Raw genomic sequence first — 57,671 nt, forward strand, 5'->3', positions numbered from 1 at the left:
TGCGGGTGCATCTCGGGGCGACGGGCGAGCTCGGCGACGGCGTCGAGCATCGCGGCGTGCTGGTGGGCCTCCATCCGGGCCCGCGCCGCCACGACCTCGACCAGGATGGCCGGGGCCAGCACGGTCAGGTCCAGGCCCCGCAACCACGCGTCGAGCACGGGTCCGGGCGGGCAGGCGGCGATGGCCTCGATCTGCCGCTGCTCACCGGTCCGGGGTGCCCCGCCGAACGCCACCACGGGGTCGGGGCCGTAGTCGGTCAGGCAGGTCCCGTCGGCGGCGTAGACCGGCAGCACCGGGTCGGCGACCACGTCGCCTCTGGGGTGTTCCTGCAGGTCAGCCATGCAAGAACGCTACCGGCGACCACCGACACCACCCCCGGATCGCACACCCGACCTGGGGACCACGCACGCCCCGCGCCCTGTGGAGGACTCGGTGGCCGCTCACCGCGCGGGAACCGCCGGCGCGATCCGCCAACCTCGGAGCCCGCCGACCCCGGAAGCAGCGGCTCCCCGACCCGACTCCGCCGGCGCACCCCCGTCCGGTCAGTCCTGGACCAGCACCGTCCAGAGCCGGGCGATGCGCTCCTCGCGGATCTCGGCGACGTCGATGCCCCGGACCACCGGGTCCTGCCCCGGCGGGCCGAACTGCCAGGCGAGCAGCGCGAGGTCCTGCGCCCTGCGGACGGGGCCGTCGGCCGAGAACGCGAACCCCGGCGCGCCGTCGAGCAGCCCCTGGGCCTTGCGGTGCACCGCGTCCCAGCCCTGCACGGTCTCCTCGGGGTCGGAGAACACGACGTCCCGGGTGTAGGTGTCCTCGATCGCCACCCGCCGGCGTTCGGGGTCGCGCTCCCCGAAGACCCGCCGCAGGTTGGCGTCCATCAGCTCCTCGATGCGGTCGGCCACGCGCCGTCCCCTCTCGTCGTGCCCGGTCCGGACACGGCGCACGCTACTCGCGGCCGGTGAGGGAGCGGGAGGTGCCGGTGGGCGCGGCGTCGGCCGGAGCGGCGAGGACGCGGTCGACGAAGCCCGCCCTGCCCAGCCGGGCGAGCGCGGCCAGGCCGGCGAGACCGCCGGCGCGCTCGGCGTCGGCGAACGCCAGCACCCCGGCGACGCACCCGAACTTGTCCCAGAAGTCGTCCGCCGCCGCGGCCCGGTGCAGGGCGGCGCGCTGCGCGTCCGGGTCGGTCAGGTCCCGCGCGGCCCGGAGGGCGTCGTGGGCGGCCCGCCGCCGGCCGGCGAGCGCCGCCGACGACGGGGCGAGCGCAGGGTGGCCGCGCATGCCGAGGTGGTGGGCGAGCCCCTCGTCGAAGACCAGGCGGTCGAGCCGGCTGCGGTGGCCGGCGGCGGCGTCGGCGGGCCAGCGTGACGCGAAGAGGAGGTGCGCCACCTCGTGGTCGAGCACCGCCCGGGCCGTCGCCAGCCCCGCGCCGTGTCCGTATCCGGCGAGGCGCGCCACGTCGAGCACGACGACGTCGCGGCCGTCCGGGTCCGTGCGGAGCCCGGCGTCGTACGGTTCCGGCCATCCGACGACCAGGGCGACGCGCGCGTCCTCGACGCGCGCCGGCCAGTCCGGCGCGACCGCCGCCCAGGCGTCCGGGTGCGCCGGGGCGAACGGGTCGAGCAGCCGGACGAGGTCGTCGCGCAGCCGTCGCACGACGGCGCGGTCGTCGGCGTGCGGCAGCACCGGGTGCGCCGGCCCGGCGTCGTCGCCCGCGGCCGCGCGGACCACCCACGAGGTCGCGAGGTCGCCGTGGGCGAGGTAGCGGTCCACGGCGTGGGTGTCGAGGTGCACGGCGGTCCTCCCGGAGCGGCGGCTGGCCGGCGACATCGTCGCGTGCGGGGTGCCGGCCGGTGCGGGACCTCCGGCCCGCCGGACGCGCCGGCACCTCGAGGTGCCGCGCGCCCGCCCGGGCACGGTCGACGGGTGCGGGCACCCGCGCGGTGCCACGATGGCGCGCATGGACGAGGAGGAGCGCGCCCGGGTCGCGCGGGAGTTCGCGGACGCCGTCACGATGACGCCGGCGGAGCTCGAGCGCTGGCTCGGGACCGAGGAGTCCCGAGCCGTGGGGGAGAAGGACGGCGACGGTGAGTCGGTCGGGCACCGGTCGGGACGGCGGATCGTCGAGATCGCCCGCACGCGCACGGCGGACCTGACGGACGACGACTACGCGCACATGCGGACGGTGGTCGGCTACGTGCACCGGCACCTCGCCCAGAGGCCTTCGGGCGACGTGGCGGACTCGGCGTGGCGGCACTCGCTCATGAACTGGGGGCACGACCCGCTGGACCGGGGCTGACGGGCAGGGGAGCCGGGCGTCGCGCGGGGCCCGGCGGACGAGGAGGAGCCACGTGCTGGTCCAGGTCTGCGGTCTGCCCGGCTCGGGCAAGACCACGCTCGCGGCCGCGGTGGCGGACGCCGTGCCGGTGGTGGCGCTCCGGGTGGACGCGATCGACGCGGCGATGCGCCGCTACGGCGTCGCGCCGGAGCAGTCCGGCATCGCCGCGTACGCGGTGATGCACGCGCTCGCCGGCCCGCACCTCCGCCGCGGCCAGGTGGTCGTCGCCGACGCGGTGAGCCCCTCGGGCGCGGCGCGCGACGGCTGGGCCGGGACCGCAGCGGCGCACGGGGCGACGCTGCGGGTGGTCGAGGTCGTGTGCCCGGACCGCGCGGAGCACCGGCGCAGGGTCGAGACGCGCCCGGCCGACCTGCCCGGGTTCCCGCTGCCGACGTGGGACGACGTCCGGCGCGCGGCGCGGGAGTACGAGCCGCGGCACGACGAGCGCCTGGTGGTGGACAGCACGCGACCCGTCGCCGAGGTGCTGCCGGAGGTGCTGGCGTACCTGGGACTGGTGCGGTGACCGGGCGACCGGCCGGGGCGCCGCGGAAATCCGTCGCGCCGGCCCCACCGGAGGACTAGCGTCCCCGGATCGTGACGACACCTGCTCCCGCCACCGGCTCCGGCGAGCGCGCCCTCGTCCTGGGCGGCGGCGGCTCGAGCGGCAACGCCTGGCTGCTCGGCGTCGCGGCCGGGCTGCTCGACGGCGGGGTCGACGTGACCGCCGCCGACCTCGTGGTCGGGACGTCCGCGGGGGCGACCGCCGCGGCTCAGCTCGGCGGGGCGGCCGCCGCGGAGCTGTACGCGGCCACCCTGGTGCCGCCGGTGCCGCCGGCGCCGCGGGCGGACGGGGCGGCACCGGGCCGGGGAGCGGGCGGGCCCGGGGGCTCCGCGGCGAGCCGGGGTGGAGCGGGCGGGCACGGCGCCGGCGGCGTCGCGCAGCACCTGGCGCGCCGCCGCGCCCTGGTCGCCGCCGCGGCGGACCCCGCCGACCTGCGGCGCCGGACGGGCGCGGACGCGCTGGAGCGGGCGGCGGCGGCCGGCCCGGACGCGCCGGGGCGGTGGCGGGCCACCGTCGCGGCGCGGCTGCCGCGGGCGGCGTGGCCGGAGCGGCGGACGCTCCTCACCGCGGTCGACGCGCACACCGGTGAGCCGGTCGTCCTCGACAGGTCGAGCGGGGTCGAGCTCGTGGACGCCGTGGCCGCGAGCTGTGCCGGCGGGCCGGCGTACCCCATCGGTGACCGGTGGTACGTCGACGGCGCGCACCGGCGCGGGGAGAACGCCGACCTGGCCGCGGGGTACGGGCGGGTGCTCGTGCTGGCGCCGCTCGGCGGGGCGTCGCTGACCCCGGCGGCGTGGCGGCTCGACCTCGCGGCGCAGGTCGAGGACCTGCGGGCCGCCGGCAGCCGGGTCGAGGTGGTCGTCCCGGACGACCCGGGCCTGTTCGGCGAGCGGGCGATGGACCCCGCCCTGCGGCCGGTGGCGGCGCGGGCCGGGCACGACCAGGGCCGGGCGCTGGCGGGGCGGCTCGCGGACTTCTGGGGCTGAGCCGAGGACCCGCGCTCACACCCGCGCGCTCACACCCCCGCGTGCAGCTCGTCGAGCACGTGCCGGGCCAGCCGACGCTGCTCCGGGGGCTCGTTCGTGACGAGGATCAGCGCCTTCCACACGGCCCAGCCCCGCCCGCGGGCCCAGGTCGCGTCGTCCACGCCGAGCTCGGCGCGGAACACCTCGCGCGCCGCGCCGGAGAGCCAGGTCCACACGGGCGTGGTGTCGCACGCGGTGTCGCCGACCGCGGAGCAGCCGAAGTCGAGCACGGCCGCGAGCACCCCGTCGCGCACGAGCAGGTTGTTGACCGCCACGTCGCCGTGCAGCCAGGTCGGTGCGCCGGTCGGCGGTGCGTCCAGGGCGTCGCGCCACAGGCCCGCCGCCAGGTCCCGGTCGCGGCCGTGCACCCGGTGCAGGATGTCGCCGACCTCGTCGTCCCAGTGCTCCAGCGGGCCGCCGCGGAACGCGCTGTGCAGGCCGGGACCGGGCGCGCCCGTCGTGTCGCAGCCGCGCAGCGCGACGAGGAACTGCGCGAGGTCGCCGGCGAGCCGGACCGGGTCGTCGACCGGGGTGCGCGCCAGCGGGGTGCCGGGCCGCCAGCCGTAGACGGACCACGGCGCGGGGAACCGCTCGGAGGGCTCGCCGACGGCGCGCACCTCCGGGACCGGCAGCGGCAGGTGCGGGGCGAGCCGGGGGAGCCAGGTCTGCTCCTTGGCGACCTGCGGCACGTAGCCGGGCGCGCTGGGCAGCCGCACGGCCAGGTCCTGGCCGAGCCGGAACATCCGGTGGTCGTTGCCGCCGTCCGCCACCGGCCGCACCGGCAGGTCCGCCCACCTCGGGTGCTGCTCGGCGACCAGCGCGCGGACCAGGTCGGCGTCGATGGCGTCGGCGTGGATCGGGAGGCCGGTGGTCACCGCTCGACGCTACCCCGCGCGCCGGGCCACCTCCGCGCGCCCCGCGCGCACCGAGGGGGTACCCGACACGTCGAGAGTGCATCCGCCGGATGCACTCTCGACGTGTCGGTTGCTCACTCGGCGGTCGGACGCGGGCGCGGGACCCGCGGGCGCGGGACCCGCGGGCTCGGCACGCGGGGGCGCAGGACGACGCCGGGGCCGGCGCCGTCCTGCCAGCGGCGGCGCAGCCGCGCGGCGGGCCGCTCGACCAGCCACCAGCTCGCCGTCGCCGCCGCCAGCGTCAGCGCGATCCCGAGCGCCCCGCCCGCCAGGTCCCGCGGGTCGCCGAGCCACTGGGTGATCGGCAGGTTCCACAGGTACGCCGCGTACGAGACGGTGCCGAGCGCGACGACGGCCCGCACCGGCCCGTGCGCCCGCCACCGCGACTCCGCGGCCAGCAGCACGAGCACCGCCGAGGCCACCGCGACCGCCGGGATGACGGCGAGGTACATCCACGGCGACGCGTCCAGCCCCGGCACCACGGCGAGGGCCGCGAACGCCGCCAGCAGCGCCCCGGCCAGCAGGCGCCGCGCCGTGGTCCCGGCCGGCAGCGCCCGCGACGCCCGGTCGCGGCCGAGCCGGAGCGCGCAGCCGGTGAACAACGCCACGGACCACGAGGTCGGCAGGGCGTAGACGCGGGCGACGTCCGGCGCCTGGTACGCGATGGTCGCGGCGCACAGCAGCAGCGAGCCGGCGATGCCGAGGGCGGCCACGCGGCCGACCCACCGCCGGCGCCACGCGAGCGCGAGGACGAGCGGCCAGAGCAGGTAGAACTGCTCCTCGGTCGCCAGGGTCCACAGGTGGAAGAACGCGCCGCTGCCGTGGGGGAGGTAGGGCAGGTTGGACGTGTAGGTGAGTGCGGGCCGGCGTCGTCGGCCGGGGTCGCCGGGCGCAGACCCGCGTCGGTCTCGACGTAGGCGTCGCCGGTCGCCGGGCAGCGCCACCGGCCGCGACCGTCGGCCACGAGCTGCTCCCCGCTGCGGCCGACCCAGCCGATGCGGCGTGCCGGGACGCCCGCGACGAGCGCGTGGTCCGGCACGTCCCGCGTGACGACCGCGCCCGCCGCGACCAGGGCCCACCGGCCGACGACGACCGGCGCCACGCACACCGCCCGCGCGCCGACGGACGCGCCGGCGCGCACGGTGACGCCGACCGCGTGCCAGTCGTCGGCGGACTTCAGGGTGCCGTCCGGGTTGACGGCACGGGGGTGCAGGTCGTTGGTGAGCACGGCGGCGGGGCCGACGAACGCGCCCTCCTCCAGCACGGCCGGCTCGTAGACCAGGGCGTGGTTCTGGATCTTGCACCGGTCACCGACCCGCACGCCGGGGCCGAGGTAGGCGCCGCGCCCGACGACGCAGTCCGCGCCCACGACCGCGCCCTCGCGGACCTGCGCGAGGTGCCAGACGCGCGTGCCCGCCCCGAGGGTCGCGCGCGGGTCGACGTCGGCGCCGGGGGCGGTGGTCGGGCCGCCGTCCGCCCGGCCGCCGGGAGTCGCGCGGGAGCGCGCGACCCCCGCGGCGGGGTGCTGGCTGGCGTCCACGCGGCCTCCCGTGCCGCCCGCCCTCGGCCGGGCGCGGCGACCCTCCGGACGATACGGCGCCGCCCGGCAGGCGCGGCACCGGCGGAGCGGGTGAGAAATGTCCGTTATGCGTGACATGTCCGAATTGGGCCGGACACACTACGGCTACGTCACGAGGAGGCGAGCCGCATGGCAGATCCCCTACGGATCGCGGTGGTCGGCGCGGGGTACTGGGGCCCCCACCTGGCCCGGAACTTCCGCGCGTCGGCCGACTGGGACCTGGTCGCCGTGTGCGACCGGGACCCCGAGCGGGCCCGCCGGGTGGTCGGCGGCCGCAGCACCGTCGAGGTGCTCACGGACCCGGCCGAGCTGCTGGCGCGGGACGACGTCGACGCGGTGGCGGTCGCGACGCCCGCGGCGACGCACGCCGGGATCGTGCTGGCCGCGCTGGACGCCGGGAAGCACGTGCTCGTGGAGAAGCCCGTCGCGGCCAACGGCGCGGACGCCCGGCGCATGGTCGCCCGCGCCGCCGAGCGGGGCCGGGTGCTCATGGTCGACCACACGTTCTGCTACACGGCGGCGGTGCGGGCGATCCGGGACCTCGTCGCCGACGGCTCGCTGGGTGACCTGCACTTCGTCGACTCGGTGCGGATCAACCTGGGCCTGGTGCAGCCGGACGTCGACGTGTTCTGGGACCTGGCGCCGCACGACCTGTCGATCCTCGACTTCATCGTCCCCGGCGGGCTGGTGCCGACCGGCGTAGCGGCGCAGGGCGGCGACCCGCTCGGCGTCGGGCGGTCGTGCGTCGGCTACCTCACGCTGCCGCTGGCCGGCGGGGCGCTGGCGCACCTGCACGTCAACTGGCTCAGCCCCACGAAGATCCGGCAGATGGTGGTCGGCGGGAGCCGGCGCACGCTGGTCTGGGACGACCTCGCCCCGCAGCAGCGGCTCACGGTCTACGACCGCGGCGTCGACCCGGGGGAGAGCCTGCCGGACCGCACGAGCGCGCGGGTGTCCTACCGGCTCGGCGACGCCTGGTCGCCGGCGCTGCCCGAGCGCGAGGCGCTGTCCGCGGTGGTCGAGGAGTTCGCCGCCGCGGTGCGGGCGGGCCGGGCGCCGCTGACCGACGGGCACGCGGGACTGCGGGTGCTCGACGTGCTGGAGTCCGCGTCCCTGAGCCTGTCCGACGGCGGCCGGCTGGTGCCGGTGGCCCGCGGCGACCTGGTGGACGCCGGCGTGAAGGGCCGCCGGCGGTGACCGCGCTGGCGGGCGCCCGGGTCGTGGTGACGGGCGGTGCCGGCACGGTCGGCTCGACCCTGGTGGACCGGCTGCTGGCGGCGGAAGCGGGTCGCGTCGTGGTGCTCGACGACCTGTCCCGCGGCCGCCGGGACAACCTCGCGGCCGCACTGGCCTCCGGACGCGTCGACCTGGTGGTCGGCGACCTGCGGGACCGGGACGCCGTGCACGACGTCGTGCGGGGCGCGGACGTCGTGTTCCACCAGGCGGCGATCCGGATCACGCAGTGCGCCGACGAGCCGCGGCTCGCCCTCGAGGTGCTGGTCGACGGCACGTTCACGGTGCTGGAGGCCGCGGCCGAGCACGGGGTGGCCCGGGTGGTGGCGGCGTCGAGCGCGTCCGTCTACGGGGCGGCGGAGGAGTTCCCGACCGGGGAGCGGCACCACCACCACAACAACGACACGTTCTACGGCGCGGCCAAGTCGTTCGCCGAGGGCATGGCGCGGGCGTTCCGGGCGACCCACGGGCTGGACACCGTGATGCTGCGGTACTTCAACGTGTACGGGCCGCGGATGGACGTGCACGGCCGGTACACCGAGGTGCTCGTGCGCTGGATGGAGCGCATCGCCGACGGGCTGCCGCCGCTGGTGTTCGGCGACGGGCGGCAGACCATGGACTTCGTGCACGTGCGCGACGTCGCGCGGGCCAACGTGCTCGCGGCGACGTCCGCGGCGGCCCGGGGCCCGTACAACGTCGCGAGCGGCACCGAGACGTCGCTGCTGCAGCTCGCCGAGGCGCTGCTGCGGGTCATGGGCAGCGACCTCGCGGTCGAGCACGGCCCGGAGCGGGTGGTGAACGGGGTGCCCCGGCGGCTCGCCGACACCACGGCCGCGCGGCGGGACCTCGGGTTCGTCGCGGAGGTGGGGCTGGACGAGGGGCTGCGCGAGCTCGTCGACTGGTGGCGGCCGCGGCGGGCGGCCGTCGCGGCCGGGCGGTCCGCGGGCGCGGCGGTGGCGCCGTGACCACGCTGCACGTCATGCGCCCCTGGCTCGGCGCCGAGGAGGTCGCCGCGGTCACCGAGGTGCTCGCGTCCGGCTGGGTCGCGCAGGGCCCGCGCGTCGCGGCGTTCGAGGCGGCGTTCGCCGCGGCGCAGCGGGCGGACGGGGCGGTGGCGCTGTCGTCCTGCACCGCGGCCCTGCACCTGGCGCTGGTCGTCGCGGGCGTGCGGCCCGGCGACGACGTGGTGGTCCCCTCGCTGTCGTTCGTGGCGACGGCGAACGCGGTGGTGCACGCGGGCGGGCGCCCGGTGTTCGCCGACGTCGACCTCCGGACGGGGAACGTCACGGCGGCGACGGTGGCCGAGGCCCTGACCCCGCGGACGACGGCCGTGATCGCGGTCGACCAGGGCGGGGTGCCGGTCGACCTGGACGCCGTCCGCGCCGTCACCGACCCGCTCGGCGTCGTCGTGGTCGAGGACGCGGCGTGCGCGGCGGGCTCGACGTACCGCGGCGCGCCCGTGGGTGCGCGGGCCGAGATCGCGGCGTGGTCGTTCCACCCCCGGAAGATCCTCACGACCGGCGAGGGCGGGATGCTCACCACCGGCCGCTCGGACTGGGCGGCACGGGCGCGCCGGCTGCGGGAGCACGCGATGAGCGTGTCGGCCGCCGAGCGGCACGGCGCCGTGCTGGCCCCGCCCGAGGAGTACCTGGAGGTCGGGTTCAACTACCGGATGACCGACCTGCAGGCCGCGGTCGGGCTGGTGCAGCTCGGCAGGCTCCCGGAGGCCGTCGCCCGCCGTCGTGCGCTCGCCGCGGCCTACGCCGAGCAGCTCGCGGACCTGCCCGTCCTGCGCCCGGTGGCGGACCCGCCGTGGGGCGCCGGCAACTTCCAGTCCTACTGGGTCGAGGTGCTCCCGGGGTCGCCCGTCGACCGGGACGGCCTGCTGGCCCGGCTGGCCGTGGCGGACGTGTCGGCACGGCGCGGGATCATGGCCGCGCACCGGCAGCCCGCCTACGCCGGCGGGGACCACGGTGCGGTCCCGCTCGTGGTGACCGAGCGGCTGACCGACCGGACGCTGATCCTGCCGCTGTTCCACGAGATGACCGGCGCCGAGCAGGACCGCGTGGTGGACGTGCTGCGCGCGGCCGTCGGCGGGGCGGTCCCGTGACCGCGGGCGGCCGGCCGCTGGTGCTGGTCGGGGCCGGCGGCCTGGCCCGCGAGGTGCTGGCGGTGGTCCGGCGGCACGGGCCGTACGCGCCGGTCGGGGTGCTCGACGACGACCCGGCGACGCACGGCCGCGAGCTCGGCGGGGTGCCGGTGCTCGGCGGCCTGCGCGCGCTGGCGGGGCTGCCGGAGGCGGCGGTGCTCGTGTGCGTCGGCCACGGGCGGGCGCGCGGCGGGCTGGTCACCCGGCTCGCGGCGGCCGGCGTCGGCCCGGACCGGTGGGCGACCGTCGTGCACCCCTCCGTCGAGGTGCCGGACGGCTGCACCGTGGGTGCCGGGTCGGTGCTGCTCGCCGGCGTGGTGCTCACCGCGGACGTCCGGGTCGGTCGGCACGTGGTGCTGATGCCGCACGTCACCCTGACCCACGACGACGACGTGCGGGACGCCGCGACCCTCGCCGCGGGGGCGACCCTCGGCGGCGGGGTGCGCGTCGGGCCGCGCGCCTACCTCGGGATGCGGTCGGCCGTGCGCGAGCGGGTCCGGGTCGGGGCGGGCAGCACGCTGGGCATGGGTGCGGTGCTGCTGACGGACCTGCCGGACGACGAGACCTGGGCGGGCGTCCCGGCGCGGCCGCTGCACCGGGCGGCCGACGGCCACCGGCCCGGCGAGCGGCGGGCCCGGGACGGCGGGACGGCGGTGCGCGCATGAGGATCCCCCTGGTCGACCTCGGGGCGCAGCAGGCGGAGGTGCACGCGGAGGTGCTCGCCGGGCTGGACGAGGTGTTCGCGACCACCGCGTTCGTCGGAGGGCCGGCGGTCGGCCGGTTCGAGGCGGCCTACGCCGCGGCTGTCGGCGCGCGGCACTGCGTCGGCGTGGCCAACGGCACGGACGCCCTCGAGCTCGCCCTGCGCGCGGTCGGCGTCGGACCGGGCGAGGAGGTGGTGCTGCCGGTCAACACGTTCGTCGCGACCGCCGAGGCGGTGTCCCGGATCGGCGCGGTCCCGGTGCCGGTCGACGTCGACCCCGTGCACCTCCTGGTCGACCCGGCCGCGGTGCGCGCGGCCGTGGGGCCCCGGACGGCGGCGCTGGTGCCGGTACACCTGTTCGGCCAGGTGGCGCCGGTCGAGGAGCTGCTGACGACCGCGGCCGACGCGGGGGTCCCGCTCGTCGAGGACGCCGCGCAGGCCCAGGGCGCGCGCCGCCACGGCCGGTCGGCCGGGACGCTCGGGCTCGCGGCGGCCACCAGCTTCTACCCGGGCAAGAACCTCGGCGCGGCCGGGGACGCCGGCGCGGTGACGACGGACGACGCCGCCGTGGCGCAGCGGGTGCGCGCCCTCGCCGCGCACGGCAGCACCCGGAAGTACCGGCACGACGTCGTCGGGATGAACTCCCGCCTCGACACCGTCCAGGCCGTGGTGCTGGAGGCCAAGCTGCGGCGGCTCGCCGGGTGGAACGCGCGGCGCCGGGAGGCAGCGGCGCGGTACGCGGCCCTGCTCCGGGACGTGCCCGGGGTCCGGCCCCCCGTGCCCGACCCGGCCAACGAGGACGCCTGGCACCTGTACGTCGTCCAGGTGCCCGACCGTGACCGGGCGCTCGCCGCCCTGCACGACGCGGGCATCGGGGCCGGGGTGCACTACCCGGTGCCGCTGCACCTCACCGGCGCCTACCGGCACCTCGGGCTCGGGCCCGGGGCGTTCCCCGTCGCCGAGGCCGCGGCGGGCCGCATCCTGTCGCTCCCGATGCACCCCCACCTGACGGCGGCGCAGCAGGAGCAGGTCGTCGACGTGCTGCGGAGGGCGGTCGCGTGAGGATCCTCGTCTACCCCGGCGTGATGGAGGTCGGGGGCAGCCAGCTCAACGCCGTGCAGCTCGCGCACGAGGCGGCGCGCGCGGGCCACGACGTGCTGATGTTCGGTCCGGAGGGCGACCTCGTGCCCCTGGCCGGCGCGCTCGGGCTGGAGTACGTCCGGGCGCCGCAGGAGGGGCGGTGGCCCTCGCCCCGGAATATGGCCGCGCTGCGCCGGCTCGTCGTGGACCGCGGCGTGGACGTCGTGCACGGGTACGAGTGGGGACCGTCGGTCGACCTGGCGTTCGGCCCGCACCGCCGGCTCGGCACGCCCCTGGTCACCACCGTGCTGTCGATGGACGTGCCCGAGCACGTGCCGCGCCACGAACCGCTCGTGGTCGGGACCCGGCGGCTGCAGCAGCAGCAGCGGGCGCTCCGCGACAGGGTGCACCTGGTCGAGCCGCCCGTCGACACCGTGCGGGACGCCCCCGGCACGGCCGGGCCCGACGCGCGGGCGGTGCTGGGCCTGGGCCCCGACGACCTCGTGCTGACCGTCGTCGGCCGGCTGTCGACGGACCTGGGCAAGGCGGACGGCGTGGTGGCGGCGATCGAGGTGGTCGGCCGGCTGGCGGCGGGACGGCCCGCCGGGACGTGGCCCGGCCCCCTCCGCCTGGTGGTGGCCGGGACGGGGCCCGAGCAGGCGCGGGTGGCCGCCCGGGCCGACGCGGTCAACGCCGCGGTCGGCGAGCAGGTCGTCGTGGTCACCGGGCAGCTGCTCGACCCGCGCCCGGCGTACGACGCGGCCGACGTGGTGCTCGGCATGGGCTCGTCGGTCCTGCGCGGCATGGCGTTCGGCAAGCCGGTGGTCGTGCAGGGCGACCGCGGCGCCTGGCGGGCGCTGACCCGGGACACGCTGCCCGGGTTCCTGCACGACGGGTGGCTGTGCGAGGGGCCCGGGGACGGCGCCGACCTGGAGCGCGAGCTCGCGCCGCTGCTCGCCGACCCGGGCCTGCGGGCGCAGCGCGGGGCGCTGGGGCGGGGCGTCGTGCTCGACGCGTACAGCCTCGCAGCGGCCGGCCGGCGGCTGGAGGAGGTGTACGCCGACGCGGTCGCCACCCGCCCGAGCGAGGCCGTGCGCCGGGAGGCGCTGCTGCGGTGCGCGGTGGACCTGGCGAAGTTCCGCGCGTCGCTGGCCCGGCAGCGTGCCGCCGCGGCGGTGCGGGCGCGCGCCGGTGGGCGGTGGGCCGCGGCCGGCGGTGCCGCGTCGGCGGGCGGGCGCGGCGGGGACGTGGGCGCGCGGGGCGGGACCGTGGGCGCCGGGCAGCGTGCCGCGGGGGCCGGGCCGCGTGGGGCGGGTGCCGGGGCGCGCGGGGCGGGCACGGCGCCTCGGGACGGCGCCGGGCAGCGCGAGGGGGCGTGGTGACCGCGCCGGCCGGGCTCGGCAGGCTGGTCGGCCGCGGGCTCGCCTGGGGTGGTGCGGGCAGCATCGTGCTGCGGTTCGGCAACGTGCTGGTCGGCATCGTGCTGGCGCGGCTGCTCGTGCCGGAGGACTTCGGCGTGTTCGCGATCGCGCTGGCGGTCCAGGGCGTCCTGGTGACCGTCGTCGACCTGGGGCTGAGCGCCGACCTCGTGCGGTCCGACGACCCCCGACGCCTGGAGCCGACCGTCGCGACGATCAGCCTGGTCCTCGGCGCGCTGCTGGCCGGGGCCATGGCCGCGACCGCGGAGCCGGTGGCCCGCGCGCTGGGCAGCGAGCGCGCCGCCCCGGTGATCGCCGTGCTCGCCGCCACCCTGGTCGTGTCGGCCGCGGGCGTCGTCCCGTACGCGCGCCTGCAGCGCGGGTTCCACCAGCGCGAGCTGCTCGCGACCGGCCTCGTCGACCTCGTGGTGGGCACCGTGGTCACCGTCCTGCTGGTGCGGGCCGGGTGGGGTCCGATGGCGCTGGCCGTCTCGCGGCTCGTCGCCCAGCCGGCCGCCACCGGGACCCAGTTCCTGCTCAGCCGCACGGTCCCGCGGTTCGGCTACGACCGGGAGCTGGCCCGCGGGGCGGTCGCGTACGGCGCGCCGCTCGCCGGCGCGAACCTGCTGTCGATCGCGCTGCTCGCCGTCGACAAGGTGGTCCTGGCGCGCGGAGCGGGCGAGGTGGCGCTCGGGTACTACGTGCTCGCGTTCAACGTCGCGAGCTGGCCGATGACGGTCATCGGGCAGACGGTGCGGCCGGTGGCGCTGGCGGCGTTCGCGCGGCTCGACGGGCGGCACGAGGTGGCGGACGGGGTGCCCGGCGGGCCGGCGTCGAGCGGGCCGCCGGGTGGCGGGCCGGCGTCGGGGGACGGCGGGCTGGCGCTCGCGACCCGGCTCACCTGGGCGGCCGCCGTCCCGGCGGCCTGCCTGCTCGGCGCCCTGAGCCTGCCCGTCGTGACGCTGCTCTACGGCGGCCGGTGGGCGCCCGCGGCGGGTGCGCTCGCCGCGCTGGCGGCGTTCGGGGCCCTGCGGGTGCTGTTCGACCTGCTGGCGACCTACCTCATCGCCCGCGGGGCGACCCGGCCGGTCCTCGCCGTGCAGGTCGCGTGGCTGGTCGCGCTGCTGCCGGCGGTGGTCGTCGGCGCGCGGGTCGGCGGCTCGGCCGGGGTCGGCTGGGCGCACGTGGTGGTCGCCGCGGTCGTGGTGCTCCCGCTGTACCTCGGCGCGGTGCGGCGCAGCGGCGGGGACCTGCGGGCGCTGGCGGCGGCGACCTGGCTGCCGCTCGTGGCCGCGGGGCCGACCGTGGCCGCAGCGGTGCTGGTGGCGCGGCAGGTGCCGGGGCCGCTCGGCGCGCTGGCGGCCGGCGGTACGGCGGGGGCGCTGGTGTACGTCGCGCTCGTCGGGCGGCCGCTGCTGCGGGACCTGCGGGGGCTGCGGTCGGGGGCGCGCCGGGACTCCGCGCTCGGGACCCTCGACGCGGCCCCTGCCCCGGTGCCGGTACCGGGCGGGGGCCCCGCGCCGACCGTCGACCCGGTCGCGCCGCCGGTGCCGGTCGCGCCGCCGGTGCCGGCCGTGGCGCCGGCCTCGGGGGCGGGCGCCGCCCCGGCCGCCGCCCCGGTGGCGGTGCCGCCCGACCCGGAGCGCGTCCCGTGACCCCCGCCGCCCCACCGCTGACCCGGACCGTCCGCGCGCGCCCCCGCCCGGTCGGGACCGGCGACGCGACCGTCACGGTGGTGGTCCCGTGCCACGACTACGCGCGCTACCTCCCCGCGGCCGTGCACAGCGTGCTGGACCAGGGGGGCGTGCGCGTCGACGTGGTCGTGGTGGACGACGCGTCCACGGACGACTCCCTCGCCGTCGCCCGGCGCCTGGCCGACCGCGACCCGCGGGTCGCCGTCCTGGCGCACGCCCGCAACCGCGGTCCGGTCGAGACGTTCAACGACGGGCTCGCGCGGGCGACGGGGGAGTTCCTGGTGCGGCTCGACGCCGACGACCTGCTCACGCCCGGCTCGCTCGCGCGGTCGGTGGCCGTCGCCCGCGCGTACCCGTCGGTGGGCCTGGTGTACGGGCACCCCGTGCACTTCACCGGCGAGCCGCCCGCGGCCCGGACCCGGGTCCGCCGGTGGACCGTGTGGCCCGGTCGGCGCTGGCTCGCCGACCGGTGCGCCGACGGCTACAACGTCATCACCTCGCCGGAGGTGCTCATGCGCGCGTCGGTGGTGGCGGCCGTCGGCGGCCAGCGGCCGCTGGCGCACGCGCACGACATGGAGATGTGGCTCCGGCTGGCGGCCCGCTCCGACGTCGCCCACGTGGGCGGCGCCGACCAGGCCTGGCACCGCGAGCACGCCGCCAGCCTCTCGGCGCGCCAGGTCGACGACGCGACCGACTTCCGCGAGCGGGTGGCCGCGTTCGCCGAGCTCGCCGCCGGCGGGGCGGCGGGGCTGCCGGAGCGGGACGACCTGCTGGCCGCGTCCCGCCGTGCGCTGGTGCGCCAGGCGCTGCGGGCGTGCCGGTACGAGGTCGACCGCGGCCGCCGCGACCCGGAGCGCGTGCGCCGGCTGATGGCGGAGGCGCTGCGGGTCGCGCCGGAGCTCGCCGGTCCGTGGGCGCGGCTGGACGCCGCGCTCGACGCCTCGCCGGGGCCGCTCGACCGGGCGGTCGGCCTCGGGCGGGCGGTGCGGGTGCGCGCCGACGACGTGCGCCGCGCGCGCCGCTGGGCCCGCACGGGCACCTACACCCGCGACGGCGCGGGCCCGCTCCTGCCCGCGGGCTCGGGCGCCGCCGGCAGGGCCGGGGCGTACCGGCCGCCCGCGGACGGGGAGCCGTCCGCCGCGGGCACGGTGCCCCGGGAGGGCGCGGCGTGAGGGCGCGGGACCTGCCGGCCCTGGGGCGGCGGGTGCGGGCGATCGGCGCGCGCGAGACGGCGCAGCGCGCCGCGGCGCGGCTGTACCGGATCACCGGCGCCGCCGCGCTCGAGTTCCCGCTGCTCCCCGGCGACGTCGCCGACCCCGGGTCGGCCGCGCGCGACGTCCCCCCCGCACCGCCGCACCCGGACCGGCCGCTCACGATCGGCTGGGTGTGCGTGCCCCCGGGCCCGCGCTCCGGCGGCCACACCACGATGTTCCGGATGGTGCAGGCCCTGGAGGAGGCGGGGCACCGGTGCGTGCTCTACCTGTACGACCGGCACGGCGGGGACGTCCGGCAGCGCGCCGCCGTCGTGCGGGCCGGCTGGCCGGGCGTGCGGGCCGAGGTCCGGGACGTGGCGGACGGGATCCACGGCGTCGACGCGTGCGTGGCGACGTCCTGGCAGACGGCGCACGTGCTCGCCCGCCGCGGCACCGAGCCGATGCGCCGGCTGTACTTCGTCCAGGACGTCGAGCCGTACTTCTACCCGCACGGCGCCCAGCGCGCGCTCGCCGAGGACTCCTACCGGCTCGGGCTGCGGGTGCTCGCCCTGGGCGAGATGGTCGCCGGCCACCTGCGCACGGACCTCGGCGTCGCGGTGGACGTCGTCCCGTTCGGCTGCGACACCGCCGTCTACCGGCCGCTCCCGCCGACCACCCGCAGCGGCGTCGTGCTGTACGCGAAGCCCGACGTCCCCCGGCGGGGGTACGACCTGGCCCGGCTCGCGCTGCGGCAGTTCCACGCGCGGCACCCGGACCAGGAGATCCACGTCTACGGCGACCCCGCGCCCGACCTCGGGGTCCCGGCGACCCGGCACGGCGGGCTCGACCCGGAGGCGCTGAACGCGCTGTACCACCGGACGCTGGCGGGGCTCGCGCTGTCGTTCACCAACATCTCGCTGGTCGCCGAGGAGATGCTCGCGGCGGGCACGGTGCCGGTGGTCAACGACTCCGCCGACGCGCGCGCCGACCTGCCGAACCCGCACGTCCTGTGGGCCGCCCCGACCCCCGGCGCGGTCGCCGGGGCGCTGTCCGCGGCGGTCGGGCACCCGGACCCGGCGGGCCGGGCGGCGGTGGTGCAGGCGAGCGTGGCGGGACGGTCCTGGGGCGAGGCGCAGGCGCGGCTTGTGGCGCTCGTCGAGGGGCACGTGCGCGGGGTGCCGGGGGTCGCGGGGAACGGGGCCGGGGCGCCGGGGGTCGCGGAGCGCGGGGCCGCGGGAGGCGGGGCGTCGCCGTCCGCGACCGGGGCGGCCCCCGGGAGCCGGGTGGTCGGCCCGTGACCGCCGCGACCCCGACCCCGACCCCGAGCCCGACCATGCTCGTGCTGACCCCGTCCTACCGCCCGGACCACGCGCTGTGCGTCGAGCTGAACCGCTCGGTGCTCCGCCTGGCCCCGCCCGCGGTGCGGCACGCGCTGGTGGTGCCGCCCGCCGACCTGGGGCTGTTCCGGTCGCTCGCGGGCGAGCGCACCACGGTCCAGGACGCCCGCGCCGTCGTGCCGCGCCCCCTGCGCAAGATCCCCGGCCTCAACCTCTGGCTCGACCCGCGGGCCCCGTTCCCACCGGTCCGCGGGTGGGTCGCGCAGCAGGTGGTCAAGCTCGCCGCAGCGGCGGCCGCGGACGACGACCTGGTGCTGCTCGCCGACTCGGACCTGGTGTTCGTCCGGCCGTTCGGGCCGCGCACCTTCGCGCCGGACGGCGCCGTGCCCCTGTACCGGCGCGAGGGCGCCGTGAGCGCCCACCTCCCGCGGCACGTCCGGTGGCACGAGGTCGCGCGCCGGCTGCTCGGTCTGCCGCCCGGCGACGAGCCCGCCCGGCCCGACTACGTGTGCTGGCCGTGCCTGTGGGAGCCCGCCGTCGTGCGCCGGATGCTCGCCCGCGTCGAGGCCGTGACCGGGCTGCCGTGGGCCGCCGCCGTCGGTCACGAGCTGCACGTGTCGGAGATGGTGCTCTACGGGGTGTACGTCGACGAGGTCGAGGGGCGCGACCGCGCGGTCCCGCACACCGACGACATGCGCTGCCCGGCGTACTCCGACGAGGCGCCGCTCGACCGCGACGGCCTGGCGGCATTCCTCGCGCGGGTCCGCCTCCGCGACGTCGCGGTGATGGTGTCGGCGAAGTCCGGCACCGCGCTCGACCTGCGCCGCGCCCTCATCGCCGCCCGGGTCCCGGGCTGACCCGCACCCCGCGCTCCTCACGCCGCGCTCCGCGCCCGGCCCTGCGCCCGCCCGACGCCCTGCCCCGAGAGGGCGGCTCTCGGCTGTCTCGTGCGCGCCCGGTGCGGCCGAGAGCTGCCGTCTCGGCGAGACGGGGCGGGGTCAGAGCGGGCGCCTGGCAGTCGGGGTGCCGGTGCCGCGCGCGGTGCGCGCGGGGACGCGTCGAGGTGACCGGGGCGTGCGGGAGGTGGTGACGGTGTCCGCCTCCGGCGGCTCGCGCGGGGGTGCCGCGTCGGGCGCGGGCGCGCTCGGCGCGGCGGGGGGCGACGCCGCGTCCGTGCCCGCCGCCGAGCCCGTACCCGGCGGTGATTCCGCGTCCTCGTCCGCCGCACCCGAGCCTGCGCCGGCCACCGAGTCCGCGTCCGTGCCCGCCACCGGGTCGCCGCCCGCAGCCCCGCCCGCGCTGTCCGTCGCGTCCGCCGCTCGCGCCTGCGCCCGCCGCGCCCGCGTCCCCGAGCGCCAGCGGCCCAGGCTCGCCGCGCCGAACACCAGCACCGCGCCCCCGAGCAGCACGACGATGACGGCACGCAGCCGGCTGGAGAACTGCTCGGTGGCGTCGTCGGGCGGCGCGAGGAGCAGCGGCGTGAACAGGTACCGGTCGTCGGCGCCGTTGACCCGCTGCAGATCCTCCAGCTCGGCCTCGAGCACCGTGCCGACCGCGGTCGTGGTGGCCACGGCGGCCTCGGGGGTCGGGCCCACGCCGGTGATGTCGACCACGAAGCCGTTCCCGCCGACCCCCGGGCCGACCCCGTAGTCCGTGCCGACCCCGTCGGCCTCGAGCTGCTCCACCGTGGACGCGGCGCCCAGGCGGGCGATGAGCGCGTCGGTGATGAGGTTGGTGTCGGCGGACCGCAGGTACGGGTTGTCCCCGTTCAGGGCCGCGAGCGCCGGGTCGCCCTCGAGCTCCTCGGTGGTGGGCACCGCGGGGTTGACCAGGGCGTAGGTCGAGGTCGCCTCGTAGCTGCGCGGCGCGAACCCGTACACGTACGCGGCGGCGGCGAGGCTGAGCAGCAGGGCGGGCAGCACGTACCAGCGCTGCTGCCACAGCGTCCTCAGGACGTCGGTCGGGTCCACGGCTCCTCCTCCTGACGCACCAGCAACCACGCCGCCCCCGACAGCCCGACCAGCGCGGGGAACATCAGCGCGAAGACGGGGAAGGACAGCGAGTCGAACGTGAGCGAGCACACCGCGCCCGCGAGGGTGCCGGCGGCGAGCGAGCCGGCGAGGCAGCGCAGCCGGGGCGACCGCGCGGTGCGGGCGGCGTGCAGGCCCGTGACCCCGGGCAGCACCAGGTAGACGACGGTCGCGGCGACGCCCACGGCTCCCGTGGTCACCAGCGCGTTCAGGTACTGGTTGTCCAGGATGTGCAGCGCGTCCTCCGGCATGTAGTTCCCGGGCCCGAGCCCGAGCAGCGGGTGCGCGTCGAACATCGCGACCACCCGCGGGTAGTTGTCGAGCCGGGTCGAGATCGAGGGGTCGGAGGCGTCCGCCCCCAGCGCGCCCCCGAGCGTGCTCACCAGGCCCGGCACGGACAGGAACAGCCCGGCGACGGCCACCGGCGCCGTGACCAGCACCCAGCGGCGCGCGGTCCGGGGGAGGAAGGGCAGCGCCACGGCCGTCGCGACGGCCAGACCGAGGACGCCCGACCGCGAGATGCTCACGGCGACGGCGACCACGAGGAGCCCGGTCCGGAGCAGGTGCGCCCACAGGCGCCCGCTCCGGTCGTAGACGGCCCGCCAGATCGACAGCGGCAGCAGCATCGAGGCGACGACCCCGAGCTCGATCGGGGAGAAGGTGGTCCCCGCGACGCGGACGAGCGCGCCGCGGGGCTGGAACGGGGTGTCGCCGCCGTTGGGGGTGAACCCGGGCATGACCCAGGGTGCCCAGTCCACCGGGTCGACGTGCAGCAGGAACTGCACGAGGGCGACGAGGCAGCACACGACCGCCCCGTCGAGGAGCGCGCGGGCGCACTGCGCGGCCCCGGTCACCGTCCGCGCGCACTCGGGGAGCACGGTGACGAGCGTCGCGCTGGCGAGCACGAGCAGCAGCCAGCGCTCGCCGGCGGCCCGGGTCACCACCGTGCTGCCGCCGGTCGTCCCGAGCCAGAGCGCCGCCGACGACGCCACCGTGGCCAGCAGCAGGGCCGCCACGGCGAGCCGGCCGGGGTGCCGGGCGGTCAGCGGGTCGTGCAGCCCCCACGCCCACGAGACGACCCAGAACGCGCCGAGCAGCAGCGTCAGCAGCATGGGGACGGTCCCGGCGGCGCCGATCGGGGCGATCACCAGGCTGGCCGGCGCGGCACCGATGGTGACCAGGGCGGCGCGGAGCAGCAGCGGCACGCCCCGCTCCGGCGCCGGCGCGGCGACGCCCGGCGGCGCGGCGTCCGGCGGCGCGGCGTCCGACGGGGCGGCGGCGGTCGGCGCGGGGAGCGGCACGGCCGGCCGCGGCTGGAGCGCGGTCACGGCCCGGCGCACCCCGGCGCGGCACCCGGAGCGTGGTCGTAGCGGTACAGGTGCACGGCCAGGCCGTCGGCGAACGCGTCGGTGAACGACCCGCCCTCGAGCGCGAGGGTGCGGTCCTCGCCGAGGACGGTGACGGTGCCGTCGGCCGCGCACCGCAGGTCGAACCGCACGGTCGCCGCCCCGTCGGTGGCCGCCGCGAACAGGTACTGGTCGTCCCCGTCGACCTTCACCGCGGTGTCGACCGGGCCGTCGGGCCGCACCGCGCCGTCGAGGAACGGCGCGGTCAGCGCGGGGCCGAGCTCGGCGAGCTGTCGGTTCAGGTCAGTCACCCACGGCCGCACCTCGGCGCCGCACGGCTCGCGCAGCAGGTGGAACGACTCGCAGTCGCCCCCGAAGCTGTGGTTGAAGTAGACGACCCCACGCGCTCCGTGGATCACGCTGCTCCACACGGCGGCGCGCACCTGCGGCCCGGTGATCGTCGGCGCGTCGTCCTCGGAGAACGGGTGGCCGAGCTCGACGAACGCCCACACCGGCCTGCTGCCGGGCGGGTCGACGAGGGAGCGGACCCGGTCGACGGTGCGCCCGTAGTTCGCCGCGCGCCGGCACTCCGGCTCCGTCAGGGGCTGCCCGTCGGCGAGCAGCAGGCCGCCCTCGTGCCCGCCGCAGATGTGCGGGTCCGTGAACCAGTAGGTGTCGGCCGAGACGACGTCGGCGTAGTCGTTGACGAACCGGGCGGCCTCCGCGTCGTCGAGGCGGAACGCGACGCCCTTGCCGTAGTTCGCGTAGGTCAGCGCACCCTCGGGGAGCCCGGCCCGCACGGCGGCCTGGACCGTGTACCCGCACGGGGTGTTGGCCGGGTCGCAGACCTCGCCCTGACCCGGCCAGAGCCCGGTCCAGCCGCTGTCCCCGGCACCCGCCCACATGTCCACCTCGTCGGCGAGCACGCCGCCGGCCGCGCGCGGGTCCTCGCGGCCGACGAGCGCGGCGAGGCCGGAGCCGTCGAGCAGGGCCAGGTCGGAGTCCGTCGTGAGGTCGACGTAGGTGGTGAGCCCGGCCGCGCGATCGAGCACGACGTCCCCGGGGTCGGTGACGCTCTCCAGCCAGACGCCGACCGGGAACGTGCGCTGCTCCGGCGGGAGGGTCGGGTCGAACCGGTCGTAGTAGCCCGGGCCGCCGTCGACCTCCCGCCACGCGAGGGCCCCCCAGGACGGCTCGGGGGTGGGGGACGGCGACGCGGTCGGCTCCTGCGTCGGGCCGGCGCAGGAGCCGAAGCACACCCCGGCGACGGCCAGGCCGGCGCAGACCCGGCGGGCGGCGCTCACCGCGGGCCCCCGACCGCGGGGGCCGGCGCGGGCACCGTCGCGGCGCGGGCGCGGGCAGCCCCCGACGGGGCTGCGGTCGCCGGGACCACGAGCTCGAGCAGCGTGCGCGCCCCGCGTGCGCTCGCGTACCCCGCGACGACGTGCCGCCGGCCCGCGGCCCCGAGCGCCGTGGCCAGCGCGGGGTCCGCCGCGACCCGGGCCACCGCCGCCGCCAGCGCCTCCGGGTCCCGCGGCGGCACGAGGAGGCCGGTCCGGCCGTCGGTGACCAGCTCGCCGACGCCCCCGCCCGCGCACACCACGACGGGCAGCTCCATCGCGAGCGCCTCCATCACCGCGACCCCGAGCGGCTCGGCGTGGCTGGCGAGCGCGAACACGTGCGCGGCCCCGAGCTCGGCGCGCACCCGGTCCTCGCCGACCGCACCCGGCAGCCGCACGCGGTCGGCGAGCCCGAGGGCGCCCACGAGCGCCTCCAGGTCGCGACGGTGCCCCGCGCCGCCCCGCTCGTCCTCGCCGAGCACCACCAACCGAGCGTCCAGGCCGCGGTCGACCAGGAGGCGGAGGGCGCGCAGCAGGTCGTCGTGCCCCTTGGCCGGGTTGAGCCGGCCGCAGGCGACCAGGCGCAGCGGCCCGGCCCCCGCCCACGGGCGGTAGGGGAGCGCCCGGGCGAACGCGTCCGGGTCCACGCCCATCGGAGCGAGCGCGACGACCGCGGGTGCGTCCGGACCGAGCGCGGCGCGGAGCTCGCCCCGCAGGTCGGCGGTGATCGCCAGCCCGAAGGTCGCGCCGCGCCACTTGCCGCGCTGGTTGCCCCCGTAGTCGGCGAGCGGCCCGTGCAGCGTCAGGCTGTAGGGCGGGCCGCCCAGCAGCCGGGCGAGGGCGGCGACCTGGGCCGCGTCGGCGCAGGAGTGCACGTGCAGGTGCTGCCAACCACCGGCGCGGCCCAGGGCGGCGAGCCGGGCGGCCGCGAGGGTGAGGCCGGCGGCACGGGCGGCGGCGCGGAGTGCCGGCGCTGGTCGCCCGGCGCCGGCCGACCGGTCTCCGCCGGCCTCGCCCGTCCGCCCGGCCCCGTCCGCGCCGGCCTCCTCGCTCGGCCCCGCGGCCTCGTTCGGCCCTGCGGCCCCGCTCGGCCCCGCGGCCCCGCTCGGCCCTGCGGCTCCGCTCGCCCCCGCGAGCGCCGCGGTGCGCGCCTCGCGCAGCACCGCCCGCCACCGGCCGGTCGTGACGGCGCGGGCGAGCACTCCCGCCACGCCGGCGGCCGCCCTCGCCGTCGGGTCGGCGAGGTACGTGGTGCGCGCTGCCGCCGCGTCCGCCCACGGGTGCGCCGCGGGCCGGCGGGGGTGGCGGGTCGAGACCAGGACGGGGCGCGCACCCGCCCGCTCCAGCGCCGTGACCTCCCGCCAGAAGAACGCGTGCGTCTGGCCGGGGAACTCGGGGACGAGGTAGCCCAGCACGACGCCGCCCGGCGCCCCGGGCCCGGCGCCGGTCCCGCCCTGGCGGCGCGTCACCGCCGGCTGCTCTCGTCGCGCTCCCAGCGGCTCGGGCGCCCCGCCCGGGTCCCCAGCCGGGCCCGCGCCCGACCGAGGGTGACGAGCGCGGCGTACACCGCCGCGTCGACCGCGCTGCGCGGCCCGCGGACCGTCCGCAGCAGCGCCGCGGCGGTCCGGCCGGGCCCGGGGACCGGGCCGGGTGTCCCCGCCCCCGCCGTCCTGGCGAGCGCGCGCGCCCGCACCTCCGACGTGCCGCGCGCGGTCCGCGCGAGCACCCGGACGAGGCTGCGCGCGGTGCGGGGCGCGACGACGCGCACCGGCGGGGCGTCGACCACGCCCTTCTCCCCGGTCGCGAACAGCGCGTCCACCCACAGGTCGTCCGCCACGAGGTCCGGGAACCCGCCGAGCCGCGCGTGGCCGCGCTCGGACAGCCCGTACACCCCCGCCCCCCAGAGGGCGTCGCGCGGGCCGGCCAGTCGTGCCCGGGCCCGGTGGAACGCCCGCACGGGCGCGGAGGCCCCGGCCAGGTCCACCGCGGCGGGCGGGCGGGCGGCGAGCCACGGGCCGTCGGCGAGCGCCCGCAGCGTCGCGGCCACCGCGGCCGGGGCAGCGGCCACGTCCGCGTCCAGGTAGACGCGCGGGTACCGGCGCGCGGCGCGGTCCCCGGCGTCGAGCGCGCGCGGCTTCGACGCCTCCGGGATCTCCAGCACCCGGACGCCGGGGAACCGCCGCGCGACTGCGGCGGTGCCGTCCTGGCACCCGTTGCACACCACCACGACGTCGACGCCCGCCGTGCGGGCCCAGGGCGCCAGTCCGGCGAGGGTGCGGCCGATGACCGCCGCCTCGTCGTGCGCCGCGATGATCACGGTGCCGTCGACGGGCGCCCGTGGTGGCACCGCCGGCCCGGCAGCAGCGCTCTCGCGGGCCTCCGACGCGGCGCCGCCCGCCCCGCCCTCCTGCGCCAGCCCGGTCGGCATCCCACGCGGCAGCGCCCGGCGGGCGGCGGGCACCAGCAGCGCCCGGACCGCCGACCGGTGGCCCGCGTCCCAGGTGCGCGCGACGGACCCGGCCACCGTGACCGCGAGGGTCGCGGCGGCGAGCGGCGCGGCGCGGTGCTTGCGCGCGTACCGGACGCGATTCACCTGGAGCAGGGCGGTGAGCTCGGGTCCGCGGCCGGACCCGCCCGCGGCGTGCCGGACCCGGGCCGCCGGCTCGAACCACACCTCCCAGCCGGCCTCCCGGGCGCGGCGGCAGTAGTCGGTCTCCTCGGAGTACAGGAAGAACCGTTCGTCCCAGGGCCCGATCGCACGGGCGGCCTCCGCGCGCACGAGCATCGCGGCGCCGGTGCCCCAGTCGACCGGGTGCGCCCAGGCGTACGCGGTGGGGTCGCGCACCGTCTCGGACAGCCAGCCGGGCCGGTCGCCGAGGAACCGCCCCAGCACCGCGTCCCCGAGGGACCGCGTCACCGACGGCTCGCGTCTCAGCGAGGGCTGCACGGCGCCCGCCCGGTCGAGCAGCAGGGGCAGCACGATGCCGGCCCGGCTCCGCTGCAGCCGCGCGAGCAGGGCGGGCACGGCACCCGGCTCCAGCACCAGGTCGGCGTTCAGCACCAGCGTCGCCGGGACGTCCCCCAGCCGCGCCAGGCCGACGTTGATCCCACCGGCGTACCCGACGTTGCCGTGACCGGTCAGGGTGAGGACGTCGGCGTGCGCGCGGGCGCGGCGGACCGTGCCGTCGGACGACCCGTTGTCGACCACGACGACCCGCATCGGGGTGCCGGCGGCCTCGAGCCGCAGGCTCCCGAGCAACCGGTCCAGGTGCGCCTCGTTGTCGTAGGTGACCACCAGCACGCCCAGGGCCGCGGGGGCGTCCACCGCGGCGAACGCCGGGCCCGCGGTGGCCCGGCGCTCGGCCTGCGCCGTCACGCGCGCCCCGCCGCGTCGGGCGTCCCGGGCACGAGCACGAAGCTGCGCCGCGCCAGCACGTCGTAGGCGGGCGGCCCGTCGAGCAGGTACCGGCGGGCGAGCCGCCGCGGCTCGTGCGCGAGCCGCCACGCCCACTCCCAGCCGTGGTCCCGGACCGCCTCCGGGGCCCGCTGCGCCGCGCCCGCGAGGAAGTCGACGACGGCGCCGAACGCGAGCAGGACCGCGGCCCCGGTCAGGGGGCCGTACCGCGCGATCCACCGTTCCTGGCGGGGCTTGCCCAGGCCGACCACGACGACGTCGGCCGCGGCGTGCCGCACGAGCGCGGCCCAGGCGCGGCAGGCGGCCGCGTCGTCCAGGTCGCGCCGCGGGGGCGACCAGGTCCCGGCGACCGCGAGCCCGGGCCGGTCGGCGGCCAGCCGCGCCACCAGCGCGTCGAGCACGTCGGGCCGGCCGCCGAGGAACCCGACCCGCAGGCCGTCGGACGCCGCGCGGTCGAGCACCGGCGCGATGAGGTCGCTGCCCGCGAGCCGGGGCCAGGGGTGGCCCGTGAGGTGCTCCGCGCGACGGACCAGCGGTGCCCCGTCGAGGAGGTTGAGCCAGCGGACCGGCGCGAGCCCGCCGAGCGGGTCGTCCGCCGGCGGGCCGGTGGGGTACGGGTCGCCGGCGTCCGGGTGCGCCCAGGCGAACGGCACCAGGGAGGACGGCCCGTGGTACCCGAAGTGGTGGATGTGGTCGAGGTTGGCGCTCATGACGCCGAGGGGCCACGTGGCCCCCCGGGTCGCGTGCCCGACGACGGTGTCGACGGCGCCGGCGGTGTCCAGCAGGTCGACCGGTGTGCCGCCGAGCAGGACCCGGGGCCAGGGGAGGGGAGCGGGCATGCGTCACCGTCCGTGGGAGTCGGCGGGCGGGGGGCCGCGCCGGGCGCGAGGGCGCCCGGTCCCGGTGCGGCCGGTGCGCGCGCCGGGAGCGGCGCGGTGGACGCGGTCCAGCCCGGGGCGGTGGGATGCGGCGCGGTGCGCCCCGGTGCTCGACATCGCTGTCAGTCCTCCGGTCGCGTCCCGTGCGCGGGCCGACCGGCGTCCCGGGGACGGCGTCCGGGCCGCCGGCTGGGCGGGAGGGGCGCTGCACCGGGACCTCGTGGCCAGAGTCCGCGGTAGAGACATATCGGACAATTCGGACAGTCGCGACACTAGGGCGCGGCACGGGGGCGGGACAAGACTCCGTGCCGTCCCGGACCGGGCGAAAACGGGCCTCGCCCGCCGACCGCCCCCCGACGCGGCGCACGGGCCGGGGGCGGACCGGGGTCAGCCGGTCGTCGCCCCGGCGTCCGGCTCCGCGCCGAGCGCGGGCGCCAGGAGCGCGACGACCGCCAGCACGACGGACACGCCGGCGCAGGCCACGACGACGGGGCCGGTCCCGGCGGCGTCGAGCGCCAGCCCCACGAGTACCGGCCCCAGGGGCTGGACGAGCGTGGTCAGCTGGGTCGCCGCCGCGACGGTCCGCCCCTGCAGCGCGTCGGGCGAGGCGGCGACCACGCGCCCGGTGATCGCGGCGTTGACGGCCGGCACCGGGAAGAACGCCACCGCGCCCAGGAGCCCGACCACCCACACCGACGAGGCGGCGAGCAGGCCCGCGGTCGCGGTCGCGGCCAGCCCGGCGTAGGTGACGAGCAGCGCGCGGGGCCGGACCCGCTCGACGACGCGCGGGGCCACCACCGCGCCCAGGAGCCCACCGGCCCCGGACAGCGTGAACGCGAACCCGGTCTGGGCGGGGGTCGCACCGAGCTCGGCGGCGAGGACCACCGTCACGATCCCGAGCGACGCGAAGACCGGGCCGGCCACGGCCAGCCACAGGCACGCCGCGCGCAGCAGGGGACGGCGCCACAGCCACCGCACGCCCGCGAGGACGTCGGGCCGCTCCGCCGTCGCGCCGTCGCCCGGGCGTCCCGCCGGCAGCGCGGTCCGCACCGAGCGGACGGCGGCGAAGGACGCGAGGTAGGACAGTGCGTCCACGGCGAACGGGAGCGCGCGGCCCCACCCGAACAGGGCACCGCCGAGGGTCGGGCCGAGCAGGCCCGCGAGCTGCTGGCGCGACTGCCCGACGGCGACCGCGCGACGGACCTGCCCGGGGTGCACGACGCGGCGGACCGCCACGGTCTCGGCCGGGGCGAACAGGACCCCGCACGCGGCCTCGCAGACGGCGGTCGCGAGCACGTGGGCCAGCGTCGCCCTCCCAGCGGCGACGGCCGCGGCGAGGCTGCCCACGGCGGCGAACCGCACGGCGTCGCAGACGAGCATGGTGCGGCGGCGGTCCACCCGGTCGGCGAGCGCGGCCGCGGGGAGCCGCAGCAGCAACGTGGTCGCGGTCAGGACGGTCCCGACGAGGCCGGCCTGCGCCGCCGAGCCCGTGACGGCCAGCACGAGCAGCGGGTAGGCGATCGACGACGTGCTCGTGCCGAGGGCGGACACCGTCTGCCCGGCCCACAGCGCCCTGAAGTCGCGGTTGCGGCGCAGCGGGGCCGGGTCCATCCCGCGATTGTGGCCGCCACGGGACCCCCGATGTCAGTGCCGGCCCCGAGGACGGGCGGGGGAGGTACCGAGCCGCCACCTGGGTCACCGAAAAGGACGCGGTGGGTGTCAGTGGGGGTGGCTACCCTGTCGGAGCCGATCGCGGACGGTCCCCCCCGCCGCCCCGTGGTCGCGGACCTCGTCGCCCGCCGACCCCTGGAGACCCACGTGCTCGCCCGCTTGCTCACGCGCTACCTGCGCCCCTACCGCTGGCTGCTCGCCGGCGTGCTGGTGTTCCAGCTCTGCTCGGCCCTCGCCATGCTCTACCTGCCCAGCCTGAACGCCCGCATCATCGACGAGGGGGTGGCGCAGGGGGACACGGGGTTCATCTGGCGCGCCGGCGGGTACATGCTCCTGGTGTCGCTCGGCCAGATCGTGGCCGCGATCATCGCCACCTACTTCGCCGCCCGGGCCGCGATGCAGGTCGGGCGGGACCTGCGCGACGACGTGTACGGCCGCGTGAGCGGCTACTCGGAGCGGGAGATCTCCCGCTTCGGCGCGGGCTCGCTCATCACGCGCAACACCAACGACGTCCAGCAGGTCCAGATGCTCGCGATGATGGGCTCGACCATGCTGGTCAGCGCCCCGATGCTCGCGATCGGCGGCATCATCATGGCGCTGCGCCAGGACGTGGGGCTGTCCTGGCTGATCGCGGTCTCCGTGCCGGTGCTGCTGCTGGTCGCCGGGCTGATCATCAGCCGGATGGTGCCGCTGTTCCGGTCCTTCCAGACCAAGCTCGACGCGGTCAACCGGATCATGCGCGAGCAGCTGACCGGCGTGCGCGTCGTGCGTGCCTTCGTCCGGGAGGACATCGAGGGCGAGCGGTTCCGGGGTGCCAACACCGACATCATGGTCGTCGGCCGCAAGATCGGCTCGCTGTTCGTCGTGCTGTTCCCGCTCGCGATGCTCGTGCTCAACGTGACCGTCGTCGGCGTGATCTGGTTCGGCGGCATCGAGGTCGACAACGGCAACGTGCAGGTCGGCACGCTGTTCGCGTTCATGCAGTACATCGGCCAGATCCTCATGGGCGTCCTCATGGCCACCTTCATGACGGTGATGATCCCGCGCGCCGCCGTGTCCGCCGAGCGGATCACCGAGGTGCTGACCAGCGAGTCCACGCTCGCCGAGCCGGCGGAGCCGGTGCGGGGCACGCCGCGGCCGGGCGAGGTCGCGTTCGACGACGTCACCTTCGCCTACCCCGAGGCCGAGCACGCCGTGCTCTCCGGGGTGTCCTTCACCGCCCGGCGGGGCCAGACGCTCGCCGTGATCGGCTCGACCGGCGCGGGCAAGACCACGCTCGTCTCGCTGGTCCCGCGGCTGTTCGACACGACCGGTGGCACCGTGCGGGTCGAAGGAGTCGACGTGCGCGACCGCGACGTCGAGGAGCTCTGGGCGGGCATCGGCCTGGTCCCGCAGCGGCCGTTCCTGTTCGCCGGGACGGTGGCGTCCAACCTCCGCCTCGGCCAGGAGGACGCCACCGACGCCGACCTGTGGCGCGCTCTCGAGATCGCCCAGGCCAGCGACTTCGTGTCCCAGATGGAGGGCGGGCTCGAGGCGCGGATCGCGCAGGGCGGCACGAACGTCTCCGGCGGCCAGCGCCAGCGGCTCGCGATCGCGCGCGCCCTGGTGCGGCGCCCGGCGGTGCTGCTGTTCGACGACTCGTTCTCCGCGCTCGACCTCGCGACCGACGCCCGGCTGCGGCAGGCGCTGTGGCGCGAGCTGCCCGACGTCACCAAGATCGTCGTCGCCCAGCGGGTGTCGACGGTGACCGGCGCGGACCAGATCCTCGTCCTCGAGGACGGCCGGGTGGCCGGCCTCGGCACGCACGACGAGCTGCTCGAGACCAACCAGACGTACCGCGAGATCGCGGAGTCCCAGCTCGCGGTGGAGGCCGGCGCATGAGCGACCAGAAGACGCGGACCAAGCAGGCCGAGCCGGAGCTGACGGAGGACGAGAAGCTCGAGATCGAGCTCGGGGAGCAGGCGCGCCTCGCGTCGGACTCCTGGGACTCGGTCGCGCCCGGCAAGGCCGACAACTTCGGGCAGTCGTTCGGGCGGATGCTCGGCCTGCTGCGCCCGTACAAGTGGGCCCTCGTGGCCGTCACGATCATGGGCACCGCCGGCGTGGTGCTCACCGTGCTGGCCCCGCGGGTGCTCGGCCGGGCCACCGACGCGGTCTTCACCGGCTTCATGGGCCGGCAGCTGCCGGCGGGGCTCACCCAGGAGCAGGCGGTCGAGGGGCTGCGGGCGGGCGGCCAGGAGCGGATCGCGGACATGGTCGCCGCGGCGGAGAACCTGGTGCCCGGCGCGGGCATCGACTTCGACCTGCTCGGCCGGCTGCTGCTGACCGTGCTCGCGCTGTACGTCGCCGGAGCGCTGCTCATGTGGCTGCAGGGCTACATCATCAACGTGATCATGGTCCGGGCCATGTGGCGGCTGCGCGAGCAGGTCGAGACCAAGATCAACCGGCTGCCGCTCGCGTACTTCGACAAGGTGCAGCGCGGCGAGCTGATCTCCCGCGTCACCAACGACATCGACAACATCACCCAGACGATGCAGCAGTCGCTGTCCTCGGCGCTGACCTCGATCCTCACCGTGATCGGCGTGCTGGTCATGATGTTCACGATCTCGTGGCAGCTGGCCCTGGTGGCTCTGGTGTCCATCCCGCTGATGGGCGTCATCTTCGGCGTCATCGGCCCGAAGTCGCAGAAGGCCTTCGGCACCCAGTGGCGCAAGGTCGGCCGGCTGAACGCCCGCGTCGAGGAGTCGTTCTCCGGGCACGCCCTCGTCAAGGTCTTCGGCCGCCGTCAGGACTTCGCGGACAAGTTCAAGGCGGAGAACGAGGAGCTCTACCAGGCCTCGTTCAAGGCGCAGTTCCTGTCCGGCATCATCTGGCCGGGCATGTCGTTCGTCAGCAACCTCACCTACGTCGGCATCGCGGTGCTCGGCGGCCTCATGGTCGCCAACGGCACGATGCTGCTCGGCAGCGTCCAGGCGTTCATCCAGTACACGCAGATGTTCACCCAGCCGCTGTCCGAGCTCGGCGGCATGGCCGCGGTCGTGCAGTCCGGCACCGCGTCGGCCGAGCGGGTGTTCCAGCTGCTCGACGAGGACGAGCAGAGCGAGGACGACCCGCAGGCGCCCGCCCCGGCGGAGGGCGACGGGACCATCGAGTTCGAGCACGTCGCGTTCTCGTACGACCCCGAGCACCCGCTGATCACCGACCTGTCGTTCACCGTCCGCCCCGGGCAGACGGTCGCGATCGTCGGCCCGACCGGCGCCGGCAAGACGACGCTGGTCAACCTGCTCATGCGGTTCTACGAGCTGGACGGCGGCCGCATCCTGGTCAACGGCCAGGACATCGCGACGCTGTCCCGGCACGACGCCCGCGCACGCACCGGCATGGTGCTGCAGGACCCGTGGCTGTTCGCGGGCACGATCCGGGAGAACATCCGGTACGGCCGCCAGTCGGCGACGGACGAGGAGATCCTCGCCGCGGCGCAGGCGACCTACGTCGACCGGTTCGTGCACTCGCTGCCGCACGGGTACGACACCGTGCTGGAGGAGGACGCGGCCAACCTGTCGGCCGGGGAGAAGCAGCTCATCACGATCGCGCGCGCGTTCGTGGCGCGGCCGTCGGTCCTCATCCTCGACGAGGCCACGTCGTCGGTCGACACGCGGACCGAGAAGCTGCTGCAGCAGGCGATGGCCTCGCTGCGGCAGGGGCGCACGTCGTTCGTCATCGCGCACCGGCTGTCGACCATCCGGGACGCGGACCTGATCCTCGTGATGGAGCACGGCGCGATCGTCGAGAAGGGCACGCACGACGAGCTGATCGCCGCGGGCGGGGCGTACCACCGGCTGTACCAGTCGCAGTTCGCCGGCGCGGTCGTCGGGGCGGACGAGTGACCGGTCCGTCTGCGGGCGGGCCGACCGGCGGGGTCGGGGCGGCGGCGCCGTCCCGGCCCGCCGGGGCCCGGGGCCCGCTCGTCGCGGTGCCCACGGCCGTCCTGGCGGCGGTGACCCTGGTGGCGGCGTTCGCCGTCGCGCAGGGCACCGACGTCCGGGCGCTCGGCGGGGTGGTGCTCGTGCTGGGCGTGGCCTGGTGCGCGTGGCGGTCGTGGGCCGCGGCCGGGGCCGTGCGGGTGGTGGCCGTGGTGGTGCTCGGCGCGGCGTGCTTCGTCGCGTCGCACGTCCTCGCCGGGGCGCTGGGCGCGTGGCCGTCCGTGCTGCTCGCCGCGGCCGTGCTCGCCGCGGGGGCGTGGCTGCTGGTCGACCGCCGGGGCTGACGGCGCTCCGGCCGGCGCCGGGACCTCCGGGGAGGGGTACTAGTACCAACGTCCGATCGCGGGGCAGACCCGCGGCGCGGGAGAACTGACTCGTCGGATCCACCACCCACCCGAGGAGTCCCCGTGAAGCGCACCATGGTGTTCACCGCCGCCGCCGCGCTGGCGGTCGTGCCCGCCGTCGTCGGCCTCACCGCCAACCCCAGCCTCAGCCGCGAGGTGCCGGTGTCGGTGCCCAGCCAGGCGCCGACGGCCGACGACCGCGGCGGGGCCGCCGACCGCGACCTGCGCACCGAGGCCGGCGACGACCGGCGCGCGAACGGCACCGGCGCCGCCACGTCGCCGTCCGACGACGCGACGCCGTCCGGCTCCTCCTCGCCGTCGGCCGTGCCGGACGACCACGGCGGCCGCCTCGACCGCGACGATCGCGTCGAGCCCGGCGACGACCGCCGGGTGAACGGGACGGGCACCGTGGCTCCGGCCGCGCCCGCCGTCCCCGCCGCCCCGGCGACCCTCGCCTCTCCGGCCGCGCCCGCGGAGGACTCCGGCCACCACTCGTCGGGCTCCGGCTCCGACGACTCCGGCCACCACTCGTCGGGCTCGGGCTCCGACGACTCCGGCCACCACTCGTCGGGCTCGGGCTCCGACGACTCCGGCCACCACGGCGGGGACGACAGCGGCGGCCGGCACGGCGGCCACGGCAGCGACGACTGACCGGTGCTCGCAGCACCTAGGGTGGCGGCTGTGCAGACGCCCGCGCCCGCGGCCGAGGACGGCCGAGTCGTCCTCAGCCGCGGCGCGCCGGCTGCGGCCTCCGTCGCCCCGGTCCGGACCTGGCGGGTGTTCCTGCAGGTCGGCGCCGCTGCCGCGGTCGTGCTGGTGCTGGTCGCGGTGCTCGGCCTCAGCGCGAGCCGCCGGATAGCCGAGCAGGAGTCCGTCAACGACGCCGCGCGCAGCACCGACCTGCTGGCCGACGCCGTCGTGCAGCCCGCGCTGACCGACGGCGTCGCAGCCGGCGACCCGGAGGCCCTCGCGGCACTGGACGCGGTCGTCCGGGACCGGGTGCTCGGCGACGCCGTCGTCCGGGTGAAGCTCTGGGACGCCGACGGACGGATCGTGTACTCGGACGAGCCCCGGCTGATCGGCGACACGTTCGGGCTGGGCGACGACGAGCGTGCGGTGCTCGCCGACCCGGCGACGCAGGCCGAGGTCAGCGACCTCGACGAGCCCGAGAACCGGTTCGAGCGCGACCAGGGCCGGCTGCTCGAGGTCTACCGCCCGGTGTGGACGCCGGACGGCACGGTGCTGCTGTTCGAGACCTACAGCCGGTACGACGTCGTCACCGAGCGTGCCGCCGCCGTCTGGCGCGGGTTCGCCGGGATCACGGTGACCAGCCTGCTGCTCCTGCTCGTCCTGCTGCTGCCGGTGCTGTGGACGCTGCTCGACCGGCTGCGCCGCGGGCAGGACCAGCGCGAGCGGCTGCTGCGCAGCGCGGTCGACGCGTCCGACGCCGAGCGCCGCCGCATCGCGGCGACGCTGCACGACGGCGTGGTCCAGGAGCTCGCGGCGTCGTCGTTCGCGCTCGCCGGCGCCGCCGAGCGCGCCGAACGGGCCGGCGCCCCGGACGTCGCCGCGGACGTGCGAGCGGCGAGCGGCACCGTGCGGACCTCCATCCGCGGGCTGCGGTCCCTGCTCGTCGACATCTACCCGCCGAGCCTGCGCACCGCCGGGCTCGGCGCCGCCCTGGCCGACCTGGCGGGCGGGCTCGCGGCGCGCGGGGTGCGGGTCACCGTCGACGCGCCTCAGGACGCGCTGGCCGGGGTCGGCGTCGACGCCCAGCAGCTCGTCTACCGCGTGGCGCAGGAGACGGTGCGCAACGCCGTCGCCCACGCGGGCGCGGACGAGGTGCGGGTGACCCTGGCCCGGGCGGGTGGCCTGCTGGTGCTGGAGGTCGACGACGACGGAGCGGGGTTCGACGCGGCGGCGACGCTGGTCGAACCGCCCGAGGGCCACCTCGGGCTGCGCGTGCTCGGCGACCTGGCGGCCGCGGCCGGGGCGGACCTGTCCGTCGTGTCCGCGCCCGGCGCGGGCACCCGGTGGCGGCTCGCCGTCGACCCCGACGTGGAGGTGCGATGACCGAGGACATCGCCGTGCTGCTCGTCGACGACCACCACCTGGTGCGCTCCGGGCTCGCGGGGCTGGTCGACGCGGCGGACGGGATGCGCGTGGTCGGCCAGGCCGCCGACGGGGCCGCGGCCGTCGCGCTGGCGGCCGAGCTCGCTCCGGACGTGGTCCTGATGGACCTGTCGATGCCCGGCACCGACGGCGTCGAGGCGACCCGTCAGGTGCTGGCGCTGCGGCCCGGCACGCGCGTCGTGGTGCTCACGTCGTTCTCCGACCACGACCGGGTCTCCGCGGCCGTCGCCGCCGGAGCCGTCGGCTACCTGCTGAAGGACTGCGAGCCGGAGGAGCTGGTCGCGGCCGTGCGGTCCGCGGCGCAGGGCTACTCGCCGCTCGACCCCCGGGTGGCCGGCGCGCTGCTGCCGTCCGCCGCCGCGCCCCGGCCCGAGGACCGGCTCAGCGCCCGCGAGCGCGACGTGCTGCGGCTGCTGGCGCGCGGGCTGGCGAACAAGCAGATCGGGCGGGAGCTCGGCATCGCCGAGCGCACGGTGAAGGTGCACGTCGGGCACGTGTTCCGGCTGCTCGGCGTGGCGGACCGGACGAGCGCGGCGCTGTGGGCGCGGGAGCACCTGCCGGAGGCGTGAGGCGGCGGCCCGGAGCGCCGCCGACCGCCGAGCGCGGTCGGTCCCGCCCAGTGCGGTGGCTGGAGCCACCGCGCTCGGCGCGGACGGGCGCGCTCGCGACCAACGGCCCGTCAGGGGAGCGCACCCGTGGCCGGGTCGCGGTCGGTGAGGCAGTAGCGCCGGGCCACGGGGTCCCGCAGGACGGTCCAGTGCTCCCGGACCGCCTCGACCGTCGCGCCGAGCGCCACGTGCCGGTCCGTCTCGGCGCGGCGGTCGGAGCAGGCCAGGTCGAGGTGGGCGCGCACCGGGCCGGTCGGCTCGTCGAGGCGCTGGAGCAGCAGGCGCAGCGGCTGGCCCTCGGCCCGCTCGAGGGGGACCAGGGAGGCGCCGGGCGGGGTGGCCCGCTCGGGCCAGCCGGTGAGCGCGGCCCAGAACCGTCGCTCGGTCGACCAGTGCTCGGCGGGCACGTCGACCGCGAGCTGGTCGAGCAGGCTCGCGTGCGAACCGCCGTCCGGCCGCCGCCAGGACGCCGGGGCGGGGCGGCGTGCCGGGTAGGCGTCGACGAAGCAGAACGCGAACCCGCCCGGCGAGGTCAGCACGACGTGGTCCGAGGCGGCGACCTCCCGGGCACCGAGCCGGACGGCGGCGTCGGCCGCGGCGCGGATGTCGGCCACGTGCAGGTCCAGGTGCACGCCGCCCGGGCCCGAGCGGACGCGCTGCGCGCGCAGGAACGCGTCGCCGTCGGCGGGGACCAGCGTCACGAACTCGTCGTCCGGCCCGCGGAACGGAGACAGGGTCGACGCGGTGACCTCCTGCCAGAACGCGAGCGTCCGGTCCCAGTCGGCCGCCGCCGCGTCGAGGAAGGCCGTCGCCCACGTGATCATGCGGCGACGGTAGCGGTGGCGGCACGCGGACCGGGAGCGGAAATGCGCTTCGGGCCTGTGGGTGCCTCGCCCTAGGGTCGACAGACGATGCTCGGAACCACCACCACCGCCCCGCCCCCGGTCGACACCACCGCCGACCGGGCCCGCCGCGCGCCCGCCGACCCCGCCCGCCGCCTCGACTGGCGCCGGCTGCGCGGGCCGGTCGCCGGGCTGGCGCTCGTCGCGCTGACCATCGCCTCGGTCGGCGCCGCGCTCGGCACGGTCGTCGCCGGCGACCTCGCCGAGGACCCGACGGCCGCCGGGCTGTGGCTGCTGGCCGCGTGCCTGGTGGGCGCCGCGCTCGTCGACACGGTCGGGCAGGTCGCGTGGGCCGGGGTCGTCGACCGTGCCGAGGGCCGCCTGCGCGGCGACCTGCTGAGCGCAGCGCTGCACCAGCCGCTCGGCACGCTGTCGGAGCAGGCCGTCGGCGAGGTGCTGGACCGCGTGGACGACGACACGCACGCGGTCGGCACGCTCGTGCGGCGGCAGGTGTGGGGGCTCGGGCGCACGGTCGTCGGCTGCGTCCCCCTCTGGATCGTCGGCGGACTGACCTGGTGGCCGGCCTGGGTGCTGTTCCCGCTGCTCGGGGGCCTCACCGTCCTGGTCGTGCGGCCGTCGCTCGGGGAGATCGCACGCCGCAAGGTGGTCGAGGAGCGCGCGTGGACCGACAACGCCGCCGCCTTCGAGGAGGCCGTCGCCGCCCGTGACGACCTGCGCACCAGCCGCGGGCAGGCGTTCGCCGTCCGGCGCCTCGCCGAGGCGTCCGCGGTCGTGCACCGGATGCTCGACCGCGTCCTCGCGGTCGAGACCCGGATGACCGCGAAGGCCGGGACGCTGCTGCACGCGCTGCTCGCCGGCGTCGTCGTGGCCGGCGTGGTGCTCGCGGGAGCGGGCGACCTCACCGTCGCGCAGCTCGTGACGCTGTTCCTGGTCACCGCGTCGTTCGTCGGCCAGTTCGACCAGCTCGCGCGGCACCTGCCCGACGTCCAGGAGGGCATCGGCGCCATCGTCCGCATCCGCGAGCTGCTGGACACCGAGCCCGAGCCGGCCGGCGGTCGCGCCGTGCCCGAGGGGCCGCTCGACCTCGAGCTGCGGGACCTGCACTTCTCGTACGCGGAGGGCACGTTCGCGCTGCGCGGCGTCGACCTGCGGGTGCCGGCGGGGCAGACCGTCGCGCTCGTCGGCCGCACCGGCTCGGGCAAGTCGACCCTCGCGTCCCTGCTGTCCCGGGCGGTCGAGCCCGAGCCCGGCTCGGTGCTGCTCGGCGGCGTCGACGTGCGCGAGCTGGACCTGCAGGCGCTGCGGGGCGCCGTCGGCGTGGTGACCCAGCGCACCGAGATCCTCGCCGGGACGCTCGCCGAGAACATCGCCCTGTTCGGCGACGTGCCGCGCGCCGACGTCGAGGGGGCCGTGCGCGAGCTGCGGCTCACCGACTGGGTCGCGGGTCTGCCCGACGGGCTCGACACGCTGCTCGGCCCGGGCGGGACCTCGCTGTCCGCGGGGGAGGAGCAGCTGGTGGCCTTCGCCCGGCTGCTGGTGCGGGACGTGCAGGTGGTGGTGCTGGACGAGGCGACGGCCCGGATGGACCCGCTCACCGAGGCGCGGGTCGTGGCGGCGTCGGAGCGCCTGCTCGGCGGGCGCACCGGCGTGCTCGTGGCGCACCGTCTCGGGACCGTGGAGCGGGCGGACCAGGTGGTCGTGCTCGACCACGGACGGGTCGTGCAGCAGGGCGACCGCGTCGGGCTGACGCGGGTCGAGGGGCCGTTCCGGTCGCTGCTCGAGGCGAGCCGGGCCGAGGGGCACGCGGACGCGCTCGACGCGGCGGGGACGGGTGCGGGCGCCGCGGCGGGGACCGTCGCAGCGGCCGACGCGGCGGCCGCTGCGGCGCTCGGCCGGCCGGGCGATCCGGGCGCGCCTGCCGCCGCCCCCGCCGCGGACCCCGGCGAGCGCGCGGCCGAGGTCGGCGCCCGCCGGCGCACCGGCCCGCCGCCCGCGCTGCGCGACCCCGGGACCGGGCCCAGCCTGGCCCGCGGGATCGCGCACGCCCTCGTCGTCAAGCCCCGGTGGGGCCTGCTCGGCGGCCTGCTGTTCCTGCTGTCGAGCCTGTTCGCGGCCCAGGGCGCGGTGACCGGCTACCTGTGGGGCCACACCGTCGAGGGCCTGCGCGCGGGGGAACCGATTACCGGCCTCGTCGTGGCGCTGGCCGTGACCCTGCTGCTCGTCGCCCCCTGCAGCTCGCTCGCGTTCCGGCTGTACCCGAAGTGGTGGATCGAGCTGCTGCTCCGGGTGCGGATGTCGGTGCTCGTCGGGCAGACCCGGCAGCACCGGCTGCGCCGCACCCCGCCGGGCGAGGTCGTGGCGCGCGCCCTCGACGCCGACCGGTTCGTGCTCTACGCGGACCGCTGGGTCGACCTGGTCAACGGCCTCGTGCTGGTGGCGGTCACGGCGGTGCTGAGCTGGTCACTGCTGGCGGGCGCGGTGCTGCTCGCGGTCCTCGTCGTGAGCGCGGCGTGCGCGCTCGCCGGCCGCGGCGTCGCGGGGCGTTCGGCCACCCGGTCGGCCGCCGCGCGCGCCGGCTTCGGGCGGTCGCTGGTGTCCGCGCTGGACGCCGCCCGGACGGTGAAGCTGGCCGCCCGCACGCCCGAGGTTCACGCGCACCTGCGCCGGGTCGACGACGGCCGGGTCGAGGCCGCCGTGTTCGAGCACCGGGTGCAGGCCGTCCTCGACGGCGTGCCGATCATCATGGTGCAGGTCGGGGCGGTCGTGGCCTGGGGTGCCCTGCTCGCGGGGGTCTGGGACCTGGCGAGCACGCTGCTGGTCGCGGGTGCCGTCGCCGGGTTCAACTGGTTCGGCGTCGTCGCGGGCGCGGTGGTGACCGAGGCGCCGGGCACCCGGGCCTGGCAGCAGGCCACGGCGTCGTTCGCGGGTGGTGCCGACCTCGTGGCCGAGGCACCGGGCGTCGACCTGTCGACCGGCGCGGCGGCGCGTCCCGGTCCGGGCGCGCGGGACCGGCTCGACACCCTGGAGCTCCGGCGGGTCGGCGCGGTGCACGACGACGGGACGATCGGCGTCGCCGACGTGGACCTCACGGTCGTGCGCGGCGAGCTCGTGCTGCTCCTCGGGCGGGTCGGCGCGGGCAAGTCCAGCCTGCTGTCGGCGCTCGCCGGGCTGATGGCGCACACGGGGCGGATCCGGTGGAACGGCACCGACGTCGAGGACGCCGAGGCCTTCCTGCGACCCGGCCGCGTCGCGCACGTCGCCCAGGTGCCGCGGGTGCTGTCCGGGACGTTCGCCGACAACGTCCGGCTCGACCACGACCGCGCCGTCGACGGGCCGCTCGCCGCGGCGCGGATGGCGACCGACGTGGCCGAGGCGGGCGGCCCGGACGCGCTCGTGGGCCACCGCGGCGTGCGGCTGTCCGGCGGTCAGGTGCAGCGCCTCGCCCTCGCGCGGGCGCTCGCCACCGACGCCGAGCTGCTGCTCGCCGACGACGTGTCCAGCGCGCTCGACGCGAGCACCGAGATCGAGCTGTGGACCGCCCTGCGCGAGCGCGGCACGACGGTGGTCGGGGCGACGTCGAAGCGGGCGGCGCTGGCGCGGGCGGACCGGGTCGTGGTGCTCGAGGAGGGCAGCGTGGTGGCGGTGGGGCCGTGGCGCGACCTCGCGGGAAGGTGGGGGCACCTGGCGGGGTGAGGGCCGCGGGACGCGGCGCGGCCACCCGCGGCGCGGGCACCTCACGGGGTGGGACCGGAGGGCGCGGCGCGGGCACCTCCCGGGGTGGGACCGGAGGGCGCGGTGGCGCCCGCGCCACGTGCGTCGTGCGGCGCGGCCGTCGGTCGCCGAGGTCGCCGGTGCGCGTCGCTACGCTCGCCGCATGACCACCCTGATCGCCGAGGACCTGCTGCTCCTGCTGCTCGACGACCGCAAGGGCACCGCGACGTCGAGCCACGTCGACGTGGCCCTGGGGGGCGCGCTGCTGCTCGAGCTGGCCCTCGCCGAGACCGTGCACGTCCGCGAGCGCACCAGCATCTGGTCGGGCGCCAAGGTCGCCGCCACCCCGGGCGCTGCGGTCGCCGACCCCGTGCTGGCGGAGGCGCTGCGGCGGGTCGCCGAGCGCGAGCGCGCCGCCTCCGACCTGGTGAACCGGCTCGGCAAGGGCGCTCGGGACGCCCTCACGGGCCGGCTGGCGGCGCGCGGGATCCTGCGCCGGGAGGACGACCGGGTGCTCGGGCTGTTCCCCCGCACCCGGTGGCCCGAGGCGGACGGGCGCCACGAGGACGAGGTCCGCGCGCGGCTCGCGGCGGTGCTCGTGCAGGGGCTCGACCCGGACCCGCGCACCGGCGCGCTCGTCGCGCTGCTGCACGCCCTGGGCCTGGCGCCGTCGGTCGTCGATCGCGGGGGAGTGCCGGCCCGCGACGTCCGGCGGCGCGCGAAGGAGGTCGCCGAGGGTGCCTGGGCGGCGAAGGCTGTGCAGGACGCGATCACGGCGTCGACGGCCGCGATGACCGCGGCGATCACGGCCACGACGGTCGCGACGACCGCCGGCAGCTGACCCGAGCGTCGCCCGCGGGCTCTCACCCGCGGCCCCCGGCCCCCGACCGCCGCGCCTCGCCCGCCGAGCAAGGCACGCCGAGGTAGGACCCTCGCGCCGAGATAGGACCTCCGAAGGCCCTATCTCGGTCCGAAGGCCCTATCTCGGCGACGTGGTGCGGGTGTGGCCGCCTCGGCTCACGTCGCACGCCGCCTCACGGCCCGCGTCGCGCGCGGCCTCGCGCCCCGGCCCGCGTCGCACGCCGGACCGCCGTCGCCTCCAGCTGCACGCGACGGCCCGTGTCGAGCACCGGCGCGCCTCATGCCCCGGGGGTGCGCTCCGGGAGCAGGTCCTCGATCGCCGCGACGACCTCGGGCGCGTCGGGCAGCACGCGGGGGCGGAACCGGCGGGCGCGCCCGTCCGGCGCGACGAGGAACTTCTCGAAGTTCCAGGTGATCCGCCCGGCCTTGCCGGTGTCGTCGGGCACCTCGTGCAGCGCGCGGTACAGGGGGTGCGCGTGCCGGCCGTTGACCGGCGTCTTCTCCAGCATCGGGAACGTGGCGCCCCAGGTGGCGGAGCAGTACTCGGCGATGGCGTCCGACGAGCCGAGCTCCTGCAGGAACTGGTTGCTCGGCACGCCGACGACGGTGAAGCCGCGGGCCCCGTACGACCGGTGCAGCGCCTCGAGCTGCTCGTACTGGGGGGCGAGGCCGCACCGGGACGCCACGTTGACGACCAGGGCCACGCGCCCGCCGGTCAGCGCGCCGAAGGTGGTGTCCTCGCCGCGGAGGGTCCGGACCGGGATGTCGTCGATCTGCACCCCCTCACCCTGCCACCGGCCGGGCCGCGTGTCAGGAGACGCGGCCCGGGAGGAGCTTGTGCCAGTAGATCAGCGGCTCCAGGTAGCGGTCGAACAGCAGCAGGCTGCGCCGCGGCCGCGCGAGGTCCGGGAACGGCAGCGAGGGCTCGGGCCGGCCGCCGCGGTCGAACTCGGCGAGCAGCAGGCGGCGCCGCGAGGTGGTGACGGGCGCGACCGAGTATCCGTCGTACCGGTGCATCGTCCGGCCGGTGCGGCGCGCCTGGATGTTGTGCGCGACGACCGGGACCTGCCGCCGCAGGGCGCCGCCCGAGGGCAGCGTCCCGACGGTCGCGGCGTCCCCGAGGCCCCAGACGCGGGGGTGCCGGACGTGCTGCAGCGTCTCGGGGTCGACGGCGACGAACCCCTCGCTGTCGCCGGCTGCCAGGTCGCTGTCGGCGATCCAGCCGTACGCCCGGTGCGGGGGCGCGAGGTAGAGCGCGTCGTAGCCGACCTCCTCGAGCCCGCCGTCGCCGGCCGCCGTCAGGGTCCGTGCCCCGGCGTCGACCGACGTCACCGCGGTGCGCAGCCGCACCCGGACGCCGTACTCCTCGGCCGCGGCCCGCAGCCGCCGGTCCGCCTCGGCGTGCCGGACGAGGTGCGGCCCCTCGGCCAGCAGCTCGACCTGGACGTCGCCCAGGACCCCCGTGCGCCGCCAGACGTCCAGCGCGGCGAACATCGGCTTCAGGCCGACCGGCGAGCAGGGCACGTGCCGGTCGGACAGCGCGAACACCGCGCGGCCCGCGCGCAGCGCCGACAGCATCGACCACGTCTTCTCGGCCTGCTCGGGCAGGTAGCTGGTCGCGGCGTGCGCGGTCGCGACCGCCTCCCGCGCGCCCGGGACGGCGTCCCAGTCGACCTCCGACCCGGGGCAGACGGCGAGGTCGCCGTAGCCGAGCTCGGTGCCGTCGGCGAGGACGACGACCGACCGGGCGGGGTCGACCGACGCGACGGTGCCGGCGTACCGGCGGACGCCCGAGGGGACCACCTCGTCCTGGGGCCGGCGCAGGTCGGCCAGGCGCGCGGTGCCGGAGGCGACGTAGGACAGCAGCGGCCGGTAGTGGTGCACCGACCGCGGCTCGACCACGGCGACGTCGCGGCAGCCGTCCCGCCGCAGCCGCCCCGCCAGGGAGAGCCCGGCGTTGCCGCCGCCGATGACGAGCACGTCGTGCCGCCGGGGTCCGCTCATGTGTGCACCACGTTCCGTCGGGGGACCGGATCCGGCCACCGTAGGCGAGCGCCGGGCGTCGCGCCCGCGGGGCCGCGGAGCGCCACGCCGCGGACGCGGATGGACTTCTGAGGTAAGCCTTCGCTAATGTCCCGGTTCGTGCCCGTGAACACCGCAGCGATGGCCGCCGCCGACGTCAGCATCGGCTACGGCGGCGACCCCGTCGTCACCGGGGCGAGCGTCGAGCTCGCCGCGGGCCGGGTCACCGCGCTGGTCGGGCCCAACGGGTCGGGCAAGTCGACGCTGCTGCGCGGGATGGCCCGCCTGCAGCGGCTGTCCTCGGGCCGGGTCACCGTCGCCGACGGGGACGCGCACGCGCTCTCCGCCCGCGACTTCGCCCGCCGGGTCACGCTGCTCGCGCAGTCGCGGCCGACGCCCGCCGGGATCACCGTGCGGGACGCGGTCGAGTTCGGGCGGCACCCGCACCGGCAGGGCTGGCGCGGGACGGACCCGCAGGGCCGGGCCGCGGTCGACCGGGCGCTGGAGCTCGCCGGCATCGCCGACCTCGCCGGCGACGACGTGGACGCGCTGTCGGGCGGCCAGGTGCAGCGAGTCTGGTTCGCCTCAGCGCTGGCCCAGGACACGGGCGTGCTGCTGCTCGACGAGCCGACGAACCACCTCGACCTGCGGTACCAGGTCGAGGTGCTCGAGCTGGTGCGCGACCTCGCCGACGAGCACGGCGTCGCGGTCGGCGTGGTGCTGCACGACCTGGAGCAGGCGGCGGCCGTCGCCGACCGGGTGCTGGTCCTGCACGGCGGCCGGGTGGTCGCCGACGGGGCGCCGGAGCGCGCGCTCACCTCCGAGCTGCTCAGCGAGGTCTACGACATCGACATCGTGGTGCGCGCCGACGCGGGCACCGGGCACGTCAGCGTGCACGCCCCGCGGCTGCTGCTGCGCCGCGTCGCGGGCCGCGGCGCCCGCGCCGACGGCCACCGCGCCGGCCGCACCGACGAACCCGCGGACGACGGGGCCGACGCCCCGCACCCCGCCCCGGTCGGCGCCTGACGCCGCCGGACCACCGACTCACTCCACCCGCCGCGCCTCCCCGCGGCCGAGGGCGCGACGCGCGGGCGCCCACACCTCCCGCGCAGACACGAGGAACGATGACCACCCGACGCACGCTCACGGCGCTCCTGGCCGTCGGCGCGATGGCCGCCCTGGCGGCCTGCGGCACCACCGACGAGCCGGCGGCCGAGAGCACGAGCACCGCCGCCGGGGGCGGCCCGGTCTCCATCACGGACGACCGGGGCGAGACCGTCGAGCTGGACGCGCCGGCCACCCGCGTCGTCTCGCTGGAGTGGATGCAGACGGAGATGCTGACCTCGCTCGGCGTCACCCCGGTCGGCGCGGCGGACGTCGAGGGCTACACCTCCTGGGTCGGCACCGTGGTGCCGCTGGACGGCGAGCCCGAGGACGTCGGCACGCGCGGTGAGCCGTCGGTCGAGGCGATCGCGGGCCTGGAGCCGGACCTGATCATCGGCGTCACGTCGTCGATCCCCGAGGGCGCGCTGGAGCAGTTCGAGCGCATCGCCCCGGTCGCGCTGTTCGACGGCGCCGACGGTGCGGACCCGCTGGGCTACGTCGAGGACACGTTCCGCAGCGTCGCGACCCTCGTCGGGGCGGACGACGCCGCCGAGCAGGTCATCACGGACACCGAGGCGCGGATCGCCGACAACGCGCAGGCGATCGCCGACGCCGGCCTGGAGGGCACGCCCGTCGTGTTCGCCTCCCCGTACGCCGAGGGCGCGAACGTCACCATCCGCATGCACGGCCCGCGGTCCGCGTTCCAGGCGGTCGCGGTCGAGATGGGCCTCGGCTCCGCGACCGAGGACCCGGGTGACGACGCGTACGGCCTGTCCTACGTCGACGTCGAGGGCCTGACCGCGCTGCCGGCCGAGACCCGGTTCCTCTACTGGGGCAACGACGACGAGGAGGACGTGGTCGAGACGGCCCTCGCCGGCAACCCCGTCTGGCAGTCGCTGCCGTTCGTGCAGCAGGGGCACGTCTACCGCGCCGGCGTCGGCATCTGGGCGTACGGCGGCCCGGAGTCGCTGGCCGGCTGGTCGGACGACCTGGTCGCGCAGCTGACCGCCGAGTGACCCCGACCCGCACCGCACACCCCTGAAGGACGCCGTGACCACCTCGCCCCCCGCCGCCGGCCCCGTCGCCGCCGCGCGCCCCGCCGCGCCCGGTGCCGGAGCGTCGGGCGGGGGGCGGGGTCCCGGCGCGCCCGCGGCGCGCCGGCAGCCCGCCCGGGTGGTGGTCGCGCTGGCGCTCCTGGTCCTGTGGCTGGTCGCCGCCGCCGCGTGGCACCTCACGCAGGGCACCGCCGACGTGACCGTCGGCGAGCTGTGGCGCGCGCTGACGGGTCAGGGCGGGCTGGACCAGGCCGCCGCCGTCGTCACGGCGTCCCGGCTGCCGCGGCTCGCGGCCGGCGTGCTCGTCGGCTGCGCGCTCGGCGCCTCCGGCGCGGCGCTGCAGGGGGTCGCGCGCAACCCCCTCGCCGCCCCGGACACCCTCGCGGTGAACGCGGGCGCGCACCTGGCGGTCACCGCCGCCGCGGTGGTCGGGGCGTCCCTCGGGGCGCTGCCCGGGGTGGCGGTCGCGTTCGCCGGGGGCGTCGCCGCGGCGGGCGTCGTCATCGGGCTGTCCGGCGGCCCCGCCGCCTCGCCGGTGCGCCTGGTGCTCGCCGGCACCGCCATCACCCTCGGCCTGTCGTCCGTGACGCAGGCCCTGCTCGTGCTGTTCCCGTGGGAGACCCAGGGGCTGTTCGCCTGGGGCGCCGGCTCGCTCGGCCAGAACGGGATGGGCACCGTCCGCGCGATCGCGCCGATCGTCGTCGTCGCGTTCCTCGGCCTGGTGCTGCTCGGCCGCCGGCTCGACCTGCTCGGACTCGGCGACGACGCCGCGCGGTCGCTCGGGGTCGACGTGGCCCGGACCCGGCTGGTCGGGGTGCTGCTCGCGGTCCTGCTCGCCACCTGCGCCGTGACCGTCACCGGCCCGATCGGGTTCGTGGGCCTGTGCGCCCCGCTGCTGGTCCGCCTGCTCGCGACCTGGGTCCGCCCGCTGGGCCGGCACCGCCTGCTGATCCCGGCCGCGGCCGTCGCCGGCACCGCCCTGGTCCTCACCGCCGACGTCGCGCTGCGCGCGGTCTTCGGGCCGATCTCCGGCGTGACCGTCCCGACGGGCGTGGTCACCAGCCTGATCGGTGCCGTCGCCCTGGTGGTCCTGGCCCGCCGGGCGCGGGCCGCGCTCGAGCCGGACACCCTCGTCACGCTGCGGGCGGGCAGCGACCTGGCGCGCCGGGCGCCCGCGCTGCTGCTCGGTGCGGGCGTGCTCGTGCTGGTCGGCGTCGTCGTCGCGGGCGTGCTGCTCGGCGACTCGACGGTGCTGCTCGGCGACGTGGCCAACTGGGTCGCGGGCAGGGCGTCGGTCCGGCTGGACATCATCCTCGACTCCCGGGTGCCGCGGGTCGCCGCCGCGCTGCTCGCCGGCGCGTGCCTGGCCCTCGCCGGCGCGCTGGTGCAGTCCGTCACCCGGAACCCGCTGGCCGACCCCGGCGTGCTCGGCGTCTCGCACGCCGCGGGCCTCGGTGCGGTGGTCGTCATCGTGCTCACGAGCGCGCCGTCGTTCGCGCTGGTGTTCGCCGGGGCGCTCGTCGGGGCGGTGCTCGCGGGGCTGCTCGTCTTCGGCGTCACCGCCGGCAGCGGCATGGCGTCCGGCCGGATGGTGCTGGTCGGGCTCGGCACCGGCGCCGCGGCCAGCGCGGTCACGACCCTGCTGCTCGTCCGGACGGACCCGTGGAACCAGAACCGGGCGATCACCTGGCTCGGCGGCTCGACCTTCGGGGCCGGGACGCCGCAGCTGGTGCCGATGGCCGTGGCCCTGGCGATCGGCGTGCTGGTCGTCGCCCGCACCCACCGGGACCTCGACCTGGTGCAGGTGGACGACGTGACGCCGCGGGTCCTGGGCGTCGACCTGCCCCGCTCCCGCTCGCTGCACGTCGGCGTCGCGGTGCTGCTGACCGCCGCCGCGACCGCCGCGATCGGGCCGGTCGTGTTCGTCGGCCTCGTCGCCCCGCACGCGGCGCGGATGCTGATCGGCAAGCGGCACCGCTGGACGCTGCCGCTGACGGTGGTGCTCGGTGCCGCCCTGGTGGCCGTGGCCGACCTGGTCGGGCGGGCGGCCATCGCGCCGGCCCAGCTGCCCGCGGGCCTCGTCACGGCCGTGATCGGGACGCCGTACTTCCTCTGGCTGCTCTGGCGGATGCGGGCGAGCTCGCGCCGCTGACGCCCGGGCCGCAGGGCGGGGCCGCGGCCGGCGGACGGCGCGGCCGGCGGGTCAGGTCGTGGCAGCGCCGTCCTCGGGGGCCGGGCCGCGGTCGCGCAGCCCCTGCTCGCGGGCGCGGAGGTCCGCCTCCCAGTCGCGCAGCATCTGCTCGTGCCGGTCGTCGGAGTCCCGCAGCGCCGCGAGGAACGCCGGGTCGTCGTCCGGGCCCGCCGCGCGGGGCCGCTCGTACTCGGGGAACCCCGCGGTCGCGGTGCTCGGCCACGGCACGGACCGCGCGGAGGCGGACCGCTCGGGACGTCCGGCGACGAGCCACGCGATCCCGCCGACCAGCGGCAGGAAGACGATGAGCAGCACCCAGGTGGTCTTGGACAGGTTCCGCACCAGGACGGAGTCCGTCTGGATGCAGTCGATGAGGCAGTAGACCAGCAGGCCGAGCTCCAGCAGGACGGGCAGCACGCGGATCACGGGCGGGACCCTCTCGTCGACGGGGGTGGGCAGACCGCCGGGGGCGTGCGGCCGGGTGCCCTCGGGGACCACCCGAGACGCTAGGGGACGGCGGGCCGCGCTGTCCGGGAAACGGACGGACGGGTCCCGTCGTGCACCCGCTGGAGTGGCGGGCGCGGCGCGGCGGGCGTAGAAGGGTGCTCCGGTCTCGTGAACGGCAGGAGCCCTGCGATGGTGCAGCGCATTCTCGGGTCCCGGCGCGCGCCGGGGCGGATCGGCCTGCGCGCGGCCGCGCCGGCCGGCGTGCTCGCGCTCGTCCTCGGGCTGACGGGCGCGGGGCCGGGCGTCGCCGACGACGCGTCCGGTGCCCGCCCCGGTGGGCCCGGCACGCCCGGCACGTACGCCAACCCGGTCAGCTCCGGCTTCGCGGACACCTTCGCCGACCCCGCGGTCATCCGCGGCCAGGACGGCTGGTGGTACGCCTACGGCACGACGGACCCGCTGCGGTCGGGCGAGGGCCGGCGGCACCTGATCCCGGTGTCCCGGTCCGCGGACCTCGTCACCTGGGAGTACGTGGGGGACGCCTTCGGCGAGGACTCGCTGCCGTCCTGGGCGGACACCGACCCCGCGCACCCGGCCGCTCTGTGGGCGCCCGACATCCGCTACGTCGACGGCCAGTACCGGCTCTACTACGTCGTCACCGAGACCACCGTGACGCCGGGCACGGGGGACACGGCGATCGGCGTGGCGACCGCGCCCACGCCGACCGGGCCGTGGACCGACTCCGGGGACCCGGTGGTGGACCCGCGCCCCGGCGGCAGCGGCGCGCCCGACGACTTCCTGTGGACGTTCGACCCCACGCACGTCGTCGGCCCGGACGGCACCGAGCACCTGTTCTACGGCTCGTACTACGGCGGCATCTGGGTCACCGCGCTCGACGCCACCGGCACCGAGGCGGTCGGCGAGCCGGTCCAGGTGGCGGTCGACAACAAGTTCGAGGGAGCGTACGTCGTGCAGCGCGACGGCTCCTGGTACCTGTTCGCCTCCACGGCGAACTGCTGCGCGGGCCCGACGACCGGCTACAGCGTGCAGGTCGGCCGGTCCGACGCGGTCACCGGCCCGTACGTCGACCGCGAGGGGGTGCCGCTGCTGGCCTCGCGCGCGGGTGGCACGCCGGTGCTGACGCCGAACGGGAACCGCTGGGTCGGCACCGGGCACAACGCCGTCGTCACCGACCTGGCGGGGCGGGACTGGATCCTCTACCACGCGATCGACCGCGACGACCCGTACCTCGACGGGACCGACGGGATCAACCGGCGGCCGATGCTGCTGGACCGGCTGGACTGGGTGGACGGCTGGCCCGTCGTGCGCGCGGGTGCCGGGCCGTCGGACGACGCGCAGCCGGCCCCGGCGGCCGGCGGGCCCGCGGTCGCCGGCTTCGAGGACGGCCTCGGCCGGGGCTGGCGCGGCGACGCCTGGCGCACGGTGCGCGGCGACCCGCAGGGCGGCGGGCACGCCGTGGCGGTGGGCGAGGGTGCGCTGCTCACGCGCGCCCGGCTGCCCGGCCCGGTGCGGGTGGAGGCGGACCTGCGGCTGAACCCCGGGGCGTCCGGCGGGGTGGTCGCGGGGTTCGGCCTGGGCCGGGCGGGCTCGGCCGGCGGCTCCGCGGCCTCGGCCGGACCGGCGGGGGTGCGCGGCGCGGCGCGGCCGGGCACGGGGGTGACCGCGGTGGTCGACCCGGTGGCGGGCGAGCTCGTGGTGCGGTCCGGGTCCGCGCGCGCCGCGGTGCCGCTGCCGGCCGGCGTCGACTGGGGCACGTGGCACGCGGTGGTCCTGGAGGTCGAGGGCAGGCTCGCCCGCGCCGAGGTGAGCCAGGCGCGGCTCGGCGACCCGCTCGCCGAGGTGGTGCTCGAGCTGCCGCAGCGGCTGCGCCCCGGCAGCGCCGGCGCGGTCGCGCGGACCTCCGGTGTGCACGTCGACGACCTCAGCGCGGTGCCGCTGGCGCAGCGGGTCGGCGACGTCGAGCCACTGCCCACCCCGGGCGACCTGGTGGACGAGGTGACGTTCGACGCGGACCTGGGCCCCGGGTGGACCACGGTGCGGGACCCCCGGGTCACCGTCGCGGACGGCGCCCTGGTGTGGCCGGTGGAGCGGGCCGACCTGACCGGAGCCGGGAACGACGCCGGGGTGCTGCTCCGCGACGTCCCCGACGGCGACTGGACCGCCGAGACCGTCGTGTCCGTCGACCTGGGCACCGAGGACGTGCGCAACTACCAGCAGGCCGGGCTCGTGGCGTACGCGGGCGACGACCTGTTCGCCCGGCTCTCGCACGTGGCGATCTGGAACACCCGGCAGACCGAGTTCGGGCACGAGCGCCCGTACGCCGGGCGGCTGTCGTACGGCGGGACGATCGTGGGACCACCCGGGGACACCACCTGGTTGCGCCTGGTGCACCGCACCGACGACGCGGGGGAGCACGAGGTCCGCGCGCTGACCAGCACCGACGGCACCACCTGGGTCGGCGGGGGCGTCTGGACGTTCCCGGCGGGCACGGACCTGCGGATCGGGCTGGTCGCGCACGGGTGGGACGGCGCGGCGCCGCGGGCGACGGCGCGGTTCGACGGGCTGCGGGTGTGGGCGGACTGAGCCGGCCGGCGTGCGGGGGAGACTGGGGGTGTGCCCGAGGACCCCGACCGTGCGCCTGACGACGACGGCGCGCCTGACACCTGGACCGCGCTCGCCGGCGACTGGGCCGCGTCCTGGGGCGGGTTCGCCGGTCCGGCCCGCGCGGCGCTGCTGGACGCGACAGGGGCCGGTCCCGGCACCCGGCTGCTCGACGTCGGCTGCGGCACCGGCGAGCTGCTCGCCGAGGCGGCGGCCCGGGGCGCCGCGGCGGCGGGCGCGGACATCGCACCGGGGATGGTCGCCCGGGCTCGGCGCGCGGCGCCGGGGGCGGACGTCCGGGTCGCGGACGCGGCGGGCCTGCCGTGGCCCGACGGCGTGTTCGACGTCGTCGCGGCCGTGAACGTGCTGCACCTGGCCGACGACCCGGGTGCCGCCGTCGCGGAGGTGGTCCGGGTGCTGGTGCCGGGCGGGCTGCTCGCGGTGTGCGGCTGGGCCGAGCGGGACCGGTGCGAGCTCGACGCCGTCGAGGCCGCCCTGGCGGCGGACGACGGCGAGGAGCCCGGCCCCGAGGGGCCGCTGCGCCGCGAGGAGCCCGTGCGCGCGCTGCTGGCCGGGGCGGGGCTGGAGGTCGAGCGCGTCACGCTCGTCGAGGTGCCCTGGACCGCGGCGGACGAGCGCGCGCTCGTGCGCGGCCTGCTGCTCGGGGAGGACGCCGCGGGGCTCGCGGAGCGCGGGCCGGTGGTGGTCGCGGCGGCCGAGCGGTTCCGGGGTCGCGACGGGTCGTACCGGCTGCGGAACGCGTTCCGGCTCGTGGTGGCGCGCGCCCCGGCGTGACCCCGGGGGTCAGCGGATCGCGTCGAGGTCGCGGACGGCGTACCGGTGGTGCTCCCACTCCTCCTCGAGGATCGTGTGCAGGCAGGAGAGGACCGTCTCGGGGTACTCGGGCGCCCACGGGTTCGCGCGGGTCGCGGCCAGGTCCGCCGGCGTGACGCCCGCCAGGTAGTCGCGCACCATCGCGACCCGGCCGGCCCGCACCGCCAGCACCTCCTCCCAGGCGGGCGCCGCCTCCGCGAACACGGACGGGTCGTGGCCGTCCGCCGCGTACTCGACGTTCGGCTGCCCGATCGGGTGATAGGGCCGTTCGACGCCGAGCACCGCGCCGCGCAGCCAGGTGTCCGTGGCCATGACCAGGTGCCGCACCGTCTGCGCGAACGACCACTCGCCGTCGACCTGCACGTCCACCGTGCCCGCCGGCAGGGTCGCGACGCGCTCCAGGGTGGCCGCCCAGGTCGCCTCGACCGCGGCCCACGCCCGCCGCAGGCCCTCGGGGTCGGCGGCACGCCGCTGCGACCGTCCCGGGAACCGCCGGTCGAGCTCGGCGTCGACCAGGGGCGCCACGTCCACCCCGTTGACCAGCAGCGAGCCCCCGTCGAGCAGCCAGGGCGCGTCGATGTCGGCGCCGGCGATCTCCACCCCGCGCATGACGACGCCCGACAGGTCCGCGCGGATCAGCCGTGCCCCGTGCAGGTCGGCGTCGACGAGGCGCGCCCCGTGCAGGTCGAGCCGGTCGGTCGTGGTCATGTCGCCCCCAGGTGCGCTCGCCGGGCCACCAGTCAAGCCCGCGGCGGCCGCGCGCACCAGACCCCGGGTCGCGCCCGCCGGCCGGGGTGCGCCCCCGCGGTCAGCCGGCGGCCTGCGCGCGCAGGAACGCCCGCACCGTCGCCGCGGCCTCGGCGCTGTCCAGGTGCAGCCCGTGCCGTGCCCCCGGGACCACGGCCAGCCGCGCCCCGGGGATCGCCGCCGCGAGCCGCTCCGCGGACGCGAGCGCCGCCAGCCGGTCCTCGGTCCCGTGCACGACGAGCGTGGGGGCGGCGATCCGTCCCAGCGCGTCCAGCGCGGCGTGCTCCGTGCTCGCCCGGTACAGGGCCCGGAGGGTGGGCCGGTCGGCGTCGAGCGCGAAGAACGTCCGCACCTCGTCGGCGTGCGCGGCGGCCCAGGCGTCGTCGAAGAACAGCCGCGTGCGCGCCGCCCCGTCCCCGCGGAGCAGCAGCCGGTGCGCCTCGGCGTCCCGCGGCACGCCGTCGCCGGGGCCCGCGCTGGTCGCCAGCAGCACGAGCGACGCCACGCGTCCCGGGGCGTCGACGGCGAGCCACTGCGCGACCTTGCCGCCCATCGAGTGCCCCACGACCTGCGCCCGCTCCACCCGGGCGGCGTCGAGGACCGCCCGGACGTCGCGGGCCAGGTCGCGCGTCGTGAGCCCGTCCGGGACGCGGCCGCCCGGCCCCGGCTCGGTGCCCGCGGCACCGCGCTGCTCGGTGCGCAGCACCCGGAACTCCGTGGCGAGGTCCGCCGCGACCCGGTCCCAGCCGGCCGCCGCGGTCGCCTGGCCCTGGAGCAGCAGCACCGGGCTGCCCGCCCCCTGCTCCTGCCACCGCAGCGGGGTGCCGTCGTCGGCGGTGGCGGTGGTGGTCGCGGAGGGGGTCGGGCCGGGGGACGAGCTGGTCACCGCCCGACGGTAGCCGAGCCCGGCCGCGCGGCACCCGCGTCAGCGCGCCAGGCGCTCGACCGCCCCGGCGAACACCGGCGGCAGCCGCACCGCCGCCGGCACCAGGGCGCCGCGCAGCGGCGACGTCGCCACGGCCACCAGCGTCGAGGTCAGCAGCCGGTAGTCGCGGGTGGCGGCCGCCCAGGCCCGCTCGTACCCCGCGGGGTCGTCCAGGTGCGCCACGGCGGCGACCGCCTGCGCGAACCCGAGCCGCAGCCCCTCGCCGGTGAGCGCGTCGACGTACCCCGACGCGTCGCCGACGAGCCGCACCCGGCCCGCCGTCCGGGCCCGCGTGCGCTGCCGCAGCGGGCCGGCGCCGCGGTCGGCGGCGTCGACCGGGGCCCCCGCGAGCCGGTCGGCGAGGGCGGGCATGGCGGCCAGCTCGGCGTCGACGTCGACGGGCGCCGGCCCGAGCAGCGCCACGCCGACGAGCCCGGGGCCGACCGGGGTCACGTACGCCTCGGCGCGCCGGCCCCAGTGCACCTCGACGAGGTCGGTCCACGGGGCGGTCCGGTAGTGGCGGCGGACGCCGAACCGCCGGGCGGGCCCGCCGCGCGGCGCCGCCTCGAGCCCCGCGAGCCGCCGGACCGTCGAGTGCAGCCCGTCGCACCCGAGCAGCCACCGGGCCCGCACCCCGGCCGCCGTCACGCCGCCGCCGTCCTGGGCGAGCGTCCCGACCCGGCCGGCCAGCCGCTGCACCCCCGCCGCCTCGGCCCGCTCCGCCAGCGCCGCGTGCAGGACGGTGCGGCGCACGCCGCGGCCCGGCGACCCGGCGAACCGGTGCTCGGCGCGCAGGTCGTCCCGGACGTACGCGATCCCGGCGAGCGGGCGCCCGGCCGGGTCGACGTCCCACCGCCGCAGCAGGTCGACGGCCCGCGGCATGAGGCCCTCGCCGCACGCCTTGTCCACGGGGGTGCCGCGGGGCTCGACCACGAGCGCGGACAGCCCGGCGCGCCGAGCCTCCAGGGCCGCCGCCAGCCCCACCGGGCCGCCGCCGACGACCAGCACGTCGACGTCGGGGGAGCCGGTCACCGTCCCGGTGCGGGCACGGGGTCGCCGCCCCCGCCCGCCGCCCGCAGGGCGCGCTCCTCGGCGGGGATCCGGAACCCGAGCAGCAGCACGGCGTTCAGCACCGTGAAGGCGGCCGCGGTCACCCAGGCGGTGTGCACCAGCGGCAGCGCGATGCCCTCGACGACGACCGCGACGTAGTTGGGGTGCGGGATCCACCGGTAGGGGCCGCGGTCGACCAGGGGCAGGCCGGGAACCACGATGACCCGGGTGTTCCACCGCGGCCCGAGCGTCGCGATGCACCACCAGCGCAGGGCCTGGCTCGCCAGCACGAGCACGAACGCCGGCCAGCCGAGCCAGGGCAGGAACGGCCGGTCGGCCAGGTGGGCCTCCAGCACGCAGGCGAGCAGCAGGCCCGTGTGCAGCGCGACCATCGGCGGGAAGTGCCCGCGCCCGGACTCGACGCCGCCGCGCGCGAACGACCAGCGCGCGTTGCGGGAGGAGACGACGAGCTCGACGAGCCGCTCGACGGCCGTGAGCGCGACCAGGACGTCGAACCACACCAGCGAGGTCACGACGCCGCCCCGGGCCAGCGCAGCGCGACCAGCTCGGCGCCGACCCCGGGCCCGAACGCCAGGACGGCGCCGAGGGCGCCCGGGTCGGGCGGCGGTCCGGCGAGCACGTCGGCCAGCACGTGCAGCACGGCGGCCGAGGACAGGTTGCCCGCCCGGGCGAGCACGGCGCGGGACCCCGCGAGCGCCGCCGGGTCGAGGCCGAGCGCGTCCTGGACCGCGTCCAGGATCTTCGGACCGCCCGGGTGCACCACCCAGCGCGCGACGTCCGGGGCCCCCGCGCCGAGCGGCGCGAGCAGGGCGGCGACGTCCGGGGCGGCGTGCGCGGCCACGGTGCCCGCCATCCCGCCGGACAGCACGATGCGGAAGCCCGACCCGCCGACCTGCCACCCGAGGTCGTGCTCGGTCCCCGGGTAGAGCGCGCTCCGCGCACCGACGACCTCGGGGCCGTCCAGGCCGAGCGCGGCCGCCCGGCGGTCGCCGACCAGCACCGCCGCGGCCGCGCCGTCGCCGAACAGCCCGCTGGCGACCAGGTTCGCGGTCGAGTCGTCGTCGTGCTGCAGGGTGAGCGAGCAGAGCTCCACCGACAGCAGCACCGCCACCTCGTCCGGGTGCCCGGCGAGGTGGTCGTCGACCCGGGCGAGACCCGCAGCCCCTCCCGCGCAGCCGAGGCCGAAGCTGGGGACGCGCCGCACGTCGGGCCGCAGCCCGAGCCGCCCGACGAGCAGCGCGTCGAGCGACGGCGCGGAGACGCCGGTGACGGTGGTGAAGAACAGGTGGTCGACGTCGGCGGGCCGCAGCCCCACCGCGCCGAGCGCGTCGGTGACGGCGCGCGCGGCGAGCTCCAGCCCCTCGCGGAGGAACACGTCGTTGGTCTCGCCGAACGACGTCAGCCCGGCGTACTTCTCCAGCGGCAGCACCGTGTGCCGGGTGCCGATGCCGCTGGACGCGTGCACGCGCTCCAGGAGCGCGCGGCGCCGGGGGTCCCGGGTCACCAGCCCCGCCACCTCCGCGGTGATCTCGGCCTGCGGGTAGACGTGCTCGGGGAGCACGGGGGCGACGGCCGCGATGCGGGACATGCCACGATGCTGCCCTCCGCGCCTCGCGGCCGCGACCGGTCGGCCCGCGCGGGCCCGGGCGCGGGCCGGCGGACGCGTCACCCCTGCACGACCAGCAGGACGACCGCGACGGCGGCGACGGCCATCGCGGCCCCGAACGGCCACCGGCTCGCGGGCCGCGCGAGGCCCACCGCGGCGCCGGACGCGGCCAGCCCCACCGCGAGCGCGAGGCCGGCCACGGTTGCGGCCCCGGGCGCCCCCGGCGGCCCGAGCGCGACCACGGTGACCGCGGCGAGCAGGATGCACGCCGCGCCGGACGCGGTCCGCCGCCGCCCGAGCCGGTGCGGCAGCCCGCGCACGCCGGTCGCGGCGTCGTCCTCCAGGTCGGGGAGCACGTTCGCGAGGTGCGCGCCGACCCCCAGCAGCGCCCCGCCGGCGGTGACCCACCACGGCCCCAGCACGTCCCCGCCGGGCACCCCGAGGGTCGCGACCGACGGCAGCCCGCCGAACGCGACGGCGTAGGGGAGCCAGGACCAGACGGTCGACTTGAGGCGGGCGTTGTACGCCCACGCGATCGCGACCAGCGCGAGGTGCAGCAGCGCCGCGGCGGGCCCGAGGGCGAGGGAGAGCGCCGCGCACGCGGCGAGGGCCAGCAGCGCGGCACGGCGCAGCGCGGCGACGGTCACGGTCCCGGCGACCACCGGTTTGTCCCGGCGCCCCACCGCGAGGTCCCGGTCCGCGTCGATCCAGTCGTTCGACCAGCCGACCGAGAGCTGGCCCGCCAGGACGGCGGCGGCCACCAGCAGCGCGCGGCCCGCGGCCGCACCGGCCGCGCCCCCGGCGTAGGCGCCGGCGAACACGGTGACCGCGAACGCGGGCGGGGCGTGGGCGGCACGGACCAGCGCGGCGGCGCGCAGCGCGGTCGTGGGTGCGGCTGCCGGCGGCATGGCCCTCCTCGCCCCGGGGCCCGCCGCGGCGGCGCGCCCGTGCAGCCGACCGTAGCCGGGCGGGGCGCGGGCGGCCCGGGGAGGTCAGGCGCGGACGCCGGCCACGGCGGTGCGGTGCGCGGGCGCGAGCAGCCCGTCCAGGAACGCGCAGACCCGGCCCGGGTCGTGCTGCAGCGTGGGCAGGGCCCCGACGATGGCGCGGGCGAGCACCCGGATCGGCACGTTGGCGTCGTTCGACGCCGCGCGCAGCACCCGGAACGCCGCCTCCGGGTCGAGCTCCCGGACGAACGCGACGACCCCGACGGCCTGGTCGATCGCCGACCGGCTCTCCGCGGCCGCGGCGATCGCCACCGTGGCGGCGGCCTGCGCGCGGTCGTCCACGACGTCGGTCAGGTCCACGAAGTAGCCCGCGACCTCGACCGGCCCGCCGAGCGGGGCCCGGCCCTGCCCCTCGCCGACGACGGCCACCACCCGCGCCCGGCCCCGTGCGTCCACGATGCGGTGCACGGCGGAGAACGCGCGGCCGGTGCGGCTCGCCGCGTCGAGCTCCGCGACCGCGCGCTCCCGCTCGTCCGGGTGGGCGTGGGCGAGCAGCAGCTCGGTGGTGGGGACCACCTCGTGCGGCGCGAAGCCGTGGATCGCGTACACCTCGTCCGACCACCACCAGTGCTGCGTCGTGACGTCGAGCCGGTACGAGCCCGCATGCGTGCGGGCCCCGGGGCCCGGAGCACGCTCCGGGCCGGTGGTGGGGATCATGGGGCCGCCCCCGTTCGGGTCCCTGGCGCCCCGAGCGGTCGGCTCCACCCCGGGCACCGATGTTGCGACCGACGGTACGCGCGCGGGCACGACCGCGACACCCGGGGCGGCGGCCGGCGCACCGGGCGTCACGGCGGGTCCTCCGGGTCCTCCGGCAGCGTCGGCACCGCCAGCCCGGACCCGCGCCGGAGCAGCGCGCCGCGCACGATCGCCCCGGTGCCGAACCGGTCGGCGACCGCGTCGACCGCGGCGTCCAGCCCGTCCGGGGCCGGCCCGTCCAGGTCCAGCTCCGGCTGCCAGTGGTCGTCCGGCTCCAGCCCGGTGAGCGCCACGCCCACCAGCGTGGTCCCGCGCTCGGTCAGCAGCGGCGCGGCCTCGGCGAGGAGCGCGCCGGCCGTCGCGCCGATCTGGGCGCCCGACGCGGTGGCGAACGCGAACGAGCGGGACCGGGTGGCGGACGTGTAGTCGGCGAACCGCAGCCGCAGCACCACGGTCCGCGCGAGCCGGTGCCCGGCGCGCAGCCGCCGGCACACCCGGTCGACCAGGCCGAGCAGGGCGGCGCGCACCTGCGCGGGGTCGTGCGGGCCGCGGCCGAGCGCCCGCTGCGCACCGACCGACCCGCGCCGCCGCCCCGTCTCGACCCGGTCCGGGGTGCGCCCGTGCACGACGGCGTGCAGGTGCCGGCCCATGGCGGGCCCGAGCGCGTGCTCGAGGACCGACCGGGGGAGAGCGGCGACGTCCCCGGCGGTCCGGAGCCCGAACGCGTGCAGCCTGTCCGCCGTCACGGCGCCGACGCCCCACAGCACCTCCAGGGGCAGCGGGTGCAGGAACGCGTCCTCGCGGTCCGGGTCGACGAGGAGCAGCCCGTCGGGCTTGGCGACCCGGCTGGCGACCTTGGCGAGGAACGGCGTCCGGGCGACGCCGACGGTGATCGGCAGCCCGACCTCCTCCCGCACCCGCTCGCGGAGCCGCGCGCCC

At 78.1% G+C, this 57,671-nt stretch carries 50 protein-coding genes and 1 pseudogene (1 of these 51 running past the window's edge); 26 read left to right on the forward strand and 25 right to left on the reverse strand.

All coding sequences use genetic code 11. The features are described from left to right. From FS882_RS04380 to FS882_RS04390, 3 genes are all read right to left on the reverse strand, one after another. A partial coding sequence (locus FS882_RS04380) for a hypothetical protein (protein WP_158371270.1) occupies positions 1-341 on the reverse strand: 341 nt, incomplete at its 3' end. 201 nt (positions 342-542) lie between these two features. Further along, a complete protein-coding gene (locus tag FS882_RS04385; RefSeq protein WP_262348063.1) occupies positions 543-902 on the reverse strand; it encodes a nuclear transport factor 2 family protein in 360 nt (119 codons plus the stop codon). Positions 903-945: 43 nt separating this feature from the next. Then, on the reverse strand, positions 946-1,791 hold the full coding sequence (locus FS882_RS04390) for a hypothetical protein (RefSeq protein WP_158371272.1): 846 nt from the start codon (positions 1,789-1,791) through the stop codon (positions 946-948). A gap of 166 nt (positions 1,792-1,957) precedes the next feature. Here FS882_RS04390 and FS882_RS04395 point away from each other — a divergent pair, with 166 nt between their 5' ends. From FS882_RS04395 to FS882_RS04405, 3 genes are all read left to right on the forward strand, one after another. Next, complete coding sequence (locus FS882_RS04395) at positions 1,958-2,296, forward strand: DUF3140 domain-containing protein (protein WP_158371274.1); 339 nt, start codon at positions 1,958-1,960, stop codon at positions 2,294-2,296. A 52-nt stretch (positions 2,297-2,348) separates the two neighbouring features. After that, positions 2,349-2,858, forward strand: coding sequence for an AAA family ATPase (locus FS882_RS04400; protein WP_158371277.1), 510 nt, complete (start codon positions 2,349-2,351; stop codon positions 2,856-2,858). Positions 2,859-2,929: 71 nt separating this feature from the next. Continuing rightward, positions 2,930-3,883 (forward strand): patatin-like phospholipase family protein, encoded by a 954-nt coding sequence (locus FS882_RS04405; protein ID WP_158371279.1) that lies wholly within the window; start codon positions 2,930-2,932, stop codon positions 3,881-3,883. A gap of 29 nt (positions 3,884-3,912) precedes the next feature. Here the strand turns inward: FS882_RS04405 and FS882_RS04410 are convergent, their stop codons facing one another. The 3 genes and pseudogenes from FS882_RS04410 to FS882_RS04420 all read right to left on the reverse strand — a co-directional run. Then, complete coding sequence (locus tag FS882_RS04410) at positions 3,913-4,797, reverse strand: aminoglycoside phosphotransferase family protein (RefSeq protein ID WP_158371281.1); 885 nt, start codon at positions 4,795-4,797, stop codon at positions 3,913-3,915. 113 nt (positions 4,798-4,910) lie between these two features. Further along, a complete protein-coding gene (locus tag FS882_RS04415) occupies positions 4,911-5,780 on the reverse strand; it encodes an acyltransferase family protein (RefSeq protein ID WP_158371284.1) in 870 nt (289 codons plus the stop codon). Further along, positions 5,720-6,292, reverse strand: a pseudogene (locus FS882_RS04420) (acyltransferase); the annotation flags it as partial. The pseudogene FS882_RS04420 and the gene FS882_RS04415, both read right to left, overlap by 61 nt. Positions 6,293-6,544: 252 nt before the next feature. Between FS882_RS04420 and FS882_RS04425 the strand changes: the two are divergent. From FS882_RS04425 to FS882_RS20850, 10 genes are read left to right on the forward strand one after another with little or no spacing between them, the layout of a single operon-like run. Further along, complete coding sequence (locus tag FS882_RS04425) at positions 6,545-7,612, forward strand: Gfo/Idh/MocA family protein (RefSeq protein ID WP_158371286.1); 1,068 nt, start codon at positions 6,545-6,547, stop codon at positions 7,610-7,612. Then, positions 7,609-8,613 (forward strand): NAD-dependent epimerase/dehydratase family protein, encoded by a 1,005-nt coding sequence (locus FS882_RS04430; protein ID WP_158371298.1) that lies wholly within the window; start codon positions 7,609-7,611, stop codon positions 8,611-8,613. The genes FS882_RS04425 and FS882_RS04430 overlap by 4 nt, the downstream gene beginning before the upstream one ends. A 14-nt stretch (positions 8,614-8,627) precedes the next feature. After that, positions 8,628-9,758 (forward strand): DegT/DnrJ/EryC1/StrS family aminotransferase, encoded by a 1,131-nt coding sequence (locus FS882_RS04435; RefSeq protein ID WP_158372030.1) that lies wholly within the window; start codon positions 8,628-8,630, stop codon positions 9,756-9,758. Further along, on the forward strand, positions 9,755-10,462 hold the full coding sequence (locus FS882_RS04440; RefSeq protein WP_187365128.1) for a NeuD/PglB/VioB family sugar acetyltransferase: 708 nt from the start codon (positions 9,755-9,757) through the stop codon (positions 10,460-10,462). Before FS882_RS04435 ends, FS882_RS04440 begins: the two co-directional genes overlap by 4 nt. Continuing rightward, positions 10,459-11,562 carry a DegT/DnrJ/EryC1/StrS family aminotransferase gene (locus tag FS882_RS04445; protein WP_158371301.1) on the forward strand — a complete coding sequence of 368 codons (1,104 nt, stop codon included), beginning with the start codon at positions 10,459-10,461 and terminating at the stop codon, positions 11,560-11,562. The genes FS882_RS04440 and FS882_RS04445 overlap by 4 nt, the downstream gene beginning before the upstream one ends. Next, positions 11,559-12,962, forward strand: a complete 1,404-nt coding sequence (locus tag FS882_RS04450) for a glycosyltransferase family 4 protein (RefSeq protein ID WP_158371303.1) — start codon at positions 11,559-11,561, stop codon at positions 12,960-12,962. The genes FS882_RS04445 and FS882_RS04450 overlap by 4 nt, the downstream gene beginning before the upstream one ends. Beyond that, the gene (locus FS882_RS04455) at positions 12,959-14,653 is read left to right on the forward strand and encodes an oligosaccharide flippase family protein (RefSeq protein ID WP_187365129.1); all 1,695 of its coding nucleotides are present in this window, start codon (positions 12,959-12,961) and stop codon (positions 14,651-14,653) included. The genes FS882_RS04450 and FS882_RS04455 overlap by 4 nt, the downstream gene beginning before the upstream one ends. Then, on the forward strand, positions 14,650-15,864 hold the full coding sequence (locus tag FS882_RS04460) for a glycosyltransferase family 2 protein (protein ID WP_187365130.1): 1,215 nt from the start codon (positions 14,650-14,652) through the stop codon (positions 15,862-15,864). Before FS882_RS04455 ends, FS882_RS04460 begins: the two co-directional genes overlap by 4 nt. Beyond that, complete coding sequence (locus tag FS882_RS04465; RefSeq protein ID WP_187365131.1) at positions 15,861-17,183, forward strand: glycosyltransferase family 1 protein; 1,323 nt, start codon at positions 15,861-15,863, stop codon at positions 17,181-17,183. The genes FS882_RS04460 and FS882_RS04465 overlap by 4 nt, the downstream gene beginning before the upstream one ends. After that, positions 17,180-18,079 (forward strand): DUF6492 family protein, encoded by a 900-nt coding sequence (locus FS882_RS20850; protein WP_187365132.1) that lies wholly within the window; start codon positions 17,180-17,182, stop codon positions 18,077-18,079. The genes FS882_RS04465 and FS882_RS20850 overlap by 4 nt, the downstream gene beginning before the upstream one ends. 141 nt (positions 18,080-18,220) lie before the next feature. Here the strand turns inward: FS882_RS20850 and FS882_RS04475 are convergent, their stop codons facing one another. The 7 genes from FS882_RS04475 to FS882_RS04505 form a co-directional block, all read right to left on the reverse strand. Beyond that, positions 18,221-19,192 (reverse strand): hypothetical protein, encoded by a 972-nt coding sequence (locus FS882_RS04475; RefSeq protein ID WP_158371309.1) that lies wholly within the window; start codon positions 19,190-19,192, stop codon positions 18,221-18,223. After that, entirely contained in the window at positions 19,171-20,580 is a 1,410-nt protein-coding gene (locus FS882_RS04480; protein ID WP_158371312.1) for an O-antigen ligase family protein, read from the reverse strand. The genes FS882_RS04475 and FS882_RS04480 overlap by 22 nt, the downstream gene beginning before the upstream one ends. Next, positions 20,577-21,902 carry a hypothetical protein gene (locus FS882_RS04485; RefSeq protein WP_187365133.1) on the reverse strand — a complete coding sequence of 442 codons (1,326 nt, stop codon included), beginning with the start codon at positions 21,900-21,902 and terminating at the stop codon, positions 20,577-20,579. Before FS882_RS04485 ends, FS882_RS04480 begins: the two co-directional genes overlap by 4 nt. Next, positions 21,899-23,407 carry an exopolysaccharide biosynthesis GT4 family glycosyltransferase EpsE gene (gene epsE / locus FS882_RS04490; RefSeq protein WP_158371314.1) on the reverse strand — a complete coding sequence of 503 codons (1,509 nt, stop codon included), beginning with the start codon at positions 23,405-23,407 and terminating at the stop codon, positions 21,899-21,901. The genes FS882_RS04485 and epsE overlap by 4 nt, the downstream gene beginning before the upstream one ends. Then, positions 23,404-25,314, reverse strand: coding sequence for a glycosyltransferase family 2 protein (locus FS882_RS04495; protein ID WP_187365134.1), 1,911 nt, complete (start codon positions 25,312-25,314; stop codon positions 23,404-23,406). The genes epsE and FS882_RS04495 overlap by 4 nt, the downstream gene beginning before the upstream one ends. After that, positions 25,311-26,192, reverse strand: a complete 882-nt coding sequence (locus FS882_RS04500; RefSeq protein WP_158371319.1) for a WecB/TagA/CpsF family glycosyltransferase — start codon at positions 26,190-26,192, stop codon at positions 25,311-25,313. Before FS882_RS04500 ends, FS882_RS04495 begins: the two co-directional genes overlap by 4 nt. Positions 26,193-26,618: 426 nt before the next feature. Next, positions 26,619-27,842 carry an MFS transporter gene (locus FS882_RS04505; protein WP_158371324.1) on the reverse strand — a complete coding sequence of 408 codons (1,224 nt, stop codon included), beginning with the start codon at positions 27,840-27,842 and terminating at the stop codon, positions 26,619-26,621. A 207-nt stretch (positions 27,843-28,049) separates the two neighbouring features. On the opposite strand from FS882_RS04505, the gene FS882_RS04510 reads away from it, so the two are divergent. The 6 genes from FS882_RS04510 (at position 28,050) to FS882_RS04535 (ending at position 34,931) form a co-directional block, all read left to right on the forward strand. Then, complete coding sequence (locus FS882_RS04510) at positions 28,050-29,783, forward strand: ABC transporter ATP-binding protein (protein ID WP_158372032.1); 1,734 nt, start codon at positions 28,050-28,052, stop codon at positions 29,781-29,783. Next, a complete protein-coding gene (locus FS882_RS04515) occupies positions 29,780-31,789 on the forward strand; it encodes an ABC transporter ATP-binding protein (RefSeq protein ID WP_158371326.1) in 2,010 nt (669 codons plus the stop codon). Before FS882_RS04510 ends, FS882_RS04515 begins: the two co-directional genes overlap by 4 nt. An 86-nt stretch (positions 31,790-31,875) precedes the next feature. After that, positions 31,876-32,169: a hypothetical protein gene (locus tag FS882_RS04520; RefSeq protein WP_158371329.1), complete on the forward strand. Its 294-nt coding sequence runs from the start codon at positions 31,876-31,878 to the stop codon at positions 32,167-32,169. Between the two features lie 123 nt (positions 32,170-32,292). Then, complete coding sequence (locus FS882_RS04525) at positions 32,293-32,880, forward strand: hypothetical protein (protein ID WP_158371332.1); 588 nt, start codon at positions 32,293-32,295, stop codon at positions 32,878-32,880. A 30-nt stretch (positions 32,881-32,910) separates the two neighbouring features. After that, positions 32,911-34,302, forward strand: coding sequence for a sensor histidine kinase (locus FS882_RS04530; RefSeq protein ID WP_158371334.1), 1,392 nt, complete (start codon positions 32,911-32,913; stop codon positions 34,300-34,302). Further along, positions 34,299-34,931, forward strand: coding sequence for a response regulator (locus FS882_RS04535; protein WP_158371337.1), 633 nt, complete (start codon positions 34,299-34,301; stop codon positions 34,929-34,931). Before FS882_RS04530 ends, FS882_RS04535 begins: the two co-directional genes overlap by 4 nt. A 110-nt stretch (positions 34,932-35,041) precedes the next feature. Here the strand turns inward: FS882_RS04535 and FS882_RS04540 are convergent, their stop codons facing one another. After that, positions 35,042-35,794 (reverse strand): VOC family protein, encoded by a 753-nt coding sequence (locus FS882_RS04540; RefSeq protein ID WP_158371339.1) that lies wholly within the window; start codon positions 35,792-35,794, stop codon positions 35,042-35,044. A gap of 87 nt (positions 35,795-35,881) precedes the next feature. On the opposite strand from FS882_RS04540, the gene FS882_RS04545 reads away from it, so the two are divergent. Beyond that, positions 35,882-39,526, forward strand: a complete 3,645-nt coding sequence (locus FS882_RS04545; protein ID WP_158371341.1) for an ATP-binding cassette domain-containing protein — start codon at positions 35,882-35,884, stop codon at positions 39,524-39,526. Positions 39,527-39,707: 181 nt separating this feature from the next. Continuing rightward, the gene (locus FS882_RS04550; RefSeq protein ID WP_158371343.1) at positions 39,708-40,385 is read left to right on the forward strand and encodes a GOLPH3/VPS74 family protein; all 678 of its coding nucleotides are present in this window, start codon (positions 39,708-39,710) and stop codon (positions 40,383-40,385) included. A gap of 298 nt (positions 40,386-40,683) precedes the next feature. On the opposite strand, the gene FS882_RS04555 is transcribed toward FS882_RS04550, so the two are convergent. Together FS882_RS04555 and FS882_RS04560 are read right to left on the reverse strand one after the other, a co-directional pair. Then, positions 40,684-41,184 (reverse strand): glutathione peroxidase, encoded by a 501-nt coding sequence (locus tag FS882_RS04555; protein ID WP_158371346.1) that lies wholly within the window; start codon positions 41,182-41,184, stop codon positions 40,684-40,686. 31 nt (positions 41,185-41,215) lie between these two features. Continuing rightward, entirely contained in the window at positions 41,216-42,409 is a 1,194-nt protein-coding gene (locus tag FS882_RS04560) for an NAD(P)/FAD-dependent oxidoreductase (RefSeq protein ID WP_158371348.1), read from the reverse strand. Between the two features lie 126 nt (positions 42,410-42,535). Between FS882_RS04560 and FS882_RS04565 the strand changes: the two genes are divergently transcribed. The 3 genes from FS882_RS04565 (at position 42,536) to FS882_RS04575 (ending at position 46,738) form a co-directional block, all read left to right on the forward strand. Beyond that, the gene (locus FS882_RS04565) at positions 42,536-43,453 is read left to right on the forward strand and encodes an ABC transporter ATP-binding protein (protein WP_222848130.1); all 918 of its coding nucleotides are present in this window, start codon (positions 42,536-42,538) and stop codon (positions 43,451-43,453) included. A gap of 98 nt (positions 43,454-43,551) precedes the next feature. Beyond that, on the forward strand, positions 43,552-44,547 hold the full coding sequence (locus tag FS882_RS04570) for an ABC transporter substrate-binding protein (RefSeq protein ID WP_158371351.1): 996 nt from the start codon (positions 43,552-43,554) through the stop codon (positions 44,545-44,547). Positions 44,548-44,581: 34 nt separating this feature from the next. Then, entirely contained in the window at positions 44,582-46,738 is a 2,157-nt protein-coding gene (locus tag FS882_RS04575; RefSeq protein WP_262348064.1) for an iron ABC transporter permease, read from the forward strand. A 51-nt stretch (positions 46,739-46,789) separates the two neighbouring features. On the opposite strand, the gene FS882_RS04580 is transcribed toward FS882_RS04575, so the two are convergent. Further along, a complete protein-coding gene (locus tag FS882_RS04580) occupies positions 46,790-47,203 on the reverse strand; it encodes a PLD nuclease N-terminal domain-containing protein (protein ID WP_158371355.1) in 414 nt (137 codons plus the stop codon). A 210-nt stretch (positions 47,204-47,413) separates the two neighbouring features. Here FS882_RS04580 and FS882_RS04585 point away from each other — a divergent pair, with 210 nt between their 5' ends. Further along, positions 47,414-49,828: a family 43 glycosylhydrolase gene (locus FS882_RS04585; protein WP_158371358.1), complete on the forward strand. Its 2,415-nt coding sequence runs from the start codon at positions 47,414-47,416 to the stop codon at positions 49,826-49,828. 30 nt (positions 49,829-49,858) lie between these two features. Continuing rightward, on the forward strand, positions 49,859-50,641 hold the full coding sequence (locus FS882_RS04590; RefSeq protein ID WP_158371360.1) for a class I SAM-dependent methyltransferase: 783 nt from the start codon (positions 49,859-49,861) through the stop codon (positions 50,639-50,641). A 9-nt stretch (positions 50,642-50,650) separates the two neighbouring features. On the opposite strand, the gene FS882_RS04595 is transcribed toward FS882_RS04590, so the two are convergent. The 8 genes from FS882_RS04595 to dinB form a co-directional block, all read right to left on the reverse strand. Continuing rightward, positions 50,651-51,388, reverse strand: coding sequence for a DinB family protein (locus FS882_RS04595; protein WP_158371363.1), 738 nt, complete (start codon positions 51,386-51,388; stop codon positions 50,651-50,653). Between the two features lie 100 nt (positions 51,389-51,488). Then, complete coding sequence (locus FS882_RS04600; RefSeq protein WP_158371366.1) at positions 51,489-52,313, reverse strand: alpha/beta fold hydrolase; 825 nt, start codon at positions 52,311-52,313, stop codon at positions 51,489-51,491. 39 nt (positions 52,314-52,352) lie between these two features. Further along, positions 52,353-53,384, reverse strand: a complete 1,032-nt coding sequence (locus tag FS882_RS04605; protein WP_158371369.1) for an NAD(P)/FAD-dependent oxidoreductase — start codon at positions 53,382-53,384, stop codon at positions 52,353-52,355. Then, a complete protein-coding gene (locus tag FS882_RS04610) occupies positions 53,381-53,926 on the reverse strand; it encodes an isoprenylcysteine carboxyl methyltransferase family protein (RefSeq protein WP_158372036.1) in 546 nt (181 codons plus the stop codon). The genes FS882_RS04605 and FS882_RS04610 overlap by 4 nt, the downstream gene beginning before the upstream one ends. Before the next feature lie 5 nt (positions 53,927-53,931). Next, complete coding sequence (locus FS882_RS04615; RefSeq protein WP_316043617.1) at positions 53,932-55,155, reverse strand: 3-oxoacyl-[acyl-carrier-protein] synthase III C-terminal domain-containing protein; 1,224 nt, start codon at positions 55,153-55,155, stop codon at positions 53,932-53,934. Then, positions 55,089-55,937 (reverse strand): UbiA family prenyltransferase, encoded by an 849-nt coding sequence (locus FS882_RS04620; RefSeq protein WP_158371374.1) that lies wholly within the window; start codon positions 55,935-55,937, stop codon positions 55,089-55,091. Before FS882_RS04620 ends, FS882_RS04615 begins: the two co-directional genes overlap by 67 nt. A gap of 84 nt (positions 55,938-56,021) precedes the next feature. Beyond that, the gene (locus tag FS882_RS04625) at positions 56,022-56,693 is read right to left on the reverse strand and encodes a PAS and ANTAR domain-containing protein (protein ID WP_158371377.1); all 672 of its coding nucleotides are present in this window, start codon (positions 56,691-56,693) and stop codon (positions 56,022-56,024) included. 128 nt (positions 56,694-56,821) lie between these two features. Further along, positions 56,822-57,671, reverse strand: partial view of a DNA polymerase IV gene (gene dinB, locus FS882_RS04630; protein ID WP_158371380.1) — the 3' portion only. The gene runs 392 nt beyond the window's last position; only the last 850 of its 1,242 coding nucleotides appear in the window; the start codon falls outside the window, past its right edge; it ends in the stop codon at positions 56,822-56,824.

The organism is Cellulosimicrobium cellulans (genome assembly GCF_007679345.1).
Lineage (GTDB): Bacteria > Actinomycetota > Actinomycetes > Actinomycetales > Cellulomonadaceae > Cellulomonas > Cellulomonas cellulans_A.

Excerpts from the sequence above, each read along its gene's own strand:
- FS882_RS04505 (WP_158371324.1), bottom strand. The coding sequence starts at position 27,842 with ATGGACCCGGCCCCGCTGCGCCGCAACCGCGACTTCAGGGCGCTGTGG.
- FS882_RS04570 (WP_158371351.1), top strand. The coding sequence starts at position 43,552 with ATGACCACCCGACGCACGCTCACGGCGCTCCTGGCCGTCGGCGCGATG.
- FS882_RS04535 (WP_158371337.1), top strand. The coding sequence starts at position 34,299 with ATGACCGAGGACATCGCCGTGCTGCTCGTCGACGACCACCACCTGGTG.
- FS882_RS04435 (WP_158372030.1), top strand. The coding sequence starts at position 8,628 with ATGCGCCCCTGGCTCGGCGCCGAGGAGGTCGCCGCGGTCACCGAGGTG.
- FS882_RS04425 (WP_158371286.1), top strand. The coding sequence starts at position 6,545 with ATGGCAGATCCCCTACGGATCGCGGTGGTCGGCGCGGGGTACTGGGGC.
- FS882_RS04560 (WP_158371348.1), bottom strand. The coding sequence starts at position 42,409 with ATGAGCGGACCCCGGCGGCACGACGTGCTCGTCATCGGCGGCGGCAAC.
- FS882_RS04500 (WP_158371319.1), bottom strand. The coding sequence starts at position 26,192 with ATGCCCGCTCCCCTCCCCTGGCCCCGGGTCCTGCTCGGCGGCACACCG.
- FS882_RS04540 (WP_158371339.1), bottom strand. The coding sequence starts at position 35,794 with ATGATCACGTGGGCGACGGCCTTCCTCGACGCGGCGGCGGCCGACTGG.
- FS882_RS04545 (WP_158371341.1), top strand. The coding sequence starts at position 35,882 with ATGCTCGGAACCACCACCACCGCCCCGCCCCCGGTCGACACCACCGCC.
- FS882_RS04550 (WP_158371343.1), top strand. The coding sequence starts at position 39,708 with ATGACCACCCTGATCGCCGAGGACCTGCTGCTCCTGCTGCTCGACGAC.
- FS882_RS04445 (WP_158371301.1), top strand. The coding sequence starts at position 10,459 with ATGAGGATCCCCCTGGTCGACCTCGGGGCGCAGCAGGCGGAGGTGCAC.
- FS882_RS04625 (WP_158371377.1), bottom strand. The coding sequence starts at position 56,693 with ATGATCCCCACCACCGGCCCGGAGCGTGCTCCGGGCCCCGGGGCCCGC.
- FS882_RS04565 (WP_222848130.1), top strand. The coding sequence starts at position 42,536 with ATGTCCCGGTTCGTGCCCGTGAACACCGCAGCGATGGCCGCCGCCGAC.
- FS882_RS04395 (WP_158371274.1), top strand. The coding sequence starts at position 1,958 with ATGGACGAGGAGGAGCGCGCCCGGGTCGCGCGGGAGTTCGCGGACGCC.
- FS882_RS04620 (WP_158371374.1), bottom strand. The coding sequence starts at position 55,937 with ATGCCGCCGGCAGCCGCACCCACGACCGCGCTGCGCGCCGCCGCGCTG.
- FS882_RS04515 (WP_158371326.1), top strand. The coding sequence starts at position 29,780 with ATGAGCGACCAGAAGACGCGGACCAAGCAGGCCGAGCCGGAGCTGACG.
- FS882_RS04595 (WP_158371363.1), bottom strand. The coding sequence starts at position 51,388 with ATGACCACGACCGACCGGCTCGACCTGCACGGGGCGCGCCTCGTCGAC.
- FS882_RS04585 (WP_158371358.1), top strand. The coding sequence starts at position 47,414 with ATGGTGCAGCGCATTCTCGGGTCCCGGCGCGCGCCGGGGCGGATCGGC.